The organism is Chryseobacterium sp. MYb264, assembly GCF_035974275.1.
Lineage (GTDB): Bacteria > Bacteroidota > Bacteroidia > Flavobacteriales > Weeksellaceae > Chryseobacterium.
Genome location: NZ_CP142422.1, coordinates 1,326,442 through 1,384,112 on the forward strand (window position 1 = coordinate 1,326,442; position 57,671 = coordinate 1,384,112).

At 37.4% G+C, this 57,671-nt stretch carries 37 protein-coding genes, 1 tRNA gene and 1 pseudogene (2 of these 39 only partly in view); 29 read left to right on the forward strand and 10 right to left on the reverse strand.

What is annotated here, in order from left to right:
- The 10 genes in view from VUJ46_RS05640 to VUJ46_RS05685 are tightly spaced (at most 46 nt apart) and all read left to right on the forward strand, a layout consistent with a single transcriptional unit that may run on beyond the window.
- Nucleotides 1-1,942 carry the final stretch of a type I polyketide synthase gene (locus tag VUJ46_RS05640; protein ID WP_326984027.1) on the forward strand. 3,068 nt of this gene lie to the left of the window's left edge, so the window shows 1,942 of its 5,010 coding nt (coding positions 3,069-5,010); its start codon lies off the left edge, out of view; its stop codon occupies nt 1,940-1,942.
- A 15-nt stretch (nt 1,943-1,957) separates the two neighbouring features.
- Entirely contained in the window at nt 1,958-3,793 is a 1,836-nt protein-coding gene (locus VUJ46_RS05645; RefSeq protein ID WP_326984028.1) for a type I polyketide synthase, read from the forward strand.
- A gap of 46 nt (nt 3,794-3,839) precedes the next feature.
- Complete coding sequence (locus tag VUJ46_RS05650) at nt 3,840-9,644, forward strand: non-ribosomal peptide synthetase (protein ID WP_326984029.1); 5,805 nt, start codon at nt 3,840-3,842, stop codon at nt 9,642-9,644.
- A 22-nt stretch (nt 9,645-9,666) separates the two neighbouring features.
- On the forward strand, nt 9,667-10,467 hold the full coding sequence (locus tag VUJ46_RS05655; RefSeq protein ID WP_326984030.1) for a thioesterase II family protein: 801 nt from the start codon (nt 9,667-9,669) through the stop codon (nt 10,465-10,467).
- Nucleotides 10,468-10,481: 14 nt separating this feature from the next.
- The gene (locus VUJ46_RS05660; protein WP_326984031.1) at nt 10,482-14,015 is read left to right on the forward strand and encodes an amino acid adenylation domain-containing protein; all 3,534 of its coding nucleotides are present in this window, start codon (nt 10,482-10,484) and stop codon (nt 14,013-14,015) included.
- A complete protein-coding gene (locus tag VUJ46_RS05665; RefSeq protein ID WP_326984032.1) occupies nt 13,973-15,115 on the forward strand; it encodes a saccharopine dehydrogenase NADP-binding domain-containing protein in 1,143 nt (380 codons plus the stop codon). The genes VUJ46_RS05660 and VUJ46_RS05665 overlap by 43 nt, the downstream gene beginning before the upstream one ends.
- A 10-nt stretch (nt 15,116-15,125) precedes the next feature.
- The gene (locus tag VUJ46_RS05670; protein ID WP_326984033.1) at nt 15,126-16,250 is read left to right on the forward strand and encodes a Gfo/Idh/MocA family oxidoreductase; all 1,125 of its coding nucleotides are present in this window, start codon (nt 15,126-15,128) and stop codon (nt 16,248-16,250) included.
- 46 nt (nt 16,251-16,296) lie between these two features.
- Entirely contained in the window at nt 16,297-20,709 is a 4,413-nt protein-coding gene (locus tag VUJ46_RS05675) for an amino acid adenylation domain-containing protein (RefSeq protein ID WP_326984034.1), read from the forward strand.
- A gap of 3 nt (nt 20,710-20,712) precedes the next feature.
- Entirely contained in the window at nt 20,713-21,390 is a 678-nt protein-coding gene (locus tag VUJ46_RS05680) for an HAD family hydrolase (protein ID WP_326984035.1), read from the forward strand.
- Between the two features lies 1 nt (nt 21,391).
- Entirely contained in the window at nt 21,392-22,105 is a 714-nt protein-coding gene (locus tag VUJ46_RS05685; protein ID WP_326984036.1) for a 4'-phosphopantetheinyl transferase family protein, read from the forward strand.
- An 859-nt stretch (nt 22,106-22,964) separates the two neighbouring features.
- Here the strand turns inward: VUJ46_RS05685 and VUJ46_RS05690 are convergent.
- The 3 genes from VUJ46_RS05690 to VUJ46_RS05700 all read right to left on the reverse strand — a co-directional run bounded on the left by VUJ46_RS05690 (nt 22,965) and on the right by VUJ46_RS05700 (nt 27,949).
- Nucleotides 22,965-23,038, reverse strand: a tRNA-Arg gene (locus VUJ46_RS05690).
- Between the two features lie 68 nt (nt 23,039-23,106).
- A complete protein-coding gene (locus tag VUJ46_RS05695; protein WP_326984037.1) occupies nt 23,107-24,873 on the reverse strand; it encodes a TonB-dependent receptor in 1,767 nt (588 codons plus the stop codon).
- A 112-nt stretch (nt 24,874-24,985) separates the two neighbouring features.
- Nucleotides 24,986-27,949, reverse strand: a complete 2,964-nt coding sequence (locus VUJ46_RS05700) for a tetratricopeptide repeat protein (protein WP_326984038.1) — start codon at nt 27,947-27,949, stop codon at nt 24,986-24,988.
- A gap of 439 nt (nt 27,950-28,388) precedes the next feature.
- Between VUJ46_RS05700 and VUJ46_RS05705 the strand changes: the two genes are divergently transcribed.
- Both VUJ46_RS05705 and VUJ46_RS05710 read left to right on the forward strand, forming a co-directional pair.
- Nucleotides 28,389-30,059: an APC family permease gene (locus tag VUJ46_RS05705; RefSeq protein WP_326984039.1), complete on the forward strand. Its 1,671-nt coding sequence runs from the start codon at nt 28,389-28,391 to the stop codon at nt 30,057-30,059.
- A gap of 142 nt (nt 30,060-30,201) precedes the next feature.
- A complete protein-coding gene (locus tag VUJ46_RS05710) occupies nt 30,202-30,537 on the forward strand; it encodes a DUF962 domain-containing protein (RefSeq protein ID WP_326984040.1) in 336 nt (111 codons plus the stop codon).
- 416 nt (nt 30,538-30,953) lie between these two features.
- Here the strand turns inward: VUJ46_RS05710 and VUJ46_RS05715 are convergent, their stop codons facing one another.
- Complete coding sequence (locus VUJ46_RS05715; protein ID WP_326984041.1) at nt 30,954-32,975, reverse strand: DUF3857 domain-containing protein; 2,022 nt, start codon at nt 32,973-32,975, stop codon at nt 30,954-30,956.
- Nucleotides 32,976-33,127: 152 nt separating this feature from the next.
- Between VUJ46_RS05715 and VUJ46_RS05720 the strand changes: the two genes are divergently transcribed.
- Together VUJ46_RS05720 and VUJ46_RS05725 are read left to right on the forward strand one after the other, a co-directional pair.
- A complete protein-coding gene (locus VUJ46_RS05720) occupies nt 33,128-33,481 on the forward strand; it encodes a DUF4377 domain-containing protein (RefSeq protein WP_326984042.1) in 354 nt (117 codons plus the stop codon).
- Nucleotides 33,482-33,507: 26 nt separating this feature from the next.
- Nucleotides 33,508-33,864, forward strand: coding sequence for a DUF4377 domain-containing protein (locus VUJ46_RS05725; RefSeq protein ID WP_326984043.1), 357 nt, complete (start codon nt 33,508-33,510; stop codon nt 33,862-33,864).
- Nucleotides 33,865-34,115: 251 nt separating this feature from the next.
- Here VUJ46_RS05725 and VUJ46_RS05730 read toward each other — a convergent pair whose 3' ends face one another.
- Nucleotides 34,116-35,057: an SPFH domain-containing protein gene (locus tag VUJ46_RS05730; protein ID WP_326984044.1), complete on the reverse strand. Its 942-nt coding sequence runs from the start codon at nt 35,055-35,057 to the stop codon at nt 34,116-34,118.
- A gap of 175 nt (nt 35,058-35,232) precedes the next feature.
- On the opposite strand from VUJ46_RS05730, the gene VUJ46_RS05735 reads away from it, so the two are divergent.
- Nucleotides 35,233-36,306 carry an NAD(P)H-dependent flavin oxidoreductase gene (locus tag VUJ46_RS05735; protein WP_326984045.1) on the forward strand — a complete coding sequence of 358 codons (1,074 nt, stop codon included), beginning with the start codon at nt 35,233-35,235 and terminating at the stop codon, nt 36,304-36,306.
- An 81-nt stretch (nt 36,307-36,387) separates the two neighbouring features.
- On the opposite strand, the gene VUJ46_RS05740 is transcribed toward VUJ46_RS05735, so the two are convergent.
- Complete coding sequence (locus VUJ46_RS05740; RefSeq protein WP_326985075.1) at nt 36,388-37,743, reverse strand: deoxyguanosinetriphosphate triphosphohydrolase; 1,356 nt, start codon at nt 37,741-37,743, stop codon at nt 36,388-36,390.
- 70 nt (nt 37,744-37,813) lie between these two features.
- Here VUJ46_RS05740 and VUJ46_RS05745 point away from each other — a divergent pair, with 70 nt between their 5' ends.
- Together VUJ46_RS05745 and VUJ46_RS05750 are read left to right on the forward strand one after the other, a co-directional pair.
- Entirely contained in the window at nt 37,814-38,548 is a 735-nt protein-coding gene (locus VUJ46_RS05745) for a DNA-formamidopyrimidine glycosylase family protein (protein WP_326984046.1), read from the forward strand.
- A gap of 9 nt (nt 38,549-38,557) precedes the next feature.
- Nucleotides 38,558-39,640, forward strand: coding sequence for a hypothetical protein (locus VUJ46_RS05750; RefSeq protein ID WP_326984047.1), 1,083 nt, complete (start codon nt 38,558-38,560; stop codon nt 39,638-39,640).
- Here the strand turns inward: VUJ46_RS05750 and VUJ46_RS05755 are convergent, their stop codons facing one another.
- A complete protein-coding gene (locus tag VUJ46_RS05755) occupies nt 39,641-40,363 on the reverse strand; it encodes a LytR/AlgR family response regulator transcription factor (protein ID WP_326984048.1) in 723 nt (240 codons plus the stop codon).
- A complete protein-coding gene (locus tag VUJ46_RS05760; protein WP_326984049.1) occupies nt 40,360-41,160 on the reverse strand; it encodes a sensor histidine kinase in 801 nt (266 codons plus the stop codon). The genes VUJ46_RS05755 and VUJ46_RS05760 overlap by 4 nt, the downstream gene beginning before the upstream one ends.
- 468 nt (nt 41,161-41,628) lie before the next feature.
- Between VUJ46_RS05760 and VUJ46_RS05765 the strand changes: the two genes are divergently transcribed.
- From VUJ46_RS05765 to VUJ46_RS05810, 10 genes are all read left to right on the forward strand, one after another.
- Nucleotides 41,629-42,057, forward strand: coding sequence for a hypothetical protein (locus VUJ46_RS05765; protein WP_326984050.1), 429 nt, complete (start codon nt 41,629-41,631; stop codon nt 42,055-42,057).
- A gap of 2 nt (nt 42,058-42,059) precedes the next feature.
- Complete coding sequence (locus tag VUJ46_RS05770) at nt 42,060-43,037, forward strand: DUF6268 family outer membrane beta-barrel protein (RefSeq protein ID WP_326984051.1); 978 nt, start codon at nt 42,060-42,062, stop codon at nt 43,035-43,037.
- A gap of 806 nt (nt 43,038-43,843) precedes the next feature.
- A complete protein-coding gene (locus VUJ46_RS05775) occupies nt 43,844-44,362 on the forward strand; it encodes a MepB family protein (RefSeq protein ID WP_326984052.1) in 519 nt (172 codons plus the stop codon).
- A gap of 113 nt (nt 44,363-44,475) precedes the next feature.
- Nucleotides 44,476-44,709: a thioredoxin family protein gene (locus tag VUJ46_RS05780; protein ID WP_326984053.1), complete on the forward strand. Its 234-nt coding sequence runs from the start codon at nt 44,476-44,478 to the stop codon at nt 44,707-44,709.
- An 87-nt stretch (nt 44,710-44,796) separates the two neighbouring features.
- Nucleotides 44,797-45,060 (forward strand): DUF2024 family protein, encoded by a 264-nt coding sequence (locus VUJ46_RS05785; protein ID WP_326984054.1) that lies wholly within the window; start codon nt 44,797-44,799, stop codon nt 45,058-45,060.
- Complete coding sequence (locus VUJ46_RS05790) at nt 45,060-45,671, forward strand: MarR family winged helix-turn-helix transcriptional regulator (protein WP_326984055.1); 612 nt, start codon at nt 45,060-45,062, stop codon at nt 45,669-45,671. Before VUJ46_RS05785 ends, VUJ46_RS05790 begins: the two co-directional genes overlap by 1 nt.
- A 15-nt stretch (nt 45,672-45,686) precedes the next feature.
- On the forward strand, nt 45,687-46,403 hold the full coding sequence (locus tag VUJ46_RS05795; RefSeq protein ID WP_326984056.1) for an AAA family ATPase: 717 nt from the start codon (nt 45,687-45,689) through the stop codon (nt 46,401-46,403).
- Nucleotides 46,400-47,134 (forward strand): YggS family pyridoxal phosphate-dependent enzyme, encoded by a 735-nt coding sequence (locus tag VUJ46_RS05800; RefSeq protein ID WP_326984057.1) that lies wholly within the window; start codon nt 46,400-46,402, stop codon nt 47,132-47,134. The genes VUJ46_RS05795 and VUJ46_RS05800 overlap by 4 nt, the downstream gene beginning before the upstream one ends.
- 156 nt (nt 47,135-47,290) lie before the next feature.
- Entirely contained in the window at nt 47,291-48,112 is an 822-nt protein-coding gene (locus VUJ46_RS05805; RefSeq protein WP_326984058.1) for a tetratricopeptide repeat protein, read from the forward strand.
- 298 nt (nt 48,113-48,410) lie between these two features.
- Nucleotides 48,411-48,572 carry a hypothetical protein gene (locus VUJ46_RS05810; protein ID WP_326984059.1) on the forward strand — a complete coding sequence of 54 codons (162 nt, stop codon included), beginning with the start codon at nt 48,411-48,413 and terminating at the stop codon, nt 48,570-48,572.
- A gap of 63 nt (nt 48,573-48,635) precedes the next feature.
- Here VUJ46_RS05810 and VUJ46_RS05815 read toward each other — a convergent pair whose 3' ends face one another.
- Complete coding sequence (locus VUJ46_RS05815) at nt 48,636-51,632, reverse strand: LamG-like jellyroll fold domain-containing protein (RefSeq protein ID WP_326984060.1); 2,997 nt, start codon at nt 51,630-51,632, stop codon at nt 48,636-48,638.
- Nucleotides 51,633-52,072: 440 nt separating this feature from the next.
- On the opposite strand from VUJ46_RS05815, the pseudogene VUJ46_RS05820 reads away from it, so the two are divergent.
- Nucleotides 52,073-52,300 (forward strand): annotated as a pseudogene (locus tag VUJ46_RS05820) (thrombospondin type 3 repeat-containing protein); the annotation flags it as partial.
- 833 nt (nt 52,301-53,133) lie between these two features.
- Here the strand turns inward: VUJ46_RS05820 and gcvP are convergent.
- Entirely contained in the window at nt 53,134-55,992 is a 2,859-nt protein-coding gene (gcvP, locus tag VUJ46_RS05825; protein WP_326984061.1) for an aminomethyl-transferring glycine dehydrogenase, read from the reverse strand.
- 537 nt (nt 55,993-56,529) lie between these two features.
- On the opposite strand from gcvP, the gene VUJ46_RS05830 reads away from it, so the two are divergent.
- Nucleotides 56,530-57,671, forward strand: the 5' portion of a protein-coding gene (locus VUJ46_RS05830) for a DcaP family trimeric outer membrane transporter (RefSeq protein ID WP_326984062.1). The gene runs 16 nt beyond the window's last position; 1,142 of the gene's 1,158 nt are visible here — the first part of the coding sequence; its start codon is at nt 56,530-56,532; its stop codon lies off the right edge, out of view.

Below are 57,671 nucleotides of genomic sequence, written 5' to 3' on the forward strand. Positions count from 1 at the left end.
TCTTTTACTAACAACAGATCAGGATTCGATGAAGGCACAGTTTAGCTTTAATGATACTTCAGGAAAACCTGTTATGGAAATTTCTTCGATGGAAATAAGAAAAATTTTAAATGAATTTTTAAACTCCGGAAAAGAAACCGAAATGATTTATACCGAACAATGGAAAGCACTTGAAATCAACACAGAAAACACGCAAAAGAAGCAGCCGGTTAAAGAGCAATGGATTTTCTATGATGTACAGCAGGCTCAGGAAGCCATTTCAATTCTCGTAAAAACAGATGATCCTGTTCCGTTTGTGAAATTAATAGGCTCTCATGAAGGGCTGTCACAAGAACATAAGCTCTCTGTATTCAGCAGTATATCAGAATTGATAAAACATCAGAAAAACGAAGAAATACATTTTCTTCTCTTTGCACCGCCTATTCAGGATATCAAGGGATTATCGGAAATGTTCAGCAGCTTTAAAGATGTATTGCTCGATATTCCAAAAAATATAAGCTTCAGTCTGTGTACCCGTAATGGAATTGCGGTTGATACTGAAGATGTAAATCCGTTTCATACCGCTCTTTGGGGACTCGCCAGAACCATGCCTGTAGAAGCCAGACAGAGATGGAAACAAGTGATTGACATCAGTTCAGCTGAGGATCTATCATGGGTTTCAAAACTTAAAAACAGATCAACTCCCGATCAGCTGGCGATACGAAATCAAACGGTTTATACTCCTGTTCTCCTTGAAGAAGCTCTGAACATTTCCAAAAACACTCGGACTTTGAGCAAATGGGAAAATCCGGTGCTTATCACTGGTGGTTTGGGGCAAATGGGCAGGATATTTACTGAACAGCTCGTGAAACTAGGCTGTAAGAAAATTCATCTTCTTTCCCGTAATCCTTCATGGTTTCAGGATAAAGATAACTCAGGAAAGATTTCACTCAGCGATTCTCAGAAAGATTTTCTTAAGTATGCGGAACAGTGCCAATCTAAAGGAATTTCTATTGAAGCTATTGCAGGAAAAGTAGATTGTGAAGAAGATATGAAAGCCATTGCTTTACTGCTTAAAAATAAAGGAATTGAAGAGATCAATTTCGTTCATGCTGCCGGGGCTATCACCCGAAATAAGGTAACAGAAGCCGACCGTAAAGAACTGGAAGCAGAATGGAACGCCAAATATGAAGGGGCACTTCAACTGGATCAACAATTCGCAGATTTCAAGGTCGGATATACTTTATACACCTCTTCCATTGCTTCGTTGTGGTCGGGAGATGGTGTTGCGGGATATTCGAGTGCCAATCTTTTACTGGATGGTCTTGCTACAAAGAAAAATCGTTCAGGGCAAAGAACAGTTTCTGTTCGCTTTGGAAGATTTAGTGAAAAAGGATTAATGAAAGATGAAGAAGCAAAAGAACTTGAAAATTCAGGAGTTCTGACACTTCCGATGAGTTCGGCCATAAAAAAAGCACTGGAACTGACGGTTCAATCCGAATTGGTAATTCCTTCTATTATGAATATAGACTGGAAACGTTTTGCACCGCTCTATCAGCTGTTAAATCACAATCAATTGCTGTCGTCAGTAGAAACGGGAGCAGAAAATAGTCGAGAGAAAAAAAGTGAGATTCTACACCGCTCTGCAGACCGACCTTTAAGCGAGATCATTCAGGAAATGGTTGCAGAAGAACTTGAAATTGAAATCGATGAAGTAGATCCCGACATTCCTCTCTTTGAACTCGGGCTTGATTCTATTCATTCCTTAGGAATCCGCACCGATCTTGAAGAGCTGCTTCAAATTAAATTATCAGTAAGCCTTATCTATGATTTCAATACCGTTACCCTTTTAAGCAGACATCTGGAAGAGTTAACCCAAAAAGAAACCGATTCTCCTTCTGAAAAGAATGAAGAAGAAAGTGAAGAAAAGCTTCTAAAGCTCTTGATGCAGGAATTACAGTAAACAAAAAAGTACAGAATGGAAAACAATAATACAGATCGTTCAGATATTATCAGGAAAGCCCTCGAAGAAATCCGACGATTGAAAAAACAGCTGGAAGAAAAGCAGGAATCCACCTTTGAACCCATAGCAGTCATAGGAATGGCCTGCCGCTTTCCAAAAGGAGCGCAAAATCCGGAAAAATTTTGGAAAGCCCTTAAAAATCAGGAAGACCTTATCGGCGCAGTTCCGGAAAAGAGATCCGAAGAAATTCTGGGTGGATCTTGGGAAGGAAGTCCTTTTTTAAAGGAAGCCGGATATCTGGAAGAGGATATAGATGCTTTTGACCACCGATTATTCCGTTTTTCTCCGCGTGAAGCAGAACGCACTGATCCTCAACAAAGGTTATTCCTGAAAGTATGTTGGGAAGCCCTTGAGAATGCGGGTTATCCCCCCGATTCCTTACGAGGAAGCAAGACAGGTGTATATGCCGGAGTGATGCTGATGGAATATATGCAGCAACTCGCCAGTGAAAGAAAACTGACCGCCCAGTTTGAACCTTATGATGTTTCAGGCAACGGATTTTCATTTATGTCAGGAAGAGCCAGCTATTTCTTTGGATTTCAGGGACCGGGTATGACCACCGACACCGCCTGTTCTTCTTCTTTGGTAAGTATTGATCAGGCCTGCAAAGGATTATGGATGGGTGACTGCGATATGGCACTGGCGGGAGGAGTCAATCTTCTTCTTTCTCAGGAGTCTACCGCTTTGTTTTCATCTTTGAATATCCTTTCTCCGGAATGCAGAAGCAAATCCTTTGATGCGGAAGCCAATGGTACGGTACGCGGTGAAGGTTGCGGCATCGTTATCCTGAAAAAATTATCAGATGCCCAGAAAGCAGGCGATCATATTCACGCTGTGATTAAAGCATCGGGAGTCAATCAGGGAGGTCTTTCTTCCGGCCCGACTGTTCCGCACGGTCCTTCGCAGGAAATGTTGCTGAAAGAGGTCTGGAAAAAAGCAGGCATCAGCGAAACTGGTCCTGATTATATTGAAGCACATGGTACGGGAACTGAAATTGGTGATCCCATTGAAATGAATTCAATTATTCATTTACTACCCAAACAAAGGGAAACTCCGGTATATGTGGGAACGGTAAAATCTAATCTCGGACATCTTGAAGCAGCTGCCGGAGTTGCCGGATTTATAAAGACCGTACTTGCACTGGAGCATAAAAAAATTCCTGGAAACCTTCATTTTAATACACCTTCGGCTCATATCAACTGGGAAGATTCGTGTATTGAAATACCAAAGAAAACCGTAGAATGGGAATCAGAAAAACCAAGAACAGCCGCCATAAGTTCTTTTGGACTCAGCGGAACCAATGCGCATATCGTTCTTCAGGAATATGAATCTCCTTTCTCGTCCGATGAAGAGACATCGAAAAAAGCTTTACTGTGGCCGCTTCGTTTCAGTGCCCGAAATCAATCATGCCTAAGGGATCAATGGGCTGCTTTTGCACTTTTCCTAAAAGAAAATGAAAACGTGAATATAAAAGAGCTTTCCTACAGCCAAAATACATCCAGAGCTGATTTTAAGGAAAAGCAGATGGTGTGGGCAGCAAGCCGGGATGAAGCACTCGAAATACTGGAAGCTGCGCTTGCCGATGAATCAGATAGCGTAAATATCCATGGATTATGGAGAAGCAGCAACGATGTACCGGAAGATATTCATTCGACACAAAAAATATTCGCAGAGTGGATAGCGGGAAAAAAGATTGATTGGAAAACCTTTTATCAGGGATCCAATACACGTAGAATTATGGTTCCGAACTACCAGTTCAGGGAAAAAGTATTTGGTTTAAAAACAACCTGATACCAAGGAAAAATATCAGAATAAAGAAAACAATTAAAACAATAATGTGACTACAATAGAACAAGAATCTCCAAAACTAATACTGACAAGTGTTTCAGAAGCTTTCGAGTATCTTCAGAAGAACCTCATGGAGGAACTGAAGCTTGACGAAGATGAACTTGACGAGCTGGAAAATGATGAAAACCTCTTTACCATTGGTCTGGACTCTATTGCCATGGCCGATCTTACCGCAAGATGGAAGAAAGAGCTGGGCATTGAGGTGAGAAGCACAGATTTTCTGAGAGAACCTACTTTGCAGAGCTGGGCAGAATTTATATTTGAACAAATCGACACCCAAAACGACATACTGGCCTCCGAAGATCCTATTTTTAATTTATATGAAAATGATACCGAATCACGCCATGACCAGTTTAAACTAAGCGAGATACAGAATGCTTATGTGGTCGGCAGAAATACAGAATTACCCTGGGGCGGCATCAGCTGCTACGGATATTTTGAAATGAATACCACCCATCTCGATACCAATGCGTTGCAGCTTGCAGTAAATGATCTGGTCAAAAGGCATGAAATGCTTCGTATAAGAATCGACAACAATGGTTTTCAGAGGATTTTACCTACAATGAATTATCATGTAACAATCTACAGATTACAGGAAAACAGCGATCTGGAAGTACATTTAAAAGAAATCAGAAATCAGATGAAAAGCCAGATCATTCCTTTGGATCACCCATTATTTGATCTTCGGGTCAGCGAAATGGAAAAAGGAACGTGGCGTATCCATTTCGGAATGGATTTTATTGCGAGTGACGCGTTGAGCCTTCGTCTTTTCTGGAGGGATCTGTCTGTTTTATATTCACAGAGGCTTAAAAATGATCCCTATCAAAAACCGTTACCGGAAATTAAAGCTTCCTACAAGGATTATCTCAACTATCTTGAGCTCAGAAAAAATACCGACCGTTATCATGAAGATCGCAATTACTGGCTGAACAGGCTGGATACATTATCTGCTCCTCCCCGATTACCTTTAAAAAAACAGATCAGCGCTTTCGGTCATACCGCAGAAGAATTTTCTCATTTTGAACAAACTTTTACCCGGAAGCAATGGGAAAAATTCTGCCTTCATGCAGCACAGAAGAAACTGACTCCCACAGCAGCCCTGATGAGCCTTTTTTCTGAAGTACTTTCCGCATGGGGTGCAGGATCTCAGTTTGGATTAATGCTTACGGTTTTCGAAAGAGATCCCGTGCATCTGGATATTGATCAGGTAATTGGTGATTTTACACATCTATCTCTTCTGAGCATTAACCGACTTGAAAAAAGTCTGGAAGAAAACGCTATCGCTTTGCAGTGGCAGATACAGGAGGATTTAGAACATACCACCTATTCTGCCGTGGAAGTTGTGAAAGAACTTAACCGTATCAATCCCTCCGCGGAACTTTTTTATCCGGTTGTTTTCACAAGCGCACTGGGTTTAAGCAAAGACGGAAATGATTTGGGAGATCCCTCTTTATTTGGAAATGTAGGATATTCTTCCTCGCAAACACCACAAGTCTGGCTGGATGCTCAGGTCATGACCAAAAACGGAGACATGATCATAGCGTGGGATGCTTTAAATACCATATTTCCTGAAAGTCTTATCTCTAAAATGTTTGACGCGTATGCCAACCTCATCGAAAAATCAATACGGGAAATATCCTTTTGGGAAACAACCATAACTGACCTTAGACCTCAGGATCAGACTGATATTCAGAATTTAGTAAACAAGACCTTTCATGACAATCCGGATTTGCGGCTGCACCAACAGATCTTGGAGCACGCAAAAAATAATCCTGAGAGTACGGCTATTATTTATGAAGGAAAAACCTACTCTTATCGGGAATTGATTGAAAGAGCAAACCATATTTCATCATTACTGCAAAAACAGAATGTCCAGAAAGGAGCCCGAATTGTCATTCAGATGAAAAAATCATTTGATTCTGTGGCTGTGATTCTTGGTATTGTTCAGTATGGGGCATCGTATATTCCCATGTCACACAATAATCCTGAAATCAGGACGATAGAAATCATTCAGCAGTCAGAAGCACATGGTTTCATTACAGATCAGGAATTTGATATTCAATCGATACAATATGAAAGCTTCTTTTACGTAAAACACGCTGATATTGCATGGGATTTTGTTGATTTTAAACCCAATCCTATTTCTAAGGATGACGTTGCCTATATCATTTTCACCTCCGGATCTACAGGGAAACCTAAAGGGGTTGTCATTACCCATGAGGCAGCCATTAATACTGTATTGGATGTCAACAGACGCTTTCAGGTAAGCAGCCGGGATTCCGTATTGGGAGTTTCTGCCTACAGCTTTGACCTGTCTGTATATGATATTTTCGGGGTGCTGGGAGCGGGAGGAAAGCTCATTGTTCCCACTGAAGAAGAACGCATTGACCCTATTGCATGGAAATCTCTGATCCATCAGCATCAGATCACGGTATGGAACTCTGTTCCCGCTTTGTTCAATATCCTGCTGGATTCCCTTTCGGAGCAAACGCAGCTTCCGATTCAAAAAGTTTTTTTATCTGGAGACTGGATTCCGTTATCTACCTTTGAACGGATGAAAAAACGTATGCCGCAAGCTGATCTTGTGAGCATGGGAGGGGCTACCGAGGCTTCTATATGGTCGAATTATTATAAAGTGACGGAAATCAAAGAAGGCTGGACTTCCATTCCTTACGGTTTTCCTCTGTCCAACCAGGCATTTTATATTCTGGATGAATTTGGAAAACCTTGCCCTGAATTTGTTAAAGGAAAACTTCATATTGCAGGAAAAGGCCTTGCCAAAGGATATTGGGGACGTGAAGATTTAACACAAAAAACATTTTATATCCACCCTTCGCTTCATATCAGACTTTACGATACGGGAGATTACGGACAGTATTTGGAAGGAGGACTTATAGAATTTCTGGGACGAAAAGATGATCAGCTCAAAATCAATGGCTACCGTATAGAGATCGGAGAAATACAGATGGCTTTTCAGCAGTGTGATCCTGCTTTAGACCCTGTAATTCTTTCTATAGGTGAAAAGGAGGCTCATAAAAAACTCGTCGCGTTTGTCAAATCAGATGAAGCTAACTTTTCTGAATCTGAATTAAAAAGCAAACTCGCTAATTATCTTCCGCCTTATTTTATTCCCGATGCTATCATTGCATTGGCAAGCTATCCCGTAACCGCCAACGGAAAGATAGACCGTACTCAATTGGTACAAATTGCCACAGAACGAACCTCTTCCCAACCGGAAAAAACAATTCTGAAAACAGAAATGCAAAACAGAAATACCCATCCTGTTCTGAAAGTAGTCCGCGATGTATTTAATATGCCGGAACTGACTGATCAGGATCAATTCAACGAACTGGGCGTTTCTTCTATGGATATTATCCGCTTGGCAAATCAGCTGGAAACCCAGTTTCTTGACCGCCCTACAGTGGGTGATATGGTAAGACTGTCTTCTGCAGCTGAACTTATCGATTATTATCTTGATAAAAATATTCAATTGGATAAACTGGAAGATAATCCAATTCACTCTGTTCCGCCTCAGTATCTTTTATATTCGGCAGAACAGATGAACTATCTGAACGGATTACCCCTTATGGATCAGTTGGAAGAAAGACAACGTTATAAAAAAAGCCGTATTGCACAGCGTAAAGATTTGGGTGCTAACGATCGGATTTCATTAGCTGAAACATCAAAAAATGAAACCCACAGCTCCTGGAGAAAAAGTTATAGAAATTTCCTTGACCGAATGGTTCTTTTTGAAGAATTCAAAGCCTATTTAAACTTATGTTCTGCTCAGCTTATGGATCAGCGGGCACGTTTTAATTACGCTTCATCGGGAGGAATTTATCCTGTACAGATTTACATCACCGTTTTCGGGAATAAAGTAGAACATGTGAAGGAAGGTTATTATTATTTTGATCCTTATCAGCAGGAACTGATATTCATTTCGGATGATCATGTAATCCATCCTTCTCAGCTTAATTTTAATCATGAATGGCTGGATCAGGGTGCTTTTGCAATACATCTTGTTGCTGATATGCAGGCTATTTACCCTGTTTATCAGAAAGAATCTCTTCGATTCTCAATGCTGGAAGCCGGATTTATGGCACAACTGCTGGAAGCGGACGGAGCACAATATCAGATTGGAAGCTGCCAGTTGGGAGGTTATGATTTTGAACAGATCAGAAAAAATCTTCATCTTTCAGAACAGCATTATTACCTGCACACCTTAATTGCCGGACCTATCGATTTTCAATCTGAAAAAGCCAAGATGCAGGCAGAACGTGATGCCTTTGAATGGCAGAAACACACAGCTTCATTAAACATTTTGGTATCCGAATGCGAAGAAAAAGAAATTCAGCTTTGGGTGGAAGATGAGAAATTGAAATTCAGAGCACCTGAAGGAGCACTTACCCCCGATCTTCTGGAAAAATTAAAATTTCAAAAGACATTTCTGATTCCTTATCTGCATTCAGAAACCTTTAAGCTTTACCAGGAAAAGCACGGCAGATTTGAGCTTACCCCAATACAGTCGGCATTTCTGATGGGAAGAGATCATTCTTTTGAACTGGGAAATGTAGGCTCCCATTACTACAGCGAACTGAAATGGCCTCATCTGGATGTTGAGAAACTTGAAAAAACTGTCAACCGCATCATAGGACTTCACGATGCACTGAGAACAGTCATTTATGAAGACGGCACCCAAGCCGTTTTACCGGAACAGCCTTATTATAAGATTAAATTGTCAGATGAGCGCCCTGAGAATATCCGCAAAGAAAGATCTCATCATAAATATCCTCTGGGCAAATGGCCGATGTTTCATTTTGAAGTGAGCAGACCGGATACGGAAAATACACTCCTGCATTTGAGTGTAGACCTGCTTTTACTTGATGCGTGGAGTGCCGATCTGCTGATGCGGGAAATTATTAAAGCTTATCAGGGGCATGAAATTAAAAAGCCTTCCTATACCGTAAAACAGTATATCGCGGATGAAAAAAAATGGCATCTGAATCATAAACATTTTATTGAGAAAGCCGAAGAATATTGGTTATCCAAATTAAATAACATCCCATCCGGACCAGAACTTCCGTTCTCAAAACCTTTGTCGGAGATTGAAAACCCAAAGTTCAGGAGATACACCTTCGCCATTCAGGAAAAGGATATTCAGACCCTGAATACCAGAGCCGGGCAATACGGTCTGAGTGCTACCGCAGTATTTGCCACCCTATTTTCCAAACTCCTGTCTTTATGGAGCAACGGAAAAGCCCTCACTCTGAATATGACCTTATTCAACCGTTTAGGTCTGCATCCTGATGTCAACGAGGTGATGGGAGATTTTACCAATGTCGCATTCATATCCTATTTCCCGGAACTCAAAGCCAGTTTCCTACAGGAATCTACCGCTATTCAGGAACAGATATGGCAGGCTGTAGAGCACAGGGCTAAAAACGGACTGGAAGTTTTAAGAGCTCTTAACAAAAACAATCCTGGTAAAGCTGTTATGCCCGTCGTATTCACCAGCTTGCTGAGCAGCGAGTCTGCCGATATGGAAAACAATTTTTTCCCTGAAGGCGTAAAAGAAGTATTTGCCGTGAGCCAGACACCTCAGGTGGTTATCGACCATCAGATCTACCGTCGGGGAGATGAATATTTAATCAACTGGGACGTGGTGGAAGAAGCTTTCGATCTTCATCAGCCCGAAAAAATAATGGCTCTTTATGAGCAGTGGATCCATCAGATCATTTCAGCAGAACGCTGGGATTTTCAGCTGGATACAAATTCTTTCAAAACTATATTTTAAAACTATTACAAATTAAAACGCTATGAATCATCTACAAAAATGGTTTCCCTTTAACCATAGAAAAATATTGGAAGAAAATGAAAAAGGAAATACCTTCCGCCATTCGGAAGAGCGAATTCAGGTTTTTTGTTTTCCTTCAGCAGGAAGCAGTGCAGGCCTTTACAGAGCCTGGTGCGAGGCTACTAAAAATAACGAGGAAATTGATTTTATTCCTGTAGAAATCCCCGGACGCGGAAATCATATCTCGTCGCCAGCCGCACGCTCTATTAATGAGCTGACCGAAGCTTTTTTAGAAGTATTTCCAGAGGTGGTACGTGCTCCTTATATTATTTACGGACACAGTTTTGGCGCGGCAGTCGCATTTCAGGTAGCTTATGCTTTGCAGGAAAAAGGTTTCCGGTTGCCTGAAAAACTGATTGTTGCAGGAAGACACGCTCCCCACATGAAAGATCCTAATCCTCTAAGCAGCACCAGCACAGATGCTGAAATCATTGAAGAGATTAAAAAGATGGGCGGTACTCCTGCTGCCATCCTGAATCATCCTGAAATGTTGCAGTTTACCCTTTCCCAACTGCGTGCAGACCTTCGCACCCATGAATCATTACGGTATGTAGGGCAACAGCTTCACATCCCTATTGAAGCCCACTGCGCCACACAGGATGATGCCCATAAAGCTATTGTGGAATACTGGAAAGATGTGACAACAGAGGAGTTTAAGATCAAAGAATTTGAAGGTCATCATTTTTTCATACAGGCATTGGGAAACCAATATCTGAACGAATTAATGGATACCGTTTACCAGACTAAAAAATCACTTTTCTAAATTTATTTAAACCTATGACAAACGAATCAACTCATTATAAAACAACAGCTCAGATGATTCATGACGGAAGTTGGCATGTGGAAAAATTTCACATTTCACAGGAATCATGGAAGCAGATCCTGAATAAGTCTGAGGAGCATCACTTACCCGCTGAGATGATGCTGGCTTTTACAGCAGCATTTTCTTTAAATACCTGGCTTGATCTTCAGGATCAGAAAGCGGGAGAACAGATGAATATCATCAGTAAAAATGATTTTACTTCTATTACGGTCAATCCTGTACATCCGGATTTTGGACAGCCCACAGATTTTCTGAAGCATTGCCAAAAGTTACAACAATCCGTTTCATCGGAATTCGGAAAAGCTTCTGAACTGCTTTCAAATCCATTCTCGGTCATTCTTCAGAACGGGTCTGCTGACTTTAGAATTCCTGTCCTTTCTTCCTCAGTTTTGATCACGATTACAATCGCTGAAGACATTCACATCGGCTGGTATGCAAATCCCGATTTTTTAAGCAGGAAAAAACTGAAAGCTCTGACAGAAACTCATCATAATTTAGCACACTGGATCTTAGAGGAAAATTGGGAGACCTCTTTCCCGGATCTTTTACCAAAAGACGAAAGAAAAGTCAGAAATGAAGTCAACCAGACTTCCACTGAAATAGAGTCAAAACCTATCCATCAGGCATTTTTTAATCATGCTTCAAAACATCCGGAAGACATTGCTCTCTATTTAGAGAACGGTGATTCTTCACCTATCAGCTATGGAAATTTGGCAAAATCAGCTTTACAATTAGCCCGAATTTTAAAAGATAACGGTGCAGATTCTCACAGTGGTGCGGCTGTTATTCTTCCCAAAAGCATTTCTCAAATTACTGCTGTAATGGGAATTTTAGCAGGCGGAACGCATTATATTCCTGTTGGTGTCGATCAGCCGGAAGCCCGTCAGGAAAAAATCTTCAAAAAAGCAGATATTCAGTTTATTGTGACTGATACTGCCGTACTTTCCTATTTTCCGCATCTTAAAAGTATTGCGCAGGAACTCAATATGATGATCATTAATCTTGATGAGATCTCAGACACACTTCCTTTAGAAGAGCCCATCAAACCCGAGGTTGAGCAGACTGCTTATATTATATTCACTTCAGGATCTACAGGAGAGCCCAAAGGAGTGGAAATTACCCATGTCGCCGCGTGGAATACCATTCAGGATATCAATACTAAATTTAATATTAATCCTAATGATCGTGCTTTAGCAGTATCTACACTCGATTTTGACCTTTCCGTTTATGATATTTTCGGTCTGCTCTCAGTAGGTGGTAGTGTTGTTCTTATCCGTGAAGAAGAAAAAAAGGAAGCATCTGTTTGGGCCAGGTTAATAGAAAAGTATAAAATTACTGTCTGGAATTCAGTTCCTGCCCTTTTTGACATGCTGCTTTTAGGCGCCTCAGCAGGCAATGACCTCTCTACCCTTCGCGTGGTTATGGTTTCCGGAGACTGGGTCGGACTGGATCTTATAGACAGGCTGAAAGAAAAATCTGAAAAGGCACAGTTTATCGCACTGGGAGGTGCTACAGAGGCTTCCATCTGGTCTAATTTTTTCATCGTCAATAAGGTTGACCCGAATTGGGTTTCTATTCCCTACGGAAAACCTTTGGCCAATCAGAAATACAGAGTGGTCAACCCTCTCGGTATGGATTGCCCTAACGGCGTTGCCGGAGAATTATGGATTGGTGGAAAAGGTGTAGCATCAGGCTATATAAATAATGCTGAGCTTACACAAAACCGCTTTGTGACGGCAGAAAATGAAAAATGGTATCGCACCGGTGATCTTGGTCGATATTTAAAAGATGGAAATCTCGAATTTTTAGGTCGAATGGATCATCAGGTGAAAGTCAATGGTTTCAGAATAGAACTTGGGGAAATTGAATCTGCTTTAAAGACATTTCCAGGAGTTGCCCAGGCGACAGCATCTGTCGTTTCCATCAACCAATCTTTACATCTGGCTGCCGGAATTGTAGCGGAGAAAAATCTTACTATTAAAGAAAAAAAAGGTGATGTTGTAACCACAGTTTCTACAGCTGCCCAATCGGAATATGAGCTTCAAAAACAGATGGTTGCCCGCTTCCTGTATGACTTATTGGATCTTTCAAAATATACGATATCCGTTCCATCAATCTCTTCTCTTAAAGATCTGAAATCTGAACTGATTATCACCTTAGGAATTGCTTCTGAACAGATTCCGATATTGGAAATGTGGCTGAACTGGCTTAATAAAGAGCATATTTTAATTGAAAAAGAAAATAAGCTTATATTCGAAACAGTATCGACTCCTGACAACAGTTCTTTCCTCCAGGACTTTACTGAAAAGCTTTACGAGCGGAAGCCAAGGATTATGCAGATGTTAAACAACGCGCTGCCTACCGTTTCTTTACTCGATGATGAATTGTTATCTCCTGAAATTTTAAGCACAAAGGATTATGGCACCCTGAAAGGAATTGAACAGACGGTTGAAAAAATCAAACAGCACGCTGAGAAATCTCAAAAAATATTAAAAATTGTCATTTTGGGTGCTCGATCCGGAATTTTAACCGAAAAACTTCTTCACGCTACTCGTCATCATACCATAGAATACTCGGTGATTGATGAAGGTCGTGCAATGGTTCGAAGCTGTATCAACCGATTATCTGAATCAGGATTTGCCGTCAATGGAATTGAACTGAAAAACAATCAGGTACCAGAAGAATATCTTTATCATTTTGATCTTGTGATCGCTATCAATACCCTTCATCGATTCCCTCAGCCTGAGCAGGGGTTATTCATCGGTCATTTACTTTTAAAAAATAGCGGAAGTCTTTTAGCCCTAGAATCTTCTCAGTTGATGCCTGTTGCACGGGTAAGTTCAGGAATTATTGATCAGGGATTCCGACATTTTGACCGTATTAGAAAAGAAGCCTACAGTCCGATGTTGGAAAAGGCATCCTGGGAAAATCATTTCCTTAATATGGGGTATACGAATGTCTCTGCAGAGGATATTCAGGATTCGTTTCATGTGCTTTATGATGCAGGCATTTCTAAAAACCGCCCTGAGCTGAAGGAAAAAGAAGTCCTTGCTCATATTCAGAAATTACTGCCAAAACATATGTTGCCTGAAAAACTGGTGATTCTTCCGTGGATGCCATTAAGCAATAACGGAAAAGTAGACCGGAAATCATTCACAGAACTGCTCAAAAGCATGATGGAATCTGAAGTAAAGAAAGATGCTGAAGATTTTGAAAAGCCTAAAGGAAATATAGAAGAACAAATCGCTGAAATATGGAAAGAGCTTTTGGCATTGGAAGAGATCGGAAGAAATGATGTTTTCTTTGAAATTGGGGGCGACAGCCTTTCTGCAACGCGTTTTCTTACCGAAACAAAAAAGCAGTTTGACATCAATCTTTCTCTGAGAGAACTGTTCGGAGCTACCTTAAAAGAAGTGGCTACAAAGGTGGAAACAGATCACATAAGATGGCAGCAGGAATTGGAAACCATGGAAATAGGAGAAATTTAATTATGATCGGAATAATAGGAGGATACGGAGAAGTAGGCCATCATGCCTGCCTTACGTTACAACAATATAATATCGGTCCTTTAAAAATCGGAGGCCGAAATCCTGAAAAAGGAAAAGCCAGACAATCGGATGTATTGCCCGGAGCAATATGGGAAAAAGTAGATGTAGAAGACGATAAGAGTCTGGCTGATTTTATGGTCGGCTGTGATCTTATCCTGAACTGCGCAGCCCCTTCGCACCGTTATTCCCGACGGATTGCCCAAATATGCGTACAACAGGGCATTCATCTGGTAGATGCGGGGACAGATAATGATTATCACAGTAATCCCATCGATAGCGGAAATCAGATCATCGTATATGCAGCCGGGGCAACTCCGGGTTTTTCGGGACTTTTTCCTGTATGGTTCGGAAAGAAGTTTCAGAAAGTGCATTCGCTGCTCAGTTATTATGGGACTTCAGGGCAGCTTTCAAGAGCCGGAGCCGAAGATTATCTGGAAGGATCCCTGCATTCCAACAATATTCCGCGTGCCGCCTGGCGAAATGGAATTGTTCCGAATGTATTATTAAGAAAAAGCGGAGTCACGCTTCCTTTTTTTCCGGGAGAGGTTACCTTATTTCCTCTTTTTGATGATGAAACTACTATCGTAGCTCAAAGACTTGAGCTTGATTATGGAGAATGGTACGCTGCAGTAGAGGGAGAAAAATCCATTGCTGCCTTAGACAGCGCAAGCTTTGAGTACAGAACAAATCCTGAGGCCATGATCGAAAAACTATGCTTCGTTGTAGAAATGGATACTCTGGGAAGAAGCCCGTATTTTATTCTGATGGTTCAGCTTACGGGAGAAAAGGAGGACGAAGAAAAAGTGCAGACCGCTATTTATGAGGTGGGGCAAATCATTCCTTTTTGCGGAAAAATGGCAGCCGTCATTGTAAAAACAATCTTGGACGGCAAGGTAAAACCGGGACTGCATCATACCGCTTCCATTGAAGATACAGACTATGTGATGGAGCATTTGGAAAAAACAGATTCCCGCCACAGCATTCAGATTATCGATTATTCTGTTGAAGAACTTTCAGTAGAGGAAGAAGGAACATTATAAAATGTAAAAAATGAATACAAAAAAACAATATACATCACAAAAAATAAGAACCGTCGTTATCGGCTCCACTTTCGGGCAGTTCTATCTGGAAGCGTTGAGCAATCTTTCGGATGATTTCGAAATTGTTGCCCTGATTGCCAGCGGAAGTGACCGTTCAAAAAAATGTGCGGCGGCATACGGAATTCCTCTTTTAAATGATATCAAAGAGCTTGATCCCAATGATATTGACCTCGCCTGCATCATCCTCCGCTCGGGAGTGATGGGCGGTAAAGGAACCGAATTTGCGCTTTACTGCATGGAAAAAGGAATTCACGTGATACAGGAGCACCCTGTTCACCACAATGATCTCGCTTCATGTCTGCGAGCTGCCAAATCCAATAATGTTCATTTCATCACAGGCAATCTTTACGTACATCTTCCGGCTTTTAAACGTTTTGCAGAAGTTGCGCAACATCTTTTCGAAACCGGAAAAGTAGCTTATCTCGATATAGCACTTGCTACACAGGTATCTTTTCCTTTGGTACAAATGATGATCGACCTGCTTCCCAATCCGAGACCTCTGGAAATACGACAGGTTATAAAAGATTCGGGACCGTTTCAGGTTTTAACTGGTGAATGGGGAGGCATTCCTCTAACCCTAAGGGCTCATAATGAGGTAAACCCTAATGATCCCGATAATCATCAGCATTTGCTGCATACCATTTCCATCGGCTGTTCGGGAGGAACTTTGTCTCTTACCGATACCCACGGGCCAGTTGTCTGGAAAACACAGCTTCATATTCCGCATAATGAACTGTTAAGAAATGTCTCTGCTGAACATCAGCTGGATGAAAAAAGCACCCTGATTTTGGGGCCTGAATTTCCACCCACTTATCAGGAGATCCTTCAGAAACAGTGGCCGAGAGCTATCGGAAAAGACCTCATCATGATGAAAAACCTGATTACAGGAAAAGAAAAGCCCGAGCAAAGGGCTCATCTGGAGCTGCTATGTTCGCGCCTGTGGCATGATCTTACCCACGCATTAGGATCTCCCACTTTAAGACCTGATACCTCATACGAAAAGATTGAAATCAGCACCCTGATTGAACTCGCCGGAAAAATCCCGGCAGAACCTGAGGAAATATGCATTTCCTGATCAGAATTTCAATCGAATATCAATTTAACAATCTACTATTTTTTATATGATAACTTCTATAGAATCAGTTGATGTCCAGGAACTCATGAATACTTTCAGAAAAAAGAAAATTCAACTCTGGACAGAAGAAGGAAAATTAAAATTCAAAGCTCCGAAAGGAGTGATGGAACCACAGGATATTGAATTACTTAAGGCACATAAAACCCAGATTCTTGAATTTCTGGAATCTGAAAACAGATCCGTTACTATTCAGAATGATCTTGCCAGCCGCTATAGCCCGTTTCCGCTTACCGATGTGCAATCGGCCTACCTTTTAGGAAGAAATCCAGGATTCAGATACGGCGGGGTGGCGTGTCATCTTTATATGGAAATGAAATACAGTGATCTGAATCATGATCTTGTAGAAAATGTATGGAACCGCCTCATGGAAAGACATGAAATGCTAAGAGCTACCGTAAGCAATCATGGATTTCAGACCATTCACCAGAAAACACCGCGATTTGAGGTACATTATGAAGATGTTTCACTGTTGCCAACGTCCGGGCAGAACTCTGCTTTGAATAAGGTACGAGATAGGATGAGCCACCATGTATATGATACGGAAAAGTGGCCTTTATTTGACATCGCCGTTACCACCACGACCCGATTGGATAACAAAAAGGAATCTGTGCTTCATTTCTCCATGGAATTTCTAATTGCAGACTGGATCAGCATGTGGATGCTCATGGCAGAGTTCGAAAAATTGTATTTCAATCCGGAAACGGAGCTTTCTCCTCTGAGCCTAAGCTTCAGAGATTACGTCATTGCTGAAAGAGGAGTCCGTGAAACTCCCGCATATTCCAAAGATAAAAATTACTGGATGAACCGTGTCGCGACACTACCGGCAGGCCCTATTCTTCCGGTCTCCCGCCGTGAAGATATTTCTTCTAATCATTTCACCAGAAACAGTACCCTTATTGAAAAAGATAAATGGGAAAATTTTAAAACGATTGCTCAATCAAACGGAATTACTCCAACCTCCGCTGTTGCTGCGGTATATGCTTCCGTATTGGAACGATGGAGTGAAACAGCACATTTCTGTCTAAATCTTACCGTACTCAACCGTATGCCTCTTCATCCCGAAGTTCATCAAATTGTGGGCGATTTTACCTCAGTCAGTCTGCTTGAAGTAGATTATAGACAGCCAAAGACATTCTCTGAAGCAGCGAAGGAAATGAATATTCAACTTTTCGACGATCTTGACCATCCTTTATTTACCGGAGTTGAGGTACTAAGGGAAATGACGAAAAAACAACAGAACGGAAGAGTTCTTTTACCGGTCGTTCTTACAAGTGCAATCGGGCTGTTGGATACCGGAGAAGGATCAGGATTAAAAGGGCAAGTGGGAGATTATAATATCAGCCAGACCCCTCAGGTATTCATTGACTGTCAGGTTGTGGATACTGCACAGGGACTTTCAGTCAATTGGGACACCCGCGACGGTATTTTCCCCGAAAAAATGATCGATGATATGTTTTCAACTTTTGAAAACCTTCTTAATGAACTTTCAGATCATCCTGAAGCATGGCTGAAAAAAGAGTTGGTTTCGTTACCTGTAAGACATCAGGAAGAAAGAGATCTTCTTAACCACGAACCGCAGGTACTTCCACAAATGCTTCTTCACGAGCCCGTCATCAGAAACTTTAGAATTAATGGAAATAAAACGGCTATAATCGATCAATATGGTTCATTCAGCTATCAGGACATCGAACAAAAGGCTGCTTCCGTAGCTCTGCAGCTGAAACAATTAGGTTTCAGTCCGAAGGATAAAGCAGCGATCACTCTTCCCAAATCTCATCATCAGGTAAGTGCCGTTCTTGCAGTACTGGCTCTGGGTGGAATTTATGTTCCGATAGATCTTAATCAGCCTGCTCAAAGAAGGCAGAAAATCATCGCCAATGCCGGAATTCAATATATTCTGACCTCCGAGGAAATCCTACAGGAGGAGAATGGGATTAATGATAGCGTTAATAGAATCGCTGTTGATGCATTAAAAAGCAATACCGAAATACATTTAGAGACCATTTCAGCAGATTTCACTAAAGATCATAATGCTGCAGCGTATATCATCTATACTTCAGGTTCTACAGGAGCGCCTAAAGGCGTTGTAATCTCTCATTCAGGCGCTTTGAATACGATAGAAGATATGAACAGACGCTTTGAAATTGATCAGAAAGATTCTGTTCTGGCATTATCACAGCTCGGATTTGATCTTTCGGTTTATGACCTGTTCGGAATCCTGGGGAGCGGAGGAACCATTATTTATCCTGATCCCGACCGTCAGCGCGATCCTTCCCACTGGCTGGAACTGATGCAAAAAAATAAGATCACGGTGTGGAATACGGCTCCAGCGCTCATGCAGATGTTCGTTAACTTCCTCGAAAATGAGAAACAGTATATCCCCCACCTCAGGATCTCTTTCAGACTTGCCTTTTTATCAGGAGACTGGATTCCTCTGAATCTTCCGGATACCCTGAAAAAACTTGTCCCTTCTATACAGCTGATCAGTCTTGGTGGTGCTACGGAAGCTTCGATTTGGTCTAATTTCCATATTTATAAAGGACTTCAGCCGGACTGGAACAGCATTCCTTACGGCAGACCGCTTTCAAATCAGGGATTCCGTATCCTTGATGAACAAATGCGCGACTGCCCGGAATGGAAATCAGGAGATCTTTTTATTACCGGAAAAGGTCTGGCTTTAGAATATTTTAATGATGCTGAACTGACGCTGGACCGCTTTTTCCCTCACCCTTCCGATGGTGAACGCATGTACAAAACGGGTGACCTGGGAAGATATATGCCCGGTGGTGAAATTGAGTTTTTAGGAAGAAGAGACAAGCAGGTTAAAATACGAGGTCACCGCATTGAACTCGGAGAAATTGAATCAGCATTAATGCTGCATCCAGAGGTTTTCCATGCCGTGGTGATTGCTAAATCTCCTTCTGAAAATAGCAGGATAAAAAATTTATTTGGCTTCATTGTAACTTCAGGGAAACAGGCGGATTCAACTCCAACTTCTGATCTGTCGAAGTTTTTAGCTGAAAAATTACCTTCATACATGATTCCGACTCACCTTCAGAAAATTGATACAATCCCCGTAACCGTTAATGGGAAAGTTGACATCAAAAAACTGGAGTCTCTTTGCATTATGGAAACCGCTCATCACAAAGAAGGACATCAGAACTTTAAAGATGAGCTTGAAAAAATGATCCACGACCTCTGGAGCAGCGCTCTTGGGGCAGATCATATTGATCTTTATCAGAACCTTAACGATTATGGAGCAGATTCTCTGATATCGGCACAGATGGCAGGAAAGCTGCGTGATATTTTTGCTGAGAAAGGACAGAGTAATCTGACTTTTGATTTGATTTTAAGGCAAATTCTGACTTCTCCTACTATTGCAGAATTATCTGATTTCTTCAGGGATCAGGAACAAAACTCGAAAGGTTCTGAACCGACTAAAAAACCACATAAAGCCTCACGTATAGGAACATTAACCCATTTTGGCGGCGATTCCTCAGAAATCCACCGGATCATACTTCATGCCGGCGGAGGAACTCTGGACCGATACAAACACCTGATCCGGGAAATGGTTAATCAGGAATCCGGAGCCGTTTACGGAATTTCGGTGGGCGATTTTGAGGGATATTGTGCGATAGACAGTGAACAGCTGTTAGAACGTATTGCCGACGATTACTGCGCTTCCATCCTTGAAAACGGAGTGCGAAAAGTACAGCTGATCGGATATTCCATCGGAAGTATGATCGCGGTTGAAATGGCAAGACGACTTAGCGAAAAAGGAATTGAAGTAACTGATCTCTGCATTATTGATGCCATCAGGGTTCCTTTCAAAGTGTATGATGATCTTTTCATAGAATTCCGTTTTCTTCCGAATTTAGGAATTACTCCTGCTGATGCCGGTTTTGGTGAAATGAACGGATCTGTTTTTATGGAATGGGTTACGAAAACCCTTCAGGAAAATAAGAATGAGCTTCCCGAAGGTGCTATTTTTAATATGCAGGATAACAGTGATTTAATTCAGGTAAGTTCTGTTTTCACAAAGATGAATTCCGTCACGCAATCTGAACGATTTGATGCCTATCTGCAAGCGATGAAGCGACTTTCTGATCGGGAAATGCCAAAAGAATTGCTGGAAAGGACGTTTAACACCTTTGCTCAGAACTTTAAAGCATCGCGCTTTGTCTCACCTCCGTACTTTGGTGATATCCGTTATTTTAAAGCGAAGGATCAGCGTACGACAACGGCTACAGGAATCAATGACGATATTCTTGAACTGTGGTCTGAAATAAGTTTGGGAACACTTCATATCACCGATATCGAAGGCGACCATCTTGGATGCGTAGGTGAAGAATATGCTCCTGATCTTGCAAAATATTTAAATCTCTTTTCCAAAGCATAGTATATGAAAAATTTACCTGAAGGGCTGGAAGCTGCTTATTTTGACGTAGACGGTACGCTGAGTAAAAGTAATATTGTGAATCCCCTTCTTTATATTAAAAAAATGGTAATGTCGCGCTCCGGATATATGATCTGGAGGGCGGTACTGCCGTTTCGTTTTCTCTACTGGACTGTACTCGACAAGATCAGTCGAAAGAGGTCTACAGCCGCTATTTACAATCAGTATAAAGGAATTTCTGTCGAAAAAATGAAACTGTTAATACCCGATTGTTATCATCAACAATATCAAAAGAAGCTGTTCACAAAAGCGATTGAAGTCGTTCGTTCTTTACAGGAAAAGGGTATTCCTATCGTGTTGGTATCGGGATCTTTGGATCTGTTTTTAAATCCTTTAGCTAAAGAATTTGGTGCTGAATTACTTTGTTCGAGCCTTGAAGTAAAAAACGGAATGTACACAGGAAAGGTAAAAGGTCCGGTCGTATCGGGGATTCAAAAAGCAGTGATGATTGATACGCACGCCAGTAAAAATAAGATCAATCTGGAAAAGTCTATTTCCTTCGGGGACTCGGCGGATGATCTGCCTATGCTGCGATCTGTAAGATATGCAGTGGCTATCAATCCTGATAGAATTCTTACGCTTGCTGCTGAAAAAAATCAATGGAATATTGAAAAATGGTTCTGATATGAAAATATATGCTGTAAAAATTGATCAGAATTTCGCTGAAAATCTGATCCGGGAGTTGATGCCGTATGTTTCTCGTGAAAAACAGGAAAAAATAGGTCGTTTTCGAAAACCGATAGACTCGCTGAGATCTCTTTTGGGAGATCTTATTATCCGGTTGCTTTTATGTAGCCATTACGGTTTTCAGAATGAGAAAATCAGCTACGAATATGGGCAATACGGAAAACCTTTCCTCTCAGAATCTCCCCATCTTCACTTCAATATTTCCCATTCCGGAAATTGGGTGATTGGCGTTGTTGCGGAGCATAAAGTGGGTATTGATATTGAAAAGATAACCGATATGAAACCGGAACTTTGCTCATTAGCCTTTACTGAAAAGGAAAATGAAATGCTCCAAAAGCTTTCTCCCCAGGAAAGGAAAAAAATGTTTTTTGAACTTTGGACAGTGAAAGAAAGCTATATAAAAGCGACGGGAAAAGGGCTCTCTGAGGGGCTTAATACACTTGAAGTTATGAAAGAACGAGACCTTATCCGCATTCAAAAAGATGGCAAAAATACAACCTCTTATTTTGAAACCTTTGAAATGATCGGAGGGTATATGATCTCCTTATGTTCATTCTCCCTTATTTTTAATAAAAATATTGAGCTGACAACTCTGGATAGCTTCATGAATCAGGTACAGTCAATTTTCAAACCTACAATATTCAAAGTGTGAACGGTTCATTCTATTCAAATTAAAAAATGCCGGAAAATGTTTTGTTTTCCGGTGTTTTTTTGCTTAGACGCAATGGCTTTTTAAGTGAAATCACATGGTTTATATTGATAATGCTATTGATTTTCCTTCTCTGACAGTTCTTTGTAGCCTTATAGAAGTGGATACAGTGTCGCGAAACCTAAAGAAACAATTAAATAAAAAACGGATCAGTTTCAAAACTTTGGAAGAAATTGTTTGCATGTATTTTTTGCCACGAATGTACCAATATTTTTATTTCCCATAGATTGATATGATTGTCGTTGGTGGGGCTATTTCTGTTGGTTTTTCGCAAAGTCGCAAAGATATTTTTTAATACTCTATGTTTTTAAGACGCAAGGATTTTATCAAAGATAAAATTGAGGGCAGCATATTATGGCTACGAATGCACGAATATTTTTATTTCCCGCAGATTACTCAGATTTCGCAGATTTAGAACAAATCAGCAGAAAATCAAAGATCTTCAAAAACTTAGTTGCACTTCTACGCAGCTTAATATTAAGCTTAAATAACTAAAGTGTTAAAAAGCTTTTGTGACTTTTGTGGTTAAATTTTAGCTACGAATGCACGAATATTTTATTTCCCGCAGATACACAGATTTTAACAGATGATGATGCCGATTTTTTATTGCTTAAACTTTGGTGTTCAATATTTAAAGTGTAAGGAAAAAAACTGCATCATTTGCAAAATCTGCGAGAGTAGCAAAAAACGTTCTGATGAGTTAAACTTTTTGCTTAGTCCCCAAGTTTTGATACTGATCCCATTTAAGGAATAAAAAACAAAAAAGAGAAAATGTAATATTACAAATTCTCTTTTTATGAAGTGACTTCGGAGGGGTTCGAACCCCCAACCCTCGGAGCCGAAATCCGATATTCTATCCAGTTGAACTACGAAGCCATTTTCATTAAGTAATGAGTAATTGATAATAAAAATATTGCTCATTATCAATTACTCATCATTCATATTTAGAAAGTAATCTTCACACCTCCCAAAATCTGTGCACCAAGAACTTTATATCCTTTGTACGTTTGATATTTTGAGCTTGTAAGATTGTTTCCGAGTGCGAAAATACTAAAATTTTTGTGAATTTTATACTCTGCTGAAAGATTTATATCTGCATACCCCCCCACTTTATCATTGGTATTCTCTGTAGACTGATAAAGCATAGGTGCGCCAACTCCTTCAATAGCAAATGAATTAGCAGTTCTGTCGCTGGCAAAAATCCCTTTAAAACCAAGCAATAATTTTTTATCAAACATGGTGTATTTTGCACCGATACTGGCATTCAGCAACGGAACATTGTAGATATTTTCGTAGTTTTTAAGGTCATATTTGGTGAAACCAATCTCTCCGTCGATGATTAAATTAGCCAAAGGGAAATACTGTAAATTCGCCTTGATATTGCTTACATTTCCATCATCATAAACGGCAGAGAATGTATTGGCAAAGTTGTATGCAGAGCGGTTTAGCGTATAATCATTGGTGAAAAGATCGTTTCCTTTAAAGAACATCACATCACGCATTTTTGCATATCCTGCAGAAATGTCATATTTAAACATTTCATCGATATCACCTCTTAAACCAACATAAAAATGATACTTCGTTTCCGTTGGTTTCAAATATTGGTCAGAAAGGATAAACGGGTTCTGCTGAAGTAAATCACTGTACGTATTCAGTTTTAAACCTCCGTCAATTCCTGCGTAAAATTTAAATCCATTTGCTGCTGCCAATTGAAATTCTGCTTGAGGAAACCAATAGGTCTTGTTATTCTTCAACTGTTCAGATAAAATAAGATTAGAATTTTTAGCATTCAGGAACGAGAAAGAAGAACCAACCATCAAATAAGACTCTCCTTTTCTGAACGTTACCTTAGGCGCTAAATTCATATTGAAAAAAGTGGACGAATTTTTATTTTCCAATGCAAAATCTGTCTTCACACTTTCTAATCCAACCCCCAAATCAGCATTTAAATTAATACCTGATTTTCCTAATTCTACAGCGTGTTTTGAAAAATTAGCTAATATAGAAACCTGATTTTCCTGCGCATCAAAATGATCGTTTAAAAATGAAGATTTTACCCTTACATCATTTAAAATTTCATTAGAATAGAAATCATAATATCCATTGACTTTAAACTGATTCACTCTCTGATCCAAATCTACATCTGCTGAAGGCTGTAAAGCATAGATTCCATAATATTTATAGCTATCCAGGCCATATTCGGCATTTAAATTAAATTTTCCTTTATCTCCGTAAGAGTTTAAGAAAGCTCCAATTTTAGTTGAGCTTTGCTTAGAATCCCAATCATATTCTTTTTTCAGACCTTGAGTAGATAGAAAATGAGCATCTAATCCCACTTCAAGTTTATTTTTCAACGTTTTGGAAATATTGGCATCACCTAAAATTTTGCCATAATTTCCCATTCCGAACTGCACATAATTATTCTGGGCACTACCTTCAAATTTCGGAGTTACATCTTCGCCCTGAATGGTTGATGTTTTGAAATCAGAAACCGCAGGAACATCTGTAATGGTATATTTTACAGGATTCTGAGACTTCTCTTCCGGCGGATAATTCTTAATGGTTTCTACAGAAGTTTTCTTTTTTTCGATCTTCTTCACTTCCGGTTCTCTTTTTTTAGTAAGAATCAGTTTTTCTTCTTTGATCTGGGAAAACGCCACCGACGAAAACCCTAAAAATATGATGGATAATAATTGAATTCTTTTATTCATTACTTTTTGTATTAATAATGTACCAATTTATTGATATACCAATCTGGTAATGTATCCAATCGTTTAAATTGGTAAACTGCTACATTTTTAGATTGATACATTAAATATAATTTTACTTTTTAATCGCCTTCTTTACTTCTTTCGCTTCTGCCACAATTTCAGGAAAATCTTTATAATTTTCTATGATTTGATCGCAGGTATAACTCGCCTGATAATTGTCTTTCAATCCGACATAGTTTTTCGCCATCAGCACCAATGCTTTTGCGCCCCAAAACTCTTCTGAAGCATAATTATTTGCCAGTTTAAAGATGGTTTCGTTGGAAGATTTGAAAGCTTTTCCTTTGTTCTGATAATATGCTTTTGCATAAAGTGCTTCTGCTGCGACCGAAGTGTTAGAAGATTTTTCAAGAGAGGTATAAGCTGCTTGTGCCTCTTTATCTTTTCCTGCATTCATAAGACTTCTCGCCTTGATTACTTTTGCTGTTTCAATTACCGCTGCCGAGTTTTTATTATTAGCAATTACCGCGTCTGCCAGTTTTTCAGCCTGAGAGAAATTCTTTTCATCAGCATAAATTTTCATCAACTCTACATTAGCATAATTTTTAATGCTGATATTAGATGAATTTCTGATGTTTTCAAGATATTTTTTCGCTTCATTATTATCGCCCTGAGTAATATAGATCTGGGCAATACGAGTCTGCGCGTCATCCTGATAATCGTTCTGAACGCTTGCTACTTCCTGCAATACAAGTAATGCTTTGGTTGTATTTTTAGTTTGGTAATAGCTTTCTCCCAGCTCATATTTAGCCTGATAAAGACCTTCGCCTGTCGGGTTTTGTGTTAAATATTTCTCGTAATAAGAAATTGCGTTTTTGTAATCTTTTTTAGCAAAATATTGCTTCCCTGTAGAAAGGTTGATCTCATCGATTTCAGCCGCATCTACGTTTACCCCAGCATTTCTTGCGAAACTTTCATATCCGGCAACATCTCCGCTTTTCGTAAAGATTGGTTTTGCAGCCTGAACAATTTTCTCTGCGTATGCCGTATTTTTATACTGCTCACCCAACGTTTTCAATTCAGACAACGCTTTATCATTCTGATTCTGATCGATATAATTCTGCGCTCTGTAAATAGATGCATTGGCTATCAAATCTTTGTCAGAAGACGTTTTAATCACTTTTCCGAAGAAGTCGTTTGAATTGGTAAAATCATCCTGAGCCGCGTAAGCTGTTCCTATTTCATATTGAGCATCATCATAATATTCTGATCCCGGATATTTTGATAATAAATTTTTAAGGTTGGTAATTTTCGCCTGGGTATCTCCTTTAAATCCTAAAGCCATTGCTTTTTGGTATAAAGTATAATCTGTTGCATCTTCATTTTTATCGTAGATCGCGATGGCTTCATTCAGATTATTGTTGGCATAATTAATATCTGCTAAACGAAGCTCAGCATCATTTTTAAACTCAGGTTTCGGATTGCTTAGATATTGTTTGAAATACGTTTCCGCCTGATCAAATTTTTTAGATTTAAAATAAGCATACCCCAAATCGTAAGGCAGTTGCTGTTTTTCAGGGAATGTCTGATTGATCAGTTTTTCATAACGTGCAATTGCGGAAGGATAATTTCCTTTTTGATAATAGACCTGACCCAGCCAATACAACGCTCGGTTGTTGAATTCTTTATTAATATTAAAAGCTAAGCTTCTCAGGAAATACTGTTCCGCTTCGTCATAATTTCCTTTGTTAAATTCCTCTGTTCCCAATAAATAAGAAACTTCCTGATCCACTTTATCAATGTCAGGAGATGAATTCTGAAGTCTGTCGATTGCGTTTAGCGTTTCCTTATAATTTCCGGAATACAGATAGGATTTCACCAAAAGCGATCTCATCTCAGGAGAATTCGCATCATTTTGGTTTTCATTGATGTATTTTTGAATCACCGTCGATGCGCTTTCAAACGGGTTTCCGATGTCGTAACTCAATTTAGCATATTGTTCATGCGCCAGTTTTTTTACCTTCGCATCATAATCCATCTGGTAAGACGAACGGAATGCCGATAATGCTTCCTGCTTTTTATCAACTGCTAAATACGCATTTCCAAGCTGATAATAGGCATTTTGAGCCAATGCAGAATTGCTGTTCAATAATTGGTTGTAATAAGAAACCGCTTCATCATATTTTTTAAGCTGAGCCGCCACAAATCCTATCTCGTAAAGGTCATTTTCAGACGGATTCTGCTGAACGTTCAGATAATCTTTCAAATGAGGATATGCCGAAGTATAATCCTTCTTCATAAAATAACTTTCCCCGATGATCTTGTGGACTTCCGCTTTGTAAGAATCTGAAATACTTTCGTTCAGCAAAGCATTTCCCTCAGAAATAGCCCTGTCATAATCCTTATCATTATAATACATCTGAACATAGTAAGGACGCACCAGTTTAGAATATTTCGGCTGATCTTTTACCGAATCGAAATACTGAAAAGCCTTATCATTCTGTCTGTTCGAATAATAAAGATGTCCCAGCATATACGCAATATCTCCTCTCTGAGAATCGTCAGCCGTTTTATAAGCTTCTTCCAGGGCATCTGTTGCGCCTTTAGAATCCCCCATCATAAATTTAGCATATCCCAATTTCAGAATATACTGTGTATTCTCTTCTTTTGAAAGCTGATATTGGTTTACTTTTTTCAAAGTTTCCAACGCTTTTTCAAAATCTTTTTTAGCTAAATAATAATCCGCCAACGGTAAATTTGCCTGCGCAAAATAGGCCGAGTTCGGATATTCTTTGATGAAAGCAGTTAACCCTTCTTCCGCGTGATTTTTCTGAAGAATAACACCTATCACATTATCAAAAAACTGCGCAGCTTCTTTTTTCGAGCGCGACAGATTCTGGTTATAGAAATATTGTCTTGCATACTCGAATTGGGAAGCGTTGTATATTTTAGTCTGATAAAGATTTTCTGCCAGATTGATCCTGTAATTTTCCTTTTGGGTAAAGTATTGTGACTGCTGAGCTTCGGATACACCGAAATACAGCACCGCAGTCGCTAGAAGTATTTTTCTTGATTTCATTTAATTTTAAATTTTAAAACGTGTAAGCCTGAAAATCAGGACCAAATATTTAAAATTCCGGGGACAATTTATCCACAATTTAAAAACGAAAATATTGAAAAGATATTGCATATACAAGCGTTTTAACACATTGTTGATAAGTACATTATTTTTTAAGATTTGTTAACTTTTCGAATCACATCCGAGGACGGCAGATCAAAATGGGAACCATCAACAGAAACTAAAAAAATAAAAAAGTTATAAAGTGAAATGGATATTTTAATAAAAATTAAAAAAGATGATAAGAAGATTATGAGAAAATAATTTCATAAAACCTTAAAAACCAAAATCATCAATTAGGTATAATTTAATGTTTTGATAAGCTGATGGTAAAGAAAATCTAAATTATTTCTTAGAAATAATTACTTTTGTTTTTTGCAAAAAACAAATATAGAATTGAATGAGTCAACTTTTTAGAAGAAAAATCTATTCAGAAACAGATACATCTACCAATCTGCTAAGGGTTTTGGGTGTTTGGGACATCGTATTTTTTGGTATTGCGGCCATTATTGGTGCCGGCAGTTTTAGTAGTTTGGGAGAAGCCGTTTTCAGAGGAGGGCCCGGTGTAATTCTGCTATATTTGATCTGTGGCTTCGCTTGCGGTTTTACAGCACTTTGCTATGCGGAATTCGCGAGTAGAATTCCCACGGCAGGATCTGCTTATACCTACGCTTACGCCAGTTTCGGTGAACTAATTGCCTGGATCATCGGTTGGGCACTCATCATGGAATACTCTTTTGGTAATATTTATGTGGCCTTTTCATGGTCGGATTATTTTACAAGCTTCCTGCATCGTTTGGGTATGCATATCCCGGATTATTTAACCTGCAGTTATACCGAGGCCAAAAAAGCCATCATGAACGGTTCCGAAAACAAAGAATTGCTTAACGCATGGAAATCAGCACCCATTATCGGTAACCTGAGAATTATTTTTGACCTTCCGGCACTGGTGATCAACGGATTAATAACCTGGCTGTGTTACATTGGCGTAAAGGAAAGCAAAAATTTCAACAACTCTTTGGTCATCTTAAAATTGGCTGTTATTATCTTAGTCGTCTTAGTGGGATTTTCATACATCAATACCGAAAACTGGACACCTGTCAGTCTGGAAACCGGCACGCCTTCATTTATGCCTAATGGTTTTGTAGGCGTAATGAGTGCTGTTTCGGGGGTTTTCTTCGCCTACATCGGTTTTGACGCGCTAAGCGTGCTTTCTGAAGAAACAAAAGATCCTCAGAAGACTTTACCAAAAGGAATGATTATTTCTCTGGTGCTGTGTACGTTTATCTATATCGCTCTAACATTGGTATTAACCGGAATGGTAGATTACAGAAAATTCGATGGCGTGGGTGATCCGCTTTCTTTCATCTTTGAAAAAGGCAATGCTAATGTTGCCTGGATGGAACTTACCGTATCATTTATAGCCATTGTTGCCATCACCACCGTATTATTGGTTTTCCAGATGGGACAGCCAAGAATCTGGTATGCGATGAGCCGTGACGGACTGATGCCTCAGCGATTTCAGTCTGTTCATCCAAAATATAAAACACCTGCTTTCGCTACAATTGTGACAGGTATCGTTGTGGGAATTCCTATCTTATTTACAGATAAAACCTTTATCCTTGATTTTACCAGTATAGGAACCATTTTTGCTTTTGTACTGGTTTGTGCAGGAGTTTTAATGCTTCCGCCGAAGGAAAAAATCAAAGGAAGATTCCACCTTCCATATGTCAACGGAAAAATTATTTTCCCCATCATTTTCATCGGTGGATTAATTGCTTTTTACTATTGGCAACCTGAGTTTTTCCATAATCTCATGGACTGGAAAGACCCGAAAGAGGGTGAGTTCAGAGCTTCTATTTTCTTTTTTATCTTAATTAATTTAGCTCTTTGCCTCTGGACTTTCATTAAAAATCTATCTTTAATTCCATTGATTGGATTAAGCTCATGTTTATATCTTTTAACGGGAATGAGCCATGAAAACTGGTTCTGGTTCGGACTTTGGTTCGCCATTGGATTGGTCATTTACTTTTTCTACGGTTATAAAAACAGTAAGCTGAATAAGGCGTAAAGTCTTTATCAAAAATAAGCGAAATCGCGAAAAGACAGCAGCAAATCATCACGTATTTGCGAATCTGTTTTTTCGCGATTTTTGTTTTTATTTTGGCGAACTTATTGCTTTAGCTTTCAGGAACTTTAAACTGAAAAACGCCATGCCTGAAAGAATAAAAACCTTCAAAGAATTTTATCAATTCTATCTTACCGAGCATAGCAAAACCGGAACGCGTATCTTTCATTTTCTGGGAACCCTGCTCGTATTTTTCGTGATCGGATACGTAATAAGCTCAGGAAAAGAACGGTTCCTGTGGTATATTCCTATTTTCGGGTACGGGTTTGCCTGGTTCAGTCATGCCGTAATTGAAAAGAATAAACCTGCCACTTTCAAATATCCGCTATGGTCATTAATTTCCGATTTCCGACTGTTTTTTGAACTATTGATCGGAAAGCAAAAATTTACGGGAATGCCGGTGGAGAAAAAATCTGAATAGTTCCCTTAATGACTCTGTTTTTTTGACAAAAAACTCTTGTATCTTCAAGGTTAATGCAAAGATTATATTTATTGAATATTTTATATCATTTAATCTTTGAAATTTCCTTTAAATTATGTAACTCCTTCAGGGCTATAACATCATTGAATACGTATTCATCGGATTTCACCCGACACTACTTGCATTTAATTCCTTTGGGGGTTTTAAGGCAAATTCAAAAAAACAGTATTATTTAAGGGAGTAAAGTGAAGCGATAAAGTCGCTCATGAAGCGCTTCTTCAAATCAACTTGCTGATTCTTCTTTACTCCCCCAAAATACTCAGTTATTTAAGATAAAACGTTGCGTTGAAATTAAGAATCTGCTAAACCATACAATATTCTAAACATCAACTTCATTCTTCGAGCTTTCAAACCAACTACTTAAACTTCTTTTTAAAGCCAAACTTCAGCATATTCATCAATCCGGGTTCAATGATATCAACTCCGATTCCGAAATTACTGTCTGCGACTGTATGGTGAGCCGTTCTGAAATCTTCAAACTGCTCCTGAGGAATTTCAATATTCACCAGAGGATTGTATTCAATATACACCGTTCCTCCGTTTTTATTGATCTTTTTTCGGCTTTGATAATCAAAATAAGCATTGGAGATCGAGCTTTCCTGAATTGTATATTTTTCGCCGGCATCAATTTTTTGATCGGTATGAAGAGAAATCTCATATTTCTCACTGTCGTAATTATGCCAGAAAGGTAAGTCTTTATGCATAAAATCCCTTGCGCCCGCCTTCACCACATTTCTGTCAAAATACATTAAAAATCGGTTCTGCTGGGGGTCTGTAAAATAAGGATTATCGATGGTTGATTGATACTGAATTTTAAACTCATTCAGTTTTTTATCATCACTAACGACATCTATTACGGCATCTTTGAAAACATTCCTGACATCTGTACCGCTTCGGTCATTAGAATAATTTAAACTGTAAAACAGAAAATTATTCCAGCTGTCCAGGATTTCTCTTTTATTGGTATTTTTAAAATATCTCCTCATTGCGTTAGCGCGATTTCCTCGGTAAACGGTTGTAAGCTTAAGATCTCCTGTCGATTGTTTTGCAGTGAATTCCACTTTTTCATCCACACAGTAATAAGGATACTGATAGGCTTTTCTTACATTCAGCTCCTGATCGGGCTTGATCTCCAGGTAATGCATGAAATAGGTAAACCCACGATTTTCAAGAAAGCCAAACTCATCACGCAATGTTGCATCCACAAAATGATCTTCTCCTTTATGATTGATTTTCACGATCACATGATTGAAAGTAAGCAAAGACGGCAGATAATATTTAATATAAAAATCGGTATGGAAATTAACCAAAACGATTGACGAATCAACGCCGATATAATCAAGAACAGATTTCAGCAACACAGATTTTGCCTTACAGTCTCCCTGCTTGGTTTCATACGTTACAGATGGCTCCTGTGGCTTGTGACCGTTCATTTCATTAGCATTGAAAATATAATAAATATTATTCTGCACATATTCAATGGCGAACTGAAGCTTTTCGTCTGCATCCGTGATAGCGTCCAGTTTTTCGACCAGATTCGGAGCATAATCTTTTAAAGAAGCCTTATTGAAAATCTCTTCATAGAGCGGCGCAATATAATTGGAAAGATCTTTCCAGTTGCTGTCTGTTGCAAAATCGATAAAAGGAAAAATTTCACGGTTGGCGTCAACCGGATTTATATAGTTATTCTCATCAATCACAAAGCGCTCTCCTTTTTTAAGGTAACGAACTTCTGGCTTCAAAACATTCCCCTGTTCATCTCTGAAAAAGGTCTTTTTGTAGGCAATAACTCTGTCTCTATCATTAATAAAAGTAAACTTAAAATTCCCATAAGCCCAATAATTATCAGGACTTACCCATACATGCTTTGAAAATTCTTTTCTGAGGAAATCTCTTTCTGAAAAAGCTTTAACGCGAGAATCTTCTAAGATCAAAACATCATATAATCTAAGATCCTTTATCGTGATATTAATTTTTTTATTGCTACTCAACACTCCGCCGGCACTTTGGTTTTCGCTATCAAAGACTTTAATACTGGTGTCCGGAATTTTATCGATAAGAACTCCGTCTCTCAAAACACTGATGCGATGGATGATATATATTTCATTTTCTTCCACCACAACCTCTGACACCGAAGCTCTTTCAAGGTTGGCCGGCTCATTCAGCGTGTAGGCCATACAAACATACTCGCTGTTCTCGGTATTGCAGGTATAATATTTTTTATCTAAAAAGTAACAGTAATCCCTTCCCTCATCAATCTGTTTTTTAGCAAATTCAGACTCTTTAATACGATCGATAAGTTCCTGATCTTCAATAAACCCTGCCCATTCTTCCGGTTTTTGAATTTTGTAGTTTTCAACTTGAATTTGATTATCCATATTTATATTTTACTATTTTAATTGGTTTTGGTTAAAAAATTTAGGGCATCCAAATTAATTAATTAAAAAATAAAAAGCAAGTATAAAAGCGTGACAAATGCTCACATAGACTTCGGCACAATAATTGACAGCTATGGATTAAATCATAATGCATGAGAATTTTAAAAACAATTTTAACAGGATGTATTCCTGTAGTAGCATTTTTTTCACTTGCTCAATGTACAGCCACTTCGGATGCTGTATCTTCAAACGGAAATGAAAAGACTTTTATTGTAGGCCCTCAAACTGCCGACTGTACAGGAGTGGTTCCCATGAAATGTCTTCAGGTAAAGGAAACACCAGGTGGTGACTGGACCAACTTTTACACCAATATTGACGGCTTCACCTATGAACCTGGATATGAATATGTTTTAAAAGTAAAAACAGAAAAAATTAAGAATCCTCCTGCAGATGGTTCATCAATAAAATATACTTTAGTAAAACAGATTTCTAAAACAAAAAAATAATCAGTAACAATTAAATTATTACACAGATGAAAAGTAAAACTTTAATTTTGACCGGGTTTCTTGCCCTTTCATCATTAGCTGTATCAGCTCAGAAAAAAACGAAAGCACCAAAAGCAAAAGCGAATTTGAAAACGTTCATCATTGGGCCAAAGAAAAGCCCATGTATGAGCATCAACCAACGAGGCGACTGTTATGAACTGAAGACGTCAAAATCTCAGAAAGAATGGGATAATCTTTCCCAGCCCATCAAAGGTTTCAACTATACACCCGGGTATGAGTACGTAATTCAGGTGAGAGCTGACAAACCGAAAGAGCAGTTAGAAGGTGCTAAAGAAGAATACACTTTCGTAAAAACCGTTTCTAAGAAAAAAGTTAAATCATAAACATTCAATAGCGAACCCCTCGAGATTTCGGGGGGTTCGCTATTTTTATAGTGCTGCATTCGTTTTTGCTATTAAATGTTAATCGGATTAACATCCGATCCTGATATAAATCGCCCCGTTGGGGCTCTTACAGGCAATTTTGATAAAAATAATCACGTGTTAAAAACATTAATTTCATCCACTTGGCTCCTTTTACCTTTTACCTTTTACCTTTTAACATGACAAAGCACGATCAAATTCATACCATCGAATTACCCGTTATGTTCATGATCTTTCGGAGGTTTAGGATAACTTCCCTTGTTCGCTTCTCCTACAGTGTTTGCCGTGGTCATTGCCACAACCAGATCATTCAGCATTCCGCTGGCTGCTGTTGGCGAATTAGGTAATAAAACCAAATTACTTCTGTTGCTTGCCCCTACAGAATGCAAGGTATCGTAATGTTGTGTAACCACGATCAATGCAGAAGCTTCATGAGAATTGATATCTACATTATTCAGCATTCTTACCGATTCTTCAAGACCTTTCGCAATTTCTCTTCTTTGGTCTGCAATCCCCTGCCCTTGTAGCTTTTTAGATTCTGCCTCAGCTTTTGCTACTGCAACAATTCTTATTCTCTGAGCTTCAGATTCATATTCTGCAGCCGTTTTTTCTCTTTCTGCAGCGTTGATCCTGTTCATGGCGTGTTTCACCTGTTCGTCCGGATCAATATCTGTTACCAACGCTTTAATAATATCATAACCGTAGCTGTTCATTGCTTCCTGTAATTCACTTTTTACAGCAATCGCTACATCATCCTTTCTCACAAAAACATCATCAAGCTTCAATTTCGGAACTTCTGCTCTTACCACATCAAAAACAAAAGAAGTAATCTGATTTTCAGGATTTTCCAGTCGATAATAAGCATCAGCAACCTGATTTCTAATTACCTGATACTGAACAGAAACCTTCATTCTGATGAAAACATTATCTAACGTTTTAGTATCAATAATTACATCTAATTGTTGAATTCTCAGATTCAATCTTTTAGCGATTTGATCTATGATGGGTAGCTTAAGATGTAATCCCGAATGCTTTACTGAAGTAAATTTACCGAAACGTTCAACGATTGCCGCCGTTTCCTGCTTCACCACAAAAAAGGAAGCAAATAGAATAATAAGCCCGAAAAATATAACGGGAACTAATAGATATGTCATAGTTTTTAATTTTTTAATGTGTCGTAATAATTTTATTTCCAAACAAGTAATATGTTTTTTTTTAAATATACTAAAAATAATTGTATAGATGAATGACATCAATCAACATCGTATTTGGAAAAGGACGGTTTAAATTGATTAATTTTATTCGTGTTTTACTAAAATCAGCTATATCATGTGGAATAAAAACAGAATTACAGAATTATTAGGAATTGAATATCCCATCATGCAGGGTCCTTTTGGCGGAGGTTTATCAACGGTTGAATTAACAACAACAGTCAGCAATCTCGGTGGTTTGGGTGGATTTGGAGCTTATACTTTATCGCCACAGGAAATTTACGATATTCATCAACAAATACAATCAAAAACTGACAAACCTTACAACCTCAATCTTTGGGTGAATGACCACGATATTATTGACGAAGAACACACGCAAAAGCAATACGAGAAGGCAGTTGAGACTTTTAAACCTTATTTTGATTTATTAAATATGGAAGTTCCGCAACCTCCCCCCTCTTTTGAATCGAGATTTCAGAATCAGTTGCAGGTTGTTTTTGATATTAAACCTAAAGTTTTCAGCTTTATGTTTGGGCTTTTAGATCCAAATATTATTGAAGATCTTCACAAACAGGGAACTATCGTTCTTGGAAATGCGACGACTTTGGATGAAGCCATCGCTTTGGAAAATCTGGGCGTTGATATTATTGTCGCTTCCGGTTTTGAAAGTGGCGGTCACCGACCTTCGTTTTTGGATAAATCTGAGCTTTCGACGACGGGAACTTTTGCGTTGATTCAATTGGTTAAAGATAAAGTGAGAATCCCTGTGATTGCAGCCGGAGGAATTGCCAACGGTCGCGGTATTGCCGGAGCTTTCACATTAGGAGCTGAAGCTGTACAAATCGGAACTGCTTTCTTAGCAACCGAAGAATCCGGCGCCTTGCCGATCCACAAAGAGTTTTTGTTTTCCGATGCAGCAAAATCTACGACACTTTCCAGAGCTTACACCGGAAGATTAGGACGTGGAATTACCACAAAAATCACAAGAAATGTATTGACAGCAACAGACAAAACGTTGCCGTTTCCTTTACAGACAACCTTCATGGGAGCATTGAGAAAAGCCGCTCTGGAACAGCAAAAAAATGATTTAGTTTTCTTTTGGAGTGGACAGATAGCTCCAATTTTAAAGCATAAAAAAGCATCAATTTTAATGAAATCATTGATCGAGGAAGCAAATGGGTTACTTGCTTGACTTAATGGAAGTTTGAAGATGGAAGCTTGAAGTTGATAACGTTCGCAAAAACTTCCCGCTTCCAGCCTCCATCTTCCCTACTTAAACCGTCATTCCAATATCAATTCCTTTGATTTTTCGGTAAAGGTCGGTTGCGTAATTATCGGTCATTCCGGAAACAAAATCGATCACGCCCAAAACCTTTTGGTAGTCGGTTCCTTCGTCGTAAACGAATTGTTTTGGAAGTAATTTTAATGCTTTTGTATCGTAAGATTTTCTATTTTCTTTAGATTTTAAAATCGATGGAATAAAATGATCTAACAACTCATACATTACGTTGTAGCCAGCATTTTCGATTTCCACAACTGCTTTATGATTATAAATTTTTTCGATGGAAAAAGATTCTATGTCCTGTAAAGCGCTGTTTTCAGATTTGTAAATATCTAAAAGTCCTTTATCTAAATTCCCTTCAAGAATTGTTGTAAAGTTATTTCTATAAAGCTCAAGTGATTTATTGATTAATGCATTAATTACTTTCGCTCTTAAATAAGAAATTTGTTCGTTTTCATTTCCAATGGAATCCAGCTTATCTTTTACTCTTTTGATATCATCCGTTTCAGATTTTACCAGTTCGAAAAACAAATTTTTACAGTCAGCCGTGGAAACAATTCCCAATCGATGAGCATCTTCCATGTCGATAATATTGTAACAAATATCATCGGCCGCTTCTACCAGCCAAACGAACGGATGTCTTTTGAAAATATGCGGTTCTTCGCTTTCTGAAATTAAATTCGTTCCTTTTGCAATTTCTAAGAAAATATCCTTTTCATTTTGAAAAAAACCGAACTTTTTTCTATGAATAATTCCTTTCTTTTTCGCAATCGCTTCACAAGGATATTTTGCAATACTCGCCAACGTTGAAAATGTCAACTGAATTCCTCCCGCATCTTTCCCTTGTTGTTGCTGAGCTAAAACCCTTATTGCATTGGCATTTCCTTCAAAATTCACCAAATCGGCCCATTCCTTTTCGTTGAATTTTGGCTTTAAATCTGATTCATTTCTTTCAAAATAACTAGCAATCGCATCTTCTCCGGAATGTCCAAAAGCCGGATTTCCAACATCATGGCACAAACAAGCCGCCGCAATTACATTTCCTAAATTATGAAGGTAAAAACTTTTAGCATCTTCCGTGAGATCATTTTTATATTCGTCATGAATAAACTCCCCCATCACACTTCCCAAACTTCTTCCAACAGACGAAACCTCAAGCGAATGCGTCAAACGATTGTGTACAAAAACACTGCCCGGAAGTGGAAAAACCTGCGTTTTATTCTGCAGTCTGCGAAAAGCCGATGAAAAAATGATTCTGTCAAAATCTCTCTGAAAATCCGTTCTGGACGCTTTTGTATGTGGATTGTTTCCTGTACGCTGATTGGTGAAAATCTGGTTTACGTTCATCATTTTTCAAAATTACTTCAAATTTATTTTTTACGGAATAATATTTGAATTTTTCTTAAAAAAGAAAGCTATGCCTGAAGGTCCCACTATTGTTCTGATGAAAGAAGATCTGCAAAAATTTGTGGGTCAAAGAGTAATTGAAGTTGAGGGAGATTCGATTAAAGACAAATCTGGAATTAAAGATGAAATTTTACGGGAAATAAAAACATTCGGGAAGCAAACTTACCTTATTTTTGATACAATAAATATTCGAATTCATCTTCTGATGTTCGGTTCTTATAGCTTATTTGAGAAGAAAGATCAGAAAGACAATTTACGTTTAGGTTTGATTTTTAAAGATGGCGGAATGTATTTTTACACCTGCAATGTAAAACTTGTGGATTCTAAATTTTTATCAAAAATTGATTGGGAAGCTGATGTCATGAGTGATGAATGGAATTCTACAAAAGCTGAAAAAAAGTTAAAATCTCACCCAAAGATGATGGTCTGTGACGCCTTGATGGATCAGGATATTTTTTCGGGAGTCGGTAATATTATTAAGAATGAAGCATTGTTTAGAATTGGTGTCCATCCTGAAAGTCTCATTGAAAATTTACCTCCAAAAAAATTGGAAGAATTAATCGCTGAAGCCAGAAATTACAGTTTCGATTTCAAAAAATGGAAAAAAGCGAATATTCTGAAAAAGAATTTTCAAGTATATCATCAGAAAAACTGTCCGAAATGCGGTGCAAAAATCATAAAAAAAGACACAGGCTCTGGAAAACGAACAAGTTTTTTCTGTGAGAATGATCAAAAATTATATTAAAAACATTTTATGAAAATATTTTATTCATCTCTTCTTTTAATTCTTTTATTTTCCTGTAAACAATACTATATAGAAAAAAATTGTTTCGAAGACGGCAAAGAAAAGAATAATAAATATAAAGAATTCAAAATTGACAGTCAGGAAGAAATCTTACGTGCAAATCCATCTCATTTAAGGTTCATCATTAATAAAGAATTGAAAACTTATGATGAAGAATCCAAAGATGATCGGGTTTTTAGATCAGAAAGTGAATCGAGAAAAAGAATAGAAAAATATAATAAGAAATTCACTGATCTCAGAAAAAACTTTGGAGAACAGTTTTTCTACAAAAATATTCAGAAAGAAAATAATAACATTTATGGAATTGGCGAAAATCAATTTGGATATTGGTTTCTTGAAGTGAAAAATAATACTCCAAATGCTTATTATTTAGGGTTAAGCAATTTCACTTATTTTAATAATGTCCAACCTGAAAATTTTGTATCCGGTAATAGACTTTTAGCTTACGGAAGTTTTATCAGAATAAGTGAAAGTTGGGGCTATCCTTTTGGTCCCAAAAAAGAGGCTGTAAAAGATCAATTAGTTTTTGAAATCAATCTTGATTTGGTAAGAAAAGATAGCGATAAAGACCGTTTCAACGATTTATTTGAAAAATTAATTTTATTAAATCCAAATTCTGCCGATACAGATAATGATGGAATTTCTGATTTTATAGATATCAATCCGTTATATAAATCAGAAAAATCTAAATTCACAGATTTGTATTCTCAGGTTGTAGATCATGATTATCAGAACTTTGATTTTTCCAAAAACAATTATTCCTTTGCAGGATATTTTTCGGATTGTGACTATTTCCAAAAAATCAATCCTACTCTTGTAAAAGTTCTTATTTATCCTGAAAAAGAAAGATTTAACCTGAAGTCCGATTACAGATTAGGTATGTTTCCAGATTATATTGGCAAAATTAAAAAAGATAGAGATGATAAAAAATTCTTTATCAACTATGGAAGCGGAGCAGGTGGAGGTTTTATTGAAGCTATTTACGAAAATGGAAAATGGATTTTATCAAAACAGTCAACTTATGCTATTTAACTAATTTTCAAAATTCAAAGAACCACCGGAATACGCTTTGAAAAACTCAGATTTATAAACTTCTCCTAAAGGAATCTCGGCATCGGCAATATAAATATTATGATTATCAAAAGAATCAATAAAATTCATATTTACTACATACGATTTACTTACTCTTAAAAACAGATTTGTTGGAATTCTTTGATGAATCGTCTTTAAATTCATGGCAGTTATCAATTTCTGACTTTGAGTATGAATGACCACATAATCTTTTAAACCTTCAATAAATTTAATATCCGAAAAATTAATTTTATAATATCTTCTATCTGCTTTTATGAATAAAAAATCAGCTGTATTAGATTCTATAGTATTTTTTACGGTTTCATTCAGTAATTCTTTATATAAAACTGCTTTATTGATCGCTTTTTCAAGTCTTTGTTTATCAATTGGTTTCAATAAATAATCCACAGCATCCAATTCATAACTTTTCAATGCATATTGAGAATAAGCAGTGGTGAAAATCACCAATGTGTTTTTAGGCAAACTTTCGGCAAACTCCAGTCCTGAAATTAAAGGCATTTCGATGTCTAGAAAAACCAAATCAATCTCATTCATCTTTAAAAATTCCATTGCGGCAGGCACGTTGGAAAAGTTTCCTGAAATTTCTATTGATGAAACTTCATGAATCAACGACTGCATTTCGGCTCTTGCCAAAGGTTCATCATCAACAATTATACAATTCATACAGGGATCATTAAGGTTACAAAATATTCTTTATCAGTGGAAATTATATCCAATTCGTACGTATTTTGATATAATAATTCTAGTCTTCTTTTGATATTAATCAATCCTAATCCACTAGATTTTTTATCAGAAACCAAATATTTAGAATTTTTTGAATTTATACATTCAAAATATAGCTTTTCATTCTCCATTTTAAAATTAATCTTAATATAATTTTCATCGGCATCAAAATCTACACTATGTTTTACAGCATTCTCCACAAACGTTGTAAAAAGATTGGGCGGAATAAAAATACTGTTCAGCGTACGCTTATCAATATTCACATAAATATCAACAGACAAATCTTCCCTTCGGATCTTTTCAAGATTAATAAAATTCGACAAAAAATCGATTTCAGACGTAAGCAACGTTTTTTCTTCCCCGTTTTCATACAACTGATATCTTAAAAATTCAGATAATTTCATGATAACCGTTGTTGCTTTTTCAGGATTTGTGCGAATTAAAGCTTTTACATTATTCAGCATATTAAAAAGAAAATGCGGATTGATCTGATTCCTAAGTTCGTTCAACTCCATTCTCAAAGTAAGGTTGCTCAATTCTGTAATTCGCTGATTATCTTTGATCCATTTTTGAAGCAGCTTTATCGTTGTTGTCGTCAAAATAATGGGAATGCACATGAGAATACCTTCGTACAAACCACCTCTTTCCCTTTCATTGGGAATATTAATGATACGATATTGCGAAAAAAAAGTCTCAAAGAAAAAACTAATGACATTAAGCCCGACAACTCCTAACACGACAAGCAGAATAAAATACGTAATGTATCTGGTTTTAAAGAAAAATATAGGCACCAATACATATATATTAATGTATATCATCCCAATCAGTAAAATATACACAAAAAAAAGAATATAGTATTGCGAAGGCTGCGAGTACCAACGCCAAAATCGGGAACTGCAGATCAGCAAGAAGAAGAAAACCAGAAACAAAATGTGCCGTAAGATCCTGAATCGATTTTCCACTAAAAAATCGATTACAATTGTTTCTTTAAATTCCATGGAGCCAGATTTCATATTCCGAACTATCTTTTTTGATCTTACAAAAATAGATTATAACGCGGTTTTCATCCTTAATATTATACGAAGTCCGCATTTTTTTATACGAATTTTCAGCAGCTTGGGTTTTGTATAAAATATCTGCCGTTTCATATAAAAAGCGGGCAGCCAAAACCATTTCTCTATTCCTTTGCTTCAAATTTAACAATTATGGAATTGAGCGCTTTTCAACAACTTTCAGAAAAGATTACTTTAGAATGTTTTCATTTATCTGATTCTCAACAGGAAGAAAAAATTATTCAGCTGATTGACCTTCATCATTTTGTGGAATGTTACAATCAAAGCTTACAAGTGATTGATTATATAAATAATCCGGTAAATATTATCGAAGAAAACGGAATCCGAAAGGGAATTTTGTTTTATGATTTAAAATTTTCGTCGCCGCTTAATCCTTATGAATCGGAGGCATTTAAAAAGCAACATCATTTGCAGGAAGTTTGGTTTGTATTTGTGGAAGAAGATACGAAAGCACTTTCTTCAAAGCATTCTGAATTTATTAATGAAAATGCTGTCGATATTTTTTATGATAAAATATTCGTTTTCAATTTTTTCCAATCGGTGATCAAAGTAATTAAATAAATATGAAAACACTAAGAAATGCTTTGGTACCGCTGGCTATTTTGCCGTTTAAAAATACAATTCATGCTCAAAAGAAAGACAGTATTCCGCAAAAAGTAATGGCATTTGTAACGGATAAATTTCCGCAAACAAGAGATTTCAACGTAGAATTTACGCAACTTACGCCTTATCAATACAGTTCGCAACTTCATGATGCTGATCTTCCCGATAATAAAGTTAAAAATTTTCAACAGGTAAAAGCCAATGCCAATATTTATTTCATAAAAAATCGAAAATGGATGTTTAGCACAGCTTTACAATATCGTTTTACAGGAATGGAACTTGAAAATCCTATTTCGGTATTTTCTGAAGAAAGAGGAACAAAAGAAAATTTCCATTATCATTCTGAAACTTTTAGTGTAACGCACTTTTCAAAATTATTCAATAAAGTTGCCATTTATTCTGCCAATGTTTCGGTGGACGGAAGCGATAAACATTTTGAAAGATTCCGCGGAATGTTGACGGGAAGTATTGTTCTAAAAGCCAACGCAAAGACCAAAATGACGCTTGGAGTTGCGGTTATTGTAGATCCGAGCGCGCAGGTTCCGGCACTTCCGATATTCACCTATGAAAACAAATTCAATAATGGCTGGGTTGCAGATATTATATTGCCAAAGAAAGTCATGATTCGGAAAGATATTTTTTTGAACGGCAGAATTTCATTGGGAACTGAGATGGATAATACTTCATTTTATATTTATCAGTCGGATAAAACCTATGAATACAGGCAGTTGGAGATTAATTCCGGGGCAACATATGAGCACCATTTAGGCGGAAACTTCATCGGAACTTTTAAAACAGGACTTCGCATGACGCCTAATGCAAGACTTTTCGAAAAACAGGAATCTTTTAAGGATTATATATTTAAAGCGAAATACGATCCTTCATTTTATTTCAATATCGGAATTTCTTACAATCCTTTTGGGAAACCAAGAAAATAATAAGAATACACTTTTTGTCACTGACAGATGACATTCTTTAGCAATTTCTGACACTAAAGTCATTCAAACGATTTGAATGGCTTTTTTACATTTTATTAAAATAAGAGAAAATACAATCCTGAAAAATAAATTTTGTTAACAAAAAATTCATTTAGGATTAAAATATGACGTTTTGGTTTTGCAATTTCTGATGATATTATGCATACCATTTTTTCTTTTTTGGATTATCAACTCTTAAATATAAGATCTAAATACTTTAACAGATCAATAAAAATTTGCAGATAAGACAATAAAAATACACATAATTTTTCAAAAATACATTAAATTAATGTAAACAAAATTTAACATAAAACTACACAAACAACACCTTAACTCACTGATAAACATCATAATTATTCACTTTGGCACATGATTTGAAAATAGTAATATTGCAAATATAAAATCGACAATAAAAAGTCAAATAATTAAACACATCACAATATGATTACGTACATTGGAATTGCCACATTTTTAGTAGTTATCACTTCCTACTTTATGACTGTCAGAAAAGAAGGAAACTAATTAGATTCTCATTAAAAAATAGTCGCATATAGAAGAAATTTACTAATTCGCATTTATGTTTACAATCTGAAAACAGGTTGTTGCTCTTTTACTCAACTGGAGTAAAAGAGCCCAAAACATAAAGTAAGAGATTTACCAACAAGACAAATTTTAATTTTTATAATAGCCGATAGGGTCGAACGAAAGTTCGGCTTTTTTTGTTTTTAAAGGTAAGTTTACGGCAATTTTTACTTACTTTCGTTATTATGATTCAGGAAATTCAGAATATTCAGGATAAAGTATTCAAAAAATTAAACCTAATGATTTCAGATTTCACTAAAGACTTGGAATGTGATGAATATTTTGGTTATAATTTTAAACTTAATCAATTCAATATAAAATTCAGAAAAGCGAAAGTAACTCATAAGAAAATCGGACAGTTTGTAACGCTATGGAAAAGAAATCCCGACACCAAAGAAACCGAACCTTTTCACTATAATGATGATTTCGATTTTTACATTATTTACACCGAACACGAAAATAATCAAGGTCTTTTCCTTTTCAGCAAGAAAGTTTTAATTCAACATCACATTTTAACGATAGAATCGAAAGAAGGAAAACGAGGCTTCAGAGTATATCCGAAATGGGATATTGCAGAAAACAAACAGGCAATAAAAACTCAAAACTGGCAAGTTCAGTCTTTTATTGATTTATCTGAATTAGAAGATGAAGTTTTCAAAACAACCAATAACATTCTATTTAACAACCCCTTAGACAAAAATTAAAGCAATTCAAAACGTTAAAATTATGTTAAATAAATTTTCAAATCAAATTTAGTTAGGAATCCTAATTATATTTACAGAAGAAAATTAATCATTAACATTTAAGATTTCAAACAATGAAAAAATCAGTTTTTTATCACGCGGGTTGTCCGGTTTGCGTAAGTGCAGAACACGACATTATTAATTTGGTAGGTGCAGAAAATGTGGAAGTTGTACATTTTGGAGAAGACAAAAGCAGAATTGAAGAAGCAGAAAAAGCAGGTGTAAAATCTGTTCCGGCTTTGGTTACGCCTAATGGAAATGTGCTTCACATCAACTTTGGAGCTTCAATGGAGGATGTAAAAGCGTAAAAAAAATTTGCTTCACATAGTTAGGACTACTACCTTTGTGAAGCATTTTATTATTATTTGAAACAACAATTAAAAATTTACAATAAAATGCAAGTAGCAGTTTGGGACACTTACGTAACTAAAAAAGACGGGAAAGTAATGCATTTCGACATTATTGCACCGAAAGAAATTACCTCAGCAGACGTGATTTACGGCTACGGAAAAGAATATTTAAAAGAAAAAGGGCAGGAAAATCAGGAACTCAGTTCGAAAGAATGTAGTTTCTGTCACGTAGAAACCGTTCTGCCGCAATGGGAAGCCGAAATCAGCGAAAAAGGCTACACCATTATAGAAATGGAAAATTGTAATTGATGAACGAATCAGATTTTAACTTAAAGCATCAAAACCAGAACGCGGAAAGCAAAATTGTGGCTTCTTTAGAGAGAATTTCACAGGCTTTCCGTGTTTTGCTTTGGCAGGAAAGTAAGGAACATGCTTTAAGCCCGATTCAGGTGCAGGTTTTGATTTTTCTTCTGAATCACAGCGACGAAAAGAGGAAAGTGAGCTATCTGGCAGATGAATTTAATATGACAAAAGCCACGATCAGCGAAACCGTAAAATCACTTGAACAAAAAAATCTGATTACCAAAGAATATGAACCTCACGACACCCGAAGCTACATTATCCACCTGACGCAGAAAGGAAAGGAAATTGCTGATAAAACGTCGTATTTTACGCAACAAATTGGTGCTCCGATTAAAAATCTGGATGAAGAAAGTAAAGAAAATCTTCTTCAAAGTTTGTTTGGTGTCATCGAACATTTAAACAAAGCGAAAGTGATTACCATTCAGAGAATGTGTTCTACGTGTGCTTATTTTGAGCGTTCGGAAGAAGGAAAAGAGCCTTTCTGTAAGCTTTTACAAAAACATTTATATTCCGAAGATCTACGAATCGACTGTCCGGAACATCTTATGAAAGTTTAATTTAAAATATAAAAAATGAATCTGTACGACCTTATTATTCAGGATAAAGAACAAGTGACGCTCAATGATGTTTTCCTTGAAACAAAAAATAAGGAACAATTTGTGCAGCTCATTAAAGAACATACTTACGTCAAAGAACTGCAGGAATTCGGTCTTCCCGTGAACAATAAAGTGCTTCTGCAAGGAAGTTCCGGTTGCGGAAAAACCATGACTGCAAAGGCGATTGCAAATGCTTTGGGTAAAAATATTATTATTTTAAATTTAAGCAATATCGTTTCTTCGAGAATTGGTGAAACTTCACAAAATATCAAAATGATTTTTGATAAAGCTTCTCGTGAAAGATCAGTGCTTTTCCTTGATGAACTCGACCAAATCGGGAAAGCGAGAGGCAGCGATGACAAAGACGTTGGCGAAATGCGAAGACTGGTCAATACATTGATCCAGTTGATTGATTATTATCCTGAAAATGCACTTTTATTGTGCGCTACCAATCATCCTGAAATCATTGATACGGCTTTGTTGAGACGTTTTCAGCTGAAGATTACTTATGAAATGCCTTCGAAGGAATTTCTGGATACTTTTTATGATAATTTATTGTCGAAGTTCCCTGAAGATTTAAATAAAATTGAACAAAAATATGAGATTTCTTTTGCAGAAGCTAAGGATCATGCATTGACTTTGGTAAAATCTAATTTAATTCAAAAACTGGAAGGGAATTCCATTAAAATATGAAAGATGACATCCTCCACAATCTTGAAATCATCAACCAAAGAATAAAAAATGCTTGCAAAAAAGCAGGTCGAAATGTTGATGAAGTAAAATTATTACTGGCAACAAAAACCATTTCTGCTGAAAGAATTAAAATAGCTTTGGAAAACGGACAAACGTTAATTGCCGAAAATAAAGTTCAGGAGTTAAAGGAAAAATATGCCGATTTAAAAGATACTCGTCACGAAAATCATTTTATAGGACACCTTCAAACAAATAAAATCAAAGATATTTTAAAATATGATGTCAATTGCGTTCAGTCTATTGATCGATTTGATTTGGCTGAAAAACTTCATCAAAGACTTTTATTGGAAGGAAAAACAATGAATGTTTTAATTCAGGTGAATACTTCGAATGAGGAAAGTAAATTTGGAATTCATCCTGATTTTACGATTGATTTGGTAAAGAAAGTTGCTGAGTTAGACACATTGAAAATTAAAGGTTTAATGACGATTGGATTATTCAGTGCCGAGACCGAAAAAGTAAGAGCATGTTTTAAACTACTGAAAAATCTTCAACAGGAAATTATTCTACAAAATATCCCAAACGTAGAAATGAACGAGCTTTCGATGGGAATGAGTGGAGATCTGGAAACCGCGATTGAAGAAGGTTCTACAATTGTGAGAGTGGGAACGGCAGTTTTTGGAGCGAGAATCTATCCGGATTCTTATTATTGGGATGAGGAGAAAAATTGAGTTGGAGAGTTGGAGAATTTGAGTGTTTTAGAGTTGGGAGAATGCTTAAATTTTAATTCTATTTTAATTATTAATCGAAAAATAGTTTTTGATCCTGAGATAATGATTGATTAAAAAGTCTGCAAATCTCTTTACATTAACAAAAAAACTAAACAAATGAAATACTCTTTGTGCATATTAGGATTTACGATCATAATTTTATTTGCTTGTCAACAAAGCTCAGATAAAACAAATCCTTTCCAAAATGATATTGTTTTCAAAGACAAATATGGAAATACCATTTCAAAAAGTGAATTACAAAATACAACAGGAAAAGTAAAATATGAAATCATGAGAAATCAAAATATAGATGCAACCGCAAAAAAACTACACAATGAAGCTCGAGAACTGGGACAATCTGGAAAGTACTATTTATCAATCAAAAAGCTTGAGCAAGCTATAAAAATTCAGCCAGATTGGGCTTATCCAATTTATGATTTGGCTTACACTTATTTGTTGAAAGGTGATTTTGAGAATGCTTTAAAGTTTTATAAAAAAACTAACGAACTTGAACCAAAAGGATTTTTCACCGCGAAAACGGCTTTGTATACTTTGGAAGGAGAACAATCGGGAAAATTCCCCAAAGGTTTGTATATGGCTTATATGCAAATTGAATGGACAGACGATGCAAATAAAAAACTTGAAATCGCAAAAACTTTAACTGAAAAAGTCCCGGATTTTGCTCCTGCGTGGAAAGAACTTGCTAATCTTCTCAATGATAATACAGAAAAACTTAATTCTATTGAACAAGGACTTTCAAAAAATCCTGACGCTGATACCAAAGGAATTTTGGAAATAAATAAAGCCATCATACTGAGCAACAGCGGAAAAATAGAAGAAGCTAAAAATATTTTAGGTGGTATTATCTCCTCACCTTATTCAACGATAAGTAATATTGAGTTAGCAAAATTCACATTAAAATCAGTTTCAGAAAAATAGATTTATTTTAAAATAAACATCTCGATCTACATTTTTTTAATTACTTGGAAGTGATGATGTACAAAAACTTTAAGAAAAAAGAATAATTACAAAATTCAGCATAAAATACCGTTTACCATGTAGAAGGTATTTTTTATTTCATTGAAAAATCAATATTCGTTTAATTTATATTTAAACATTCATATTTCACGGATTTAATATTTAGTAATCAATTGATTATTCCAAAAATTAGGCATATTTTTTGAAATAATTTTTTCAAAAAAAACACATTATGCGAAAAAAAATGTATGGATACCTAATGATTCCACTTGTATTTCTTACCTCCTGCGAAAGGCAGAATACCAATAGCAAAATTACTGAAGAAGCTGAAAACATTGAAGCTGCCGTTCTTATCACCTTTTCAGTAATGGGAGCCAGTCTTCTGCTTACTTACTTTAAAAAATGGAAACAACAGAAATAATTAAAAACAAATCCCTTTCATCACTGAAAGGGATCTTTTTTCAATCTCAACAAGTGTTTATTTTTATTTCACCACCACTTTAAAATTACTGTTCAAATTCTCCCCTGAGACATTTAAAATATAATTTCCTGATGCTTTTACGCTGGCAATATTTAAATTAAAAATTCCGTTTCCGTTAGCATTCAACTTTTCTTTAACGACAATTTTCCCTGTCAGATCAATTAATGTTGCTGTTAAGTTTGATTTTTTATAATCCGGAAGCTTGATGAAAATCTGATCTTTCGCCGGATTTGGATATACTGAACCTGCATTTTTACTGATACTGAATTCTTTATTACCCAAAACTGCCTGATTATACAAACCGTAAACCTGAGCCGGAGATAAGGCGTAATTATACATTTGAAGTTCATCTAAAGCACCTTTGTAAGGAGCCGGAGCATTTGCTGACGATAAAAATTCAAGTTCACCAATATTCCCCAAAACAAGATCGCTTGCTTCTCCAATTCCGGTTACTGCCGTTTCATCACCTTCTGCACTTAAAACCCCGTTGGTATAAATTCTCATTTTATGTGCGGTAATATCTCTCATAATCACCACATGCACCCAGTTTCCTGTAAAATAGTTGGCAATTGGTGAGGTGATTTCCTTTTTCGTCACGTCATCATCAATAGCATAGCGAAGTTGACCACCTTTTATTTCTACATTAAAACGTTTTCCGGTTGCGCCCGTCGCTGTATTTTTAGTAAACGAACCTTTACACAAGACATAAAGACTCGTTGCCGAAGAAGACGGAATCATGCTTACCGGAGCTTTCATCCAATAAGAAACAGTAAATGAATTATTATTAAATAGAATCTGATCCTGATGCGGAATACTCGCGATGTAATTATTCGGAGCCGTGGCAAAATCTAAAGCATAATTTTCTTTTCCGGGAACTCTTACGCTGGCGTTATCATAATCCGTATTTAATATTCCGTTATTGGCATAAGAAGTGACATCCGCGATTTGTTCACCTGAAGATGGAGCTTCCGAGAACGGCCAGTTTCCGACAATTCCAGGTGTTAAAGCACGGAAATTCCAAACATCACCTGTTACACTTCCCAAATTATTAGAAGCATCTACTCTCCAGTAATAATTGGTTGTTGTACTTAAATTAGAAAGCTGGTACGAAGGTGCAACCGAATATGGAACTGTAGCAATAGTATTCAAATTCTGCGGGTTGGTTCCGAAATAAACCGTATAATTCGTTGTATTTGAACTTCCTGTCCATTTTAAAAGAAGATTGCCATTAGTTAATTCTACATTATTATTGCTATTGGCAGGTGTCGGATTTGCTGCTTTAGTCGGAGCCGAAGGAACCGGCGGTGTAGTGATTGATGTATTCGCTGTATAAACCGAAGATTCTGTGGAGCTCGTTGCCTTCACCCTATAATAATATTGAGTATTCGGCGTTAATCCCGTTTCGTTGTAACTTGCCGTATTGGCTGGAAGTGTTGCAATCACTGAAAAATTAGTTCCATTAGTCGAACGTTCCAGCACATAATTAGTTTCATTAGTTGCGTTATCATTCCAATTAACGGTTAAAGAACTGGAAGCCGGACTTCCCGAAGTTACCGCATTCGTGAAATTCAGATTCGTTGGCGGAATAATAAAATCCGGAGCAGCCGTATTAGGCAAACTGTTGATATACACCTCAATATTTAAATAGGGAGCATGCGTTGTACTGACTGCTAAAGCGTCAAAAACATTGGGATTGAGTCCGTTGGCAATTTCCCATGCATCTGGCATCCCGTCATTATCAGTATCCAAAGGAGCCGGAGCACCATACACATGCCCTGCCCCACCATTGGTAAAACCAAATTGAGTAGCCAAATCATTCTGAACATACACATACGTCGCTGTCGTTCCTTTTGATTGTAAATCTGAAATCATTAAATTATCGACCTGGTCACGTCTTGGATATGATGCTCCTACGCCTGCCACTATATTATCATACGCTGCCTGAGCTGTCAATATTGGATTTTGTACCGGATAGTCATACGGAACCGACTTTATCGCTGCCATATCCCCCACCGGATATCCATTCAGATCCTGAGGAACCAAAGTTCCGTCCAGCACTCCGTTTTTATTATTATCAAAGTAATTTCCAGAACCGTATAAGTTAAAATTCGCATTTCCCACACTAAACGGTGTCGTTACCGAATTACCTGTATTAGGACCTCCAATGAAATAATTATTGATGATATTCACAAAAGAGCTTCCCGCTGAATCTCCTCCCATAATATAGGCCTCCCCCGATTGTGTGTGACCGTAAGTATTTCCGTAATTCCCCCAGTTGTACACGACATTATTGACGAATTCGTTGATTCCCTTTACCTTATTATTTCGGGTTTTATTACAAATGTACAGATTACCGATGAGACTGATTTTCCCTCCTGCCGGTGGCTGCATCAATCCTCCTGCGGAATGATTATGGCGATGTAATCCCTGTCCCATAATCGAATTCTGGATGGTGATATTATCCGGACTGGTTCCGCTGTTGTCCCAATTGACGGAAAAAACCTCATCGGTTCCCCAGCTGAATGTCATATGATCCAGAATAATATTGGCGCCGTTCGATATTCCTGAGGCATCCTGATTCTGAGAGGTTCCCCCGTAGCGGATTCTAAAGTATCTGGCAATCGTATTACTGGCACCCGAAAAGGATACCCTCGGTCCCAAAAATAAAATTCCCTCTCCCGGAGCCGTCTGCCCTGCAATGGTTGTATTGGGAGCGATTGCTACAATAGACTGCAAATTAACAATTCCTCCGACTTTAAAAATAACAAATCTGCCGGGCTGGCTCACCGCATCACGGAATGAGCCGGGTCCACTGTCGTTTAAGTTCGTCACCAGATAAATCTGAGGATTAGCTGCCCCTCTGGCTCCGGTGGTAAATCTTCCGAATCCGGTAGCTTCCGGAAAGGCTAAGGTCTGTGCGTTAAGCTCCAAAGTGGAAAATGTTGCTCCACAAAATAGCAAAGAAGTAAGCGTTTGTTTAATAAGTAATGATCTTTTCATAAGATTAATTTAGTGTTAACTAATCTAAACACAAACGTGAACTGGCGCATCCTGCCCTATCCTGATTACGTGCTAAAAATCAAATGATTACGTTTCAAATCATTACTTTTACACTAAGTAAAAATATTTCAATAGACTGAGAATCATTGGGGAAAATTAAGGTTAGTTTTATATTCTCATTCTAATTTTCTTTTATCAAAGATTGAATTATTAACTTCTTGGTATTAGTTATTTAGCTATTTTTGATGAAAAGAGATGGTAAAAATTCCTTAATTAAAGACGTAAATTTCAAAATAAAATTTTCCATATTCCTAACTATGCTAAGCACAAAATCTATATTCTTTTTATTATTTTCTATAACCATAAGCTCACAACAGACGGATAAGGATCTCCTGCTTAAAGACTGCAGAAAGCAATTTTCTAAGAAAAAGTGTTTTTCAGATAAAGACCAAGATGGAGTTCTGTTCTACCTAGACCAATGTCCGGATCAAAATGGTTCTTATGAAAATAATGGCTGTCCTTGGCCAGACACAGACGAGGATGGTATTATTGATATGGACGATTACTGCCCAACAGTTTCTGGGCCGATTGAAAATAATGGTTGCCCATGGCCAGATACTGATGGCGACGGGATTTTGGATAAAGATGATGAATATCCGTTAATTCCATCCAATTGTGATATTATTTATACGGAAAGAAAAAAAGCAGTCGAAGATTTCATTCTGAATTATAAAGACATTCCGTTTGAAAATTCTTCATTAAAAAAAGCAATTGACGTACTAAACAACAAAGAAATTTTAACCCAAAATATTGCAATAGTATTATATCAACAAGGTATTTTATCAAATGATCACGGGCCTTGCCCAAAATATTTTTCATATAAAAAAGACTTATTTATATACCAGAAAATATGGACATCCGAATCAATCAATTATTTGCAGAGAAAGATTAACAAAAACATATTTTTTATCATTGAAGATCGTGGATGGGATTCTCAAAACTTTTACTTATCCGATGACATTTACCAAGAACAAGTAAACCTCAACAAAGATTTTGAAAATTTTAATTTTATTAAAGCGTACTCAAAAACTAAAGTAGATGACAAAATGGTATATTATCTTTCTGCAAACAATCTTCCAAAGCCACCCTTCGTCTTACCAGAAGATATTTCGTTATTAAACATTAATAGTAATGGATACTCTATAAAAGACAAGAAAAATAAATCTTACTTAATAAAAAACTTTGAAAATATAAATGACCAATTAAAACTGAAATTTTTGGAATGGCGAAAAGGAACTAATGGGGATATTTTTCAAAAATTCCCTAAATAAAATCCTTGGATATTGTGAGTGTATTTACAATTTTATCATCTTCTATGTACCTGCTCACGCGACCTTCAAAATTCGAGTACGCAAACCTATAAAAGTAGATTGCTTCGTGGCAATGACAAAAAAACTCCCTCTCATTCGAAAGGGAGTTTCTATATTTAAAAAACTTTTAATTACATATAAGCTTCAATCGGCTCACAAGTACAAACTAAGTTTCTGTCTCCGTAAGCCTCATCAACTCTTGAAACAGAAGCAAAGAATTTGTGATCTCTCACCCACTCTAGCGGATAAGCCGCTTTTTCTCTGCTGTATGGTTTATCCCAAGAATCTGAGATCACCAATTGCTCAGTGTGAGGAGCATTTTTCAATACGTTGTTTGCCTGATCTGCTTCTCCGTTGGCAATCTCATCAATTTCATGTTTAATCGCAATTAAAGCTTCTGCAAAACGATCGATTTCTGATTTGCTTTCAGATTCTGTAGGCTCAATCATTAATGTTCCTGCAACCGGGAAAGAAACCGTTGGCGCATGGAAACCGTAGTCCATCAATCTCTTCGCCACATCAGCCACTTCAATTCCTAGAGATTTGAACTGTCTGAAATCTACGATACATTCGTGAGCTACTTTTCCGTTTTCGTTTGAATATAAAATCGGGAAATGCTCAGCTAAGATCTCTTTTAAATAATTAGCATTTAAGATCGCATGTTCAGTCGCTTTCTTTAATCCTGAAGTACCCAACATTTTAATGTAAGCGTAAGAAATATTCAAGATCAATCCAGAACCGTAAGGCGCTGCAGAGATACCTTCAATAGACTCTTTAGAACCTACTTTGATATTGGCATTCGTAGGAAGGAAAGGAACCAGGTGCTTAGCCACACAGATCGGACCAACTCCAGGGCCTCCACCTCCGTGAGGAATCGCGAAAGTCTTGTGAAGATTTAAGTGACAAACGTCTGCTCCGATGTTTCCAGGACTTGTATATCCTACCTGAGCGTTCATGTTGGCACCATCCATATAAACTTGTCCGCCGTGCTCGTGGATCAGGTTTGTAATGTCGATAATGTTTGCATCAAAGAATCCGTAAGTTGACGGATACGTGATCATTACACAAGATAAGTTTGCAGAATGCTGTTCTGTTTTCGCTTTAAGATCTTCGAAATCAATTTCTCCGTTCTCTAAGTTTTTAACAACAACAATTTTCATTCCTGCCATTGCCGCAGAAGCCGGGTTTGTTCCGTGCGCAGACTGAGGAATCAATACTACATTTCTGTGACCTTCGCCTCTTGAAATGTGATATTCTCTGATCACCATTAATCCTGCATATTCTCCCTGAGCTCCAGAATTTGGCTGAAGAGAAGTTCCTGCGAAACCAGTGATTTGAGCTAAATCTTTCTCTAATTCACGGATCATTTCCTGATAACCTCCCGCCTGATCAACCGGTACAAAAGGGTGAATTGCTCCCCAGTTGTCCCAAGAAAGTGGTAACATTTCTGTTGCAGCATTCAGTTTCATCGTACAAGAACCAAGAGAAATCATTGAATGTGTTAATGATAAATCTTTTCTTTCCAGACGCTTGATGTAACGCATCAATTCTGTTTCCGTGTGGTATTTATTGAATACGCTTTCTGTAAGAATTTCATCTTTTCTTAAATTCTCATCAGGAATGCTGTATCCTTCTTTAATTTCTAATTTAAATGTCTGCTTGTCTTTAAACTGAGCGAAAGAAGCCATCAGATAATTCAGTTTATCTAAAGTTGTACTTTCGTTGATTGCGATGCTTACAACGCCTTCTGTGAAGTAGTTTAAGTTTAGCTTATGATCAAGCATCATTCTTACCAATCTCGCTTTTTCATCTTCAGGCATCGTGATTTTTACCGTGTCAAAGATTGGTTCTTCAACGATTTGATATCCTAAAGCTTTCAAACCACCTTTCAAAGCATTAGCTTTAAAGTGAATCTGATCTGCAATATAGTTTAATCCTTTCGGACCGTGGTAAACAGCGTACATTCCAGCCATTACAGCCAAAAGAACCTGTGCGGTACAGATGTTTGAAGTCGCTCTTTCTCTCTTGATATGCTGCTCTCTCGTCTGCAACGCCATTCTTAATGCACGTCTTCCGTACATATCCTGAGAAACCCCGATAATTCTTCCTGGAATATCTCTTTTATACTCTTCTCTACAAGAGAAAAATGCAGCGTGAGGACCTCCGTAACCCAATGGAATACCAAATCTCTGTGTAGTTCCTACCGCACAGTCAGCGCCCATAGAAGCCGGAGACTTCAATTTCACCAAAGCCATAGGATCACAAGCAACAGCTACCTGAAGATCAAGTTTTTTATATTCAACGATATCTTCTGTATAATCTAAAACGATTCCGTTTTTACCAGGATATTGTAATAAAATTCCGTAGTAAGAACCATCAAATTCATGTGTCTTGTGGTCTCCTTCTACAATCTCGATTTCTAGACCTTCTGCTTTTGTTTTTAAAACAGAAACGGTCTGAGGTAAAACAAGGTCAGAAATGAAGAACTTGTTTGCTCCCGCTTTTTTCTGATCTTTCGTTCTGTTATTAAAAAACATATGCATAGCTTCTGCAGCTGCCGTCGATTCGTCCAACAACGATGCATTAGCCAGCGCAAAACCTGTTAAATCACACACAACAGTCTGGAAATTCAAAAGAGCCTCCAATCTCCCTTGTGCGATTTCCGCCTGATAAGGTGTATAAGCCGTATACCAACTCGGATTTTCAAAGATATTTCTTTGAATAGCTGATGGCAACAGCGTATTGTGATATCCAAAACCGATATAACTTGTATAATCAGTATTCTTAGATGCCAATTCTTTCGAATGATTCAGCATTTCGTATTCTGAAAGCGGTTCTGAGATCTCAAGATCTTTTTCTAAACGGATAGAAGAAGGGATAGTCTGAGAAATTAACTCTTCGATACTTGAAACGCCAACTTTCTCTAACATCGCCTGTTTATCGGCTTCATTTAGGGAAATGTGACGGCTCACAAACTGTTCTGTATTCATTTTTTATATTAGATTTTGTTTGTAAAAAAAGATGGGTAAAATTACAATAATTTACAAAATTGCACAACATTCTGAAATTACATAAAATTCAAAACAACCGACATATCAGTTCAAAAACACACGTATTTTAACTATATCCTTGCATATAACCCAAAATGACACGAACTGGAGCTAAAAAGAAACGGACAGTAAGATCTACTTATGTGCGTATTATAGAAGGCTCTTAAAATTGGCTTTCAGCCACTTTAAATTTAGAAGTATTTTTTTAACCTTTATAATTGTATGAATGTCATTTTTGCCGTCTATTTTAGGTTCGCTTTTGTATCTTATTTCGTCCATCTGTATAAAAAACTTTAATAAATATACTCACTCAACATTTGTCCGCCGAAAAACATTTGATTAAATTTTTGCTTTCCACTTTTGAGTAAACAATTTCCATGCGGTACTCATATAGAATTACGTTAAGGTTATCATAAAAAAATAAGGTTGCATTCAAAAATAAAAAGATAATGTATATATTTGCTGAAACACAAAAAAATGGTGAAATATCGCTTTACGAAGCTTCTGGCTTTCGTATGTATTTGTTTATATCACAACACGATTCACGCACAGATAAAAATCTTATCATATTCTTCCCCTGAAGACAGTGCAGGAAGCAATCGGTCTGTATACCTTAAAGGGTTTATACAGGCGGATGTAATGGTCGATTTCCAAAATATAGGCTCGCGTGACGGTTTTGCCGCCAATTCCATCCGGGTTCCGCAAGAGAATAATCTGGGAACTAATTTCAGTGTCCGGCAATCACAGCTGGGTCTTGAAATAAGGGAAAACAGCGACCTTTCTGCATACGTAGAGATTGACTTCTTCGGACCGGGTAATACTACATCTCCCCGATTCAGGAAGGGATATATCCAATGGAAAGGCTTGCTTATCGGACAGACCTGGAGTAATTTTGCAGATGTTGATATTTTTCCTAATATTTTTGATTTTGCAGGTCCCAACGGAACCCTCTTTACACGTCTTTTCCAGATCAGGTATTCGGCAAAGCTCTCCGATAAGGAGAACATCTCTTTTTCTCTCGAAGATCCCTCCGTAAAATCGTTCTCTGCACCCGACAGCTGGACAAAAAAAAATATTATCCCAAGCGTCACCACAATATACCGGTACGGAGGAGATCGGGATTATATTAAACTAGGCGGTATGATCTCTCCGACCAGCTATCAGACTGATAAAGACACTCATCAAAAAAGCAAAACCATATTCGGATGGGCAGGTATGATTTCGGCAAGAAAATATGTAGGACCCCGGGATAATTTAAGAACCCAGTTATCTTATGGAAAAGGATATGCAAGCCATAATATTGTCCTCAGCGGTGAAAAATATGACGCTGCAGCCAATCTGGAAACCCAAAAACTGGAAAACGCCGAACTCCTGAGCATCACAGGAATTTATGAACATTGGTGGAGTCCCCAATGGGGATCTGTCGTGTATTACAGCTATTCCGATATGGGTAGCAATACTCTGATGAGCCGGGATATACCCGCTGCCTTCCAGAATATGGCCATCAACATTGTTTACCAGCCTCTGAAAAAACTGAGAATGGATATTGAAGGAAATTACGGGAAAGTCAAAAATTTTTCTGGTCAACAGGCAGGGGCGTGGCGAATTCAGTCGTCCAT

What these genes read in the sequence shown, in the direction of transcription:
- VUJ46_RS05775 (WP_326984052.1), top strand. Translation starts at nt 43,844, where the DNA reads ATGATTCAGGAAATTCAGAATATTCAGGATAAAGTATTCAAAAAATTA.
- VUJ46_RS05715 (WP_326984041.1), bottom strand. Translation starts at nt 32,975, where the DNA reads ATGGATAATCAAATTCAAGTTGAAAACTACAAAATTCAAAAACCGGAA.
- VUJ46_RS05685 (WP_326984036.1), top strand. Translation starts at nt 21,392, where the DNA reads ATGAAAATATATGCTGTAAAAATTGATCAGAATTTCGCTGAAAATCTG.
- VUJ46_RS05755 (WP_326984048.1), bottom strand. Translation starts at nt 40,363, where the DNA reads ATGAATTGTATAATTGTTGATGATGAACCTTTGGCAAGAGCCGAAATG.
- VUJ46_RS05660 (WP_326984031.1), top strand. Translation starts at nt 10,482, where the DNA reads ATGACAAACGAATCAACTCATTATAAAACAACAGCTCAGATGATTCAT.
- VUJ46_RS05790 (WP_326984055.1), top strand. Translation starts at nt 45,060, where the DNA reads ATGAACGAATCAGATTTTAACTTAAAGCATCAAAACCAGAACGCGGAA.
- VUJ46_RS05795 (WP_326984056.1), top strand. Translation starts at nt 45,687, where the DNA reads ATGAATCTGTACGACCTTATTATTCAGGATAAAGAACAAGTGACGCTC.
- VUJ46_RS05710 (WP_326984040.1), top strand. Translation starts at nt 30,202, where the DNA reads ATGCCTGAAAGAATAAAAACCTTCAAAGAATTTTATCAATTCTATCTT.
- VUJ46_RS05780 (WP_326984053.1), top strand. Translation starts at nt 44,476, where the DNA reads ATGAAAAAATCAGTTTTTTATCACGCGGGTTGTCCGGTTTGCGTAAGT.
- VUJ46_RS05700 (WP_326984038.1), bottom strand. Translation starts at nt 27,949, where the DNA reads ATGAAATCAAGAAAAATACTTCTAGCGACTGCGGTGCTGTATTTCGGT.
- VUJ46_RS05750 (WP_326984047.1), top strand. Translation starts at nt 38,558, where the DNA reads ATGAAAATATTTTATTCATCTCTTCTTTTAATTCTTTTATTTTCCTGT.
- VUJ46_RS05680 (WP_326984035.1), top strand. Translation starts at nt 20,713, where the DNA reads ATGAAAAATTTACCTGAAGGGCTGGAAGCTGCTTATTTTGACGTAGAC.
- VUJ46_RS05670 (WP_326984033.1), top strand. Translation starts at nt 15,126, where the DNA reads ATGAATACAAAAAAACAATATACATCACAAAAAATAAGAACCGTCGTT.
- VUJ46_RS05765 (WP_326984050.1), top strand. Translation starts at nt 41,629, where the DNA reads ATGGAATTGAGCGCTTTTCAACAACTTTCAGAAAAGATTACTTTAGAA.
- VUJ46_RS05705 (WP_326984039.1), top strand. Translation starts at nt 28,389, where the DNA reads ATGAGTCAACTTTTTAGAAGAAAAATCTATTCAGAAACAGATACATCT.
- VUJ46_RS05655 (WP_326984030.1), top strand. Translation starts at nt 9,667, where the DNA reads ATGAATCATCTACAAAAATGGTTTCCCTTTAACCATAGAAAAATATTG.
- VUJ46_RS05720 (WP_326984042.1), top strand. Translation starts at nt 33,128, where the DNA reads ATGAGAATTTTAAAAACAATTTTAACAGGATGTATTCCTGTAGTAGCA.
- VUJ46_RS05800 (WP_326984057.1), top strand. Translation starts at nt 46,400, where the DNA reads ATGAAAGATGACATCCTCCACAATCTTGAAATCATCAACCAAAGAATA.
- VUJ46_RS05725 (WP_326984043.1), top strand. Translation starts at nt 33,508, where the DNA reads ATGAAAAGTAAAACTTTAATTTTGACCGGGTTTCTTGCCCTTTCATCA.
- VUJ46_RS05665 (WP_326984032.1), top strand. Translation starts at nt 13,973, where the DNA reads ATGGCAGCAGGAATTGGAAACCATGGAAATAGGAGAAATTTAATTATG.
- VUJ46_RS05805 (WP_326984058.1), top strand. Translation starts at nt 47,291, where the DNA reads ATGAAATACTCTTTGTGCATATTAGGATTTACGATCATAATTTTATTT.
- VUJ46_RS05645 (WP_326984028.1), top strand. Translation starts at nt 1,958, where the DNA reads ATGGAAAACAATAATACAGATCGTTCAGATATTATCAGGAAAGCCCTC.
- gcvP (WP_326984061.1), bottom strand. Translation starts at nt 55,992, where the DNA reads ATGAATACAGAACAGTTTGTGAGCCGTCACATTTCCCTAAATGAAGCC.
- VUJ46_RS05815 (WP_326984060.1), bottom strand. Translation starts at nt 51,632, where the DNA reads ATGAAAAGATCATTACTTATTAAACAAACGCTTACTTCTTTGCTATTT.
- VUJ46_RS05675 (WP_326984034.1), top strand. Translation starts at nt 16,297, where the DNA reads ATGATAACTTCTATAGAATCAGTTGATGTCCAGGAACTCATGAATACT.
- VUJ46_RS05810 (WP_326984059.1), top strand. Translation starts at nt 48,411, where the DNA reads ATGATTCCACTTGTATTTCTTACCTCCTGCGAAAGGCAGAATACCAAT.
- VUJ46_RS05785 (WP_326984054.1), top strand. Translation starts at nt 44,797, where the DNA reads ATGCAAGTAGCAGTTTGGGACACTTACGTAACTAAAAAAGACGGGAAA.
- VUJ46_RS05770 (WP_326984051.1), top strand. Translation starts at nt 42,060, where the DNA reads ATGAAAACACTAAGAAATGCTTTGGTACCGCTGGCTATTTTGCCGTTT.
- VUJ46_RS05745 (WP_326984046.1), top strand. Translation starts at nt 37,814, where the DNA reads ATGCCTGAAGGTCCCACTATTGTTCTGATGAAAGAAGATCTGCAAAAA.
- VUJ46_RS05740 (WP_326985075.1), bottom strand. Translation starts at nt 37,743, where the DNA reads ATGAACGTAAACCAGATTTTCACCAATCAGCGTACAGGAAACAATCCA.
- VUJ46_RS05735 (WP_326984045.1), top strand. Translation starts at nt 35,233, where the DNA reads ATGTGGAATAAAAACAGAATTACAGAATTATTAGGAATTGAATATCCC.
- VUJ46_RS05730 (WP_326984044.1), bottom strand. Translation starts at nt 35,057, where the DNA reads ATGACATATCTATTAGTTCCCGTTATATTTTTCGGGCTTATTATTCTA.
- VUJ46_RS05695 (WP_326984037.1), bottom strand. Translation starts at nt 24,873, where the DNA reads ATGAATAAAAGAATTCAATTATTATCCATCATATTTTTAGGGTTTTCG.